General features: G+C 42.3%; 59 protein-coding genes (1 of these 59 only partly in view). 28 read left to right on the forward strand and 31 right to left on the reverse strand.

Annotation, left to right across the window (positions count from 1 at the left end; translation table 11 throughout):
- Window positions 1-25: 25 nt before the first annotated feature.
- From dnaA to L0P89_RS00015, 3 genes are read left to right on the forward strand one after another with little or no spacing between them, the layout of a single operon-like run.
- A complete protein-coding gene (dnaA, locus tag L0P89_RS00005; protein ID WP_235266335.1) occupies window positions 26-1,450 on the forward strand; it encodes a chromosomal replication initiator protein DnaA in 1,425 nt (474 codons plus the stop codon).
- Between the two features lie 8 nt (window positions 1,451-1,458).
- Window positions 1,459-1,908, forward strand: coding sequence for a low molecular weight protein-tyrosine-phosphatase (locus tag L0P89_RS00010; RefSeq protein ID WP_235266337.1), 450 nt, complete (start codon window positions 1,459-1,461; stop codon window positions 1,906-1,908).
- A 15-nt stretch (window positions 1,909-1,923) separates the two neighbouring features.
- Window positions 1,924-2,637 carry an SAM-dependent methyltransferase gene (locus L0P89_RS00015; protein ID WP_235266339.1) on the forward strand — a complete coding sequence of 238 codons (714 nt, stop codon included), beginning with the start codon at window positions 1,924-1,926 and terminating at the stop codon, window positions 2,635-2,637.
- 27 nt (window positions 2,638-2,664) lie between these two features.
- Here L0P89_RS00015 and L0P89_RS00020 read toward each other — a convergent pair whose 3' ends face one another.
- The 4 genes from L0P89_RS00020 to dapF all read right to left on the reverse strand — a co-directional run bounded on the left by L0P89_RS00020 (window position 2,665) and on the right by dapF (window position 5,815).
- On the reverse strand, window positions 2,665-3,303 hold the full coding sequence (locus L0P89_RS00020; RefSeq protein WP_235266341.1) for a hypothetical protein: 639 nt from the start codon (window positions 3,301-3,303) through the stop codon (window positions 2,665-2,667).
- Window positions 3,304-3,465: 162 nt separating this feature from the next.
- The gene (gene mltG, locus L0P89_RS00025) at window positions 3,466-4,509 is read right to left on the reverse strand and encodes an endolytic transglycosylase MltG (protein ID WP_235266342.1); all 1,044 of its coding nucleotides are present in this window, start codon (window positions 4,507-4,509) and stop codon (window positions 3,466-3,468) included.
- Window positions 4,506-5,033, reverse strand: coding sequence for a GNAT family N-acetyltransferase (locus L0P89_RS00030; protein WP_235266344.1), 528 nt, complete (start codon window positions 5,031-5,033; stop codon window positions 4,506-4,508). The genes mltG and L0P89_RS00030 overlap by 4 nt, the downstream gene beginning before the upstream one ends.
- A complete protein-coding gene (dapF, locus tag L0P89_RS00035; protein WP_235266346.1) occupies window positions 5,027-5,815 on the reverse strand; it encodes a diaminopimelate epimerase in 789 nt (262 codons plus the stop codon). The genes L0P89_RS00030 and dapF overlap by 7 nt, the downstream gene beginning before the upstream one ends.
- A 126-nt stretch (window positions 5,816-5,941) precedes the next feature.
- Here dapF and L0P89_RS00040 point away from each other — a divergent pair, with 126 nt between their 5' ends.
- The 10 genes from L0P89_RS00040 to L0P89_RS00085 all read left to right on the forward strand — a co-directional run bounded on the left by L0P89_RS00040 (window position 5,942) and on the right by L0P89_RS00085 (window position 18,329).
- Window positions 5,942-7,336, forward strand: coding sequence for a S1C family serine protease (locus L0P89_RS00040; protein ID WP_235266348.1), 1,395 nt, complete (start codon window positions 5,942-5,944; stop codon window positions 7,334-7,336).
- Window positions 7,337-7,458: 122 nt separating this feature from the next.
- Window positions 7,459-8,910 (forward strand): glyceraldehyde-3-phosphate dehydrogenase, encoded by a 1,452-nt coding sequence (locus L0P89_RS00045; RefSeq protein WP_235266350.1) that lies wholly within the window; start codon window positions 7,459-7,461, stop codon window positions 8,908-8,910.
- A gap of 121 nt (window positions 8,911-9,031) precedes the next feature.
- Window positions 9,032-9,643, forward strand: coding sequence for a tRNA (guanine-N1)-methyltransferase (locus L0P89_RS00050; RefSeq protein ID WP_235266352.1), 612 nt, complete (start codon window positions 9,032-9,034; stop codon window positions 9,641-9,643).
- Window positions 9,644-9,652: 9 nt separating this feature from the next.
- Window positions 9,653-10,105: a GNAT family N-acetyltransferase gene (locus L0P89_RS00055; RefSeq protein WP_235266354.1), complete on the forward strand. Its 453-nt coding sequence runs from the start codon at window positions 9,653-9,655 to the stop codon at window positions 10,103-10,105.
- A gap of 28 nt (window positions 10,106-10,133) precedes the next feature.
- Window positions 10,134-10,811, forward strand: coding sequence for a tRNA (guanosine(37)-N1)-methyltransferase TrmD (gene trmD, locus L0P89_RS00060; RefSeq protein ID WP_235266356.1), 678 nt, complete (start codon window positions 10,134-10,136; stop codon window positions 10,809-10,811).
- A gap of 119 nt (window positions 10,812-10,930) precedes the next feature.
- A complete protein-coding gene (gene rplS / locus L0P89_RS00065; RefSeq protein ID WP_235266358.1) occupies window positions 10,931-11,281 on the forward strand; it encodes a 50S ribosomal protein L19 in 351 nt (116 codons plus the stop codon).
- Between the two features lie 564 nt (window positions 11,282-11,845).
- Entirely contained in the window at window positions 11,846-14,065 is a 2,220-nt protein-coding gene (locus L0P89_RS00070; protein ID WP_235266360.1) for an NADP-dependent isocitrate dehydrogenase, read from the forward strand.
- Window positions 14,066-14,142: 77 nt separating this feature from the next.
- Window positions 14,143-14,955, forward strand: a complete 813-nt coding sequence (locus L0P89_RS00075; RefSeq protein WP_235266362.1) for a DUF4249 family protein — start codon at window positions 14,143-14,145, stop codon at window positions 14,953-14,955.
- Between the two features lie 65 nt (window positions 14,956-15,020).
- Window positions 15,021-17,420 (forward strand): TonB-dependent receptor, encoded by a 2,400-nt coding sequence (locus tag L0P89_RS00080; protein ID WP_235266363.1) that lies wholly within the window; start codon window positions 15,021-15,023, stop codon window positions 17,418-17,420.
- Window positions 17,421-17,423: 3 nt separating this feature from the next.
- On the forward strand, window positions 17,424-18,329 hold the full coding sequence (locus tag L0P89_RS00085) for a DUF4249 family protein (RefSeq protein WP_235266364.1): 906 nt from the start codon (window positions 17,424-17,426) through the stop codon (window positions 18,327-18,329).
- Between the two features lie 6 nt (window positions 18,330-18,335).
- On the opposite strand, the gene L0P89_RS00090 is transcribed toward L0P89_RS00085, so the two are convergent.
- A complete protein-coding gene (locus tag L0P89_RS00090; RefSeq protein ID WP_235266365.1) occupies window positions 18,336-19,664 on the reverse strand; it encodes a GntP family permease in 1,329 nt (442 codons plus the stop codon).
- Between the two features lie 49 nt (window positions 19,665-19,713).
- Here L0P89_RS00090 and L0P89_RS00095 point away from each other — a divergent pair, with 49 nt between their 5' ends.
- A complete protein-coding gene (locus tag L0P89_RS00095; RefSeq protein ID WP_235266366.1) occupies window positions 19,714-19,941 on the forward strand; it encodes a DUF6095 family protein in 228 nt (75 codons plus the stop codon).
- 1 nt (window position 19,942) lies between these two features.
- Here L0P89_RS00095 and L0P89_RS00100 read toward each other — a convergent pair whose 3' ends face one another.
- The gene (locus L0P89_RS00100) at window positions 19,943-20,644 is read right to left on the reverse strand and encodes a DUF4294 domain-containing protein (RefSeq protein ID WP_235266367.1); all 702 of its coding nucleotides are present in this window, start codon (window positions 20,642-20,644) and stop codon (window positions 19,943-19,945) included.
- A gap of 125 nt (window positions 20,645-20,769) precedes the next feature.
- Here L0P89_RS00100 and L0P89_RS00105 point away from each other — a divergent pair, with 125 nt between their 5' ends.
- From L0P89_RS00105 to L0P89_RS00120, 4 genes are all read left to right on the forward strand, one after another.
- Window positions 20,770-21,546: a LuxR C-terminal-related transcriptional regulator gene (locus L0P89_RS00105; protein WP_235266368.1), complete on the forward strand. Its 777-nt coding sequence runs from the start codon at window positions 20,770-20,772 to the stop codon at window positions 21,544-21,546.
- Between the two features lie 29 nt (window positions 21,547-21,575).
- Window positions 21,576-22,352, forward strand: a complete 777-nt coding sequence (locus L0P89_RS00110) for a response regulator transcription factor (RefSeq protein ID WP_235266369.1) — start codon at window positions 21,576-21,578, stop codon at window positions 22,350-22,352.
- Window positions 22,353-22,777: 425 nt separating this feature from the next.
- Window positions 22,778-23,866 (forward strand): M42 family metallopeptidase, encoded by a 1,089-nt coding sequence (locus L0P89_RS00115; RefSeq protein WP_235266370.1) that lies wholly within the window; start codon window positions 22,778-22,780, stop codon window positions 23,864-23,866.
- Window positions 23,867-23,898: 32 nt separating this feature from the next.
- Window positions 23,899-24,495, forward strand: a complete 597-nt coding sequence (locus L0P89_RS00120) for an NUDIX domain-containing protein (RefSeq protein WP_313790936.1) — start codon at window positions 23,899-23,901, stop codon at window positions 24,493-24,495.
- Here L0P89_RS00120 and hisS read toward each other — a convergent pair.
- The 6 genes from hisS to rpsF form a co-directional block, all read right to left on the reverse strand.
- Window positions 24,490-25,869, reverse strand: a complete 1,380-nt coding sequence (hisS, locus tag L0P89_RS00125) for a histidine--tRNA ligase (protein WP_235266371.1) — start codon at window positions 25,867-25,869, stop codon at window positions 24,490-24,492. The two genes, L0P89_RS00120 and hisS, sit on opposite strands and share 6 nt — an antisense overlap.
- 58 nt (window positions 25,870-25,927) lie before the next feature.
- Complete coding sequence (locus tag L0P89_RS00130; protein ID WP_235268070.1) at window positions 25,928-26,398, reverse strand: DUF6495 family protein; 471 nt, start codon at window positions 26,396-26,398, stop codon at window positions 25,928-25,930.
- A gap of 62 nt (window positions 26,399-26,460) precedes the next feature.
- A complete protein-coding gene (locus tag L0P89_RS00135; protein ID WP_235266372.1) occupies window positions 26,461-29,640 on the reverse strand; it encodes a TonB-dependent receptor domain-containing protein in 3,180 nt (1,059 codons plus the stop codon).
- Between the two features lie 98 nt (window positions 29,641-29,738).
- Window positions 29,739-30,191 carry a 50S ribosomal protein L9 gene (gene rplI / locus L0P89_RS00140; RefSeq protein WP_235266373.1) on the reverse strand — a complete coding sequence of 151 codons (453 nt, stop codon included), beginning with the start codon at window positions 30,189-30,191 and terminating at the stop codon, window positions 29,739-29,741.
- 14 nt (window positions 30,192-30,205) lie between these two features.
- On the reverse strand, window positions 30,206-30,502 hold the full coding sequence (gene rpsR, locus L0P89_RS00145; RefSeq protein ID WP_235266374.1) for a 30S ribosomal protein S18: 297 nt from the start codon (window positions 30,500-30,502) through the stop codon (window positions 30,206-30,208).
- Between the two features lie 4 nt (window positions 30,503-30,506).
- Entirely contained in the window at window positions 30,507-30,845 is a 339-nt protein-coding gene (rpsF, locus tag L0P89_RS00150; protein ID WP_235266375.1) for a 30S ribosomal protein S6, read from the reverse strand.
- 238 nt (window positions 30,846-31,083) lie between these two features.
- On the opposite strand from rpsF, the gene L0P89_RS00155 reads away from it, so the two are divergent.
- Window positions 31,084-31,776: a LytR/AlgR family response regulator transcription factor gene (locus tag L0P89_RS00155; protein ID WP_235266376.1), complete on the forward strand. Its 693-nt coding sequence runs from the start codon at window positions 31,084-31,086 to the stop codon at window positions 31,774-31,776.
- A 2-nt stretch (window positions 31,777-31,778) separates the two neighbouring features.
- On the opposite strand, the gene priA is transcribed toward L0P89_RS00155, so the two are convergent.
- The 4 genes from priA to nadC are packed head-to-tail and all read right to left on the reverse strand — an operon-like array spanning window position 31,779 to window position 36,501.
- A complete protein-coding gene (gene priA, locus L0P89_RS00160) occupies window positions 31,779-34,238 on the reverse strand; it encodes a primosomal protein N' (RefSeq protein ID WP_235266377.1) in 2,460 nt (819 codons plus the stop codon).
- A gap of 8 nt (window positions 34,239-34,246) precedes the next feature.
- Entirely contained in the window at window positions 34,247-34,672 is a 426-nt protein-coding gene (locus L0P89_RS00165; RefSeq protein WP_235266378.1) for a DUF2147 domain-containing protein, read from the reverse strand.
- Complete coding sequence (locus L0P89_RS00170) at window positions 34,669-35,643, reverse strand: YihY/virulence factor BrkB family protein (protein ID WP_235266379.1); 975 nt, start codon at window positions 35,641-35,643, stop codon at window positions 34,669-34,671. Before L0P89_RS00170 ends, L0P89_RS00165 begins: the two co-directional genes overlap by 4 nt.
- Complete coding sequence (gene nadC, locus L0P89_RS00175) at window positions 35,644-36,501, reverse strand: carboxylating nicotinate-nucleotide diphosphorylase (RefSeq protein ID WP_235266380.1); 858 nt, start codon at window positions 36,499-36,501, stop codon at window positions 35,644-35,646.
- Between the two features lie 93 nt (window positions 36,502-36,594).
- On the opposite strand from nadC, the gene rlmH reads away from it, so the two are divergent.
- Window positions 36,595-37,068: a 23S rRNA (pseudouridine(1915)-N(3))-methyltransferase RlmH gene (gene rlmH / locus L0P89_RS00180; protein ID WP_235266381.1), complete on the forward strand. Its 474-nt coding sequence runs from the start codon at window positions 36,595-36,597 to the stop codon at window positions 37,066-37,068.
- Window positions 37,069-37,075: 7 nt separating this feature from the next.
- On the opposite strand, the gene serA is transcribed toward rlmH, so the two are convergent.
- Both serA and L0P89_RS00190 read right to left on the reverse strand, forming a co-directional pair.
- Window positions 37,076-38,968: a phosphoglycerate dehydrogenase gene (gene serA / locus L0P89_RS00185; protein WP_235266382.1), complete on the reverse strand. Its 1,893-nt coding sequence runs from the start codon at window positions 38,966-38,968 to the stop codon at window positions 37,076-37,078.
- Between the two features lie 147 nt (window positions 38,969-39,115).
- On the reverse strand, window positions 39,116-39,568 hold the full coding sequence (locus L0P89_RS00190) for a methyltransferase family protein (RefSeq protein WP_235266383.1): 453 nt from the start codon (window positions 39,566-39,568) through the stop codon (window positions 39,116-39,118).
- Window positions 39,569-39,611: 43 nt separating this feature from the next.
- Here L0P89_RS00190 and L0P89_RS00195 point away from each other — a divergent pair, with 43 nt between their 5' ends.
- From L0P89_RS00195 to L0P89_RS00210, 4 genes are all read left to right on the forward strand, one after another.
- A complete protein-coding gene (locus L0P89_RS00195) occupies window positions 39,612-40,190 on the forward strand; it encodes a non-canonical purine NTP diphosphatase (protein ID WP_235266384.1) in 579 nt (192 codons plus the stop codon).
- 145 nt (window positions 40,191-40,335) lie between these two features.
- On the forward strand, window positions 40,336-42,066 hold the full coding sequence (locus L0P89_RS00200; RefSeq protein WP_235266385.1) for a DEAD/DEAH box helicase: 1,731 nt from the start codon (window positions 40,336-40,338) through the stop codon (window positions 42,064-42,066).
- A gap of 66 nt (window positions 42,067-42,132) precedes the next feature.
- Window positions 42,133-42,906, forward strand: coding sequence for a carboxypeptidase-like regulatory domain-containing protein (locus L0P89_RS00205; protein WP_235266386.1), 774 nt, complete (start codon window positions 42,133-42,135; stop codon window positions 42,904-42,906).
- Between the two features lie 65 nt (window positions 42,907-42,971).
- The gene (locus L0P89_RS00210) at window positions 42,972-44,663 is read left to right on the forward strand and encodes an alpha-amylase family glycosyl hydrolase (protein ID WP_235266387.1); all 1,692 of its coding nucleotides are present in this window, start codon (window positions 42,972-42,974) and stop codon (window positions 44,661-44,663) included.
- Between the two features lie 54 nt (window positions 44,664-44,717).
- Here the strand turns inward: L0P89_RS00210 and L0P89_RS00215 are convergent, their stop codons facing one another.
- The 3 genes from L0P89_RS00215 to L0P89_RS00225 are packed head-to-tail and all read right to left on the reverse strand — an operon-like array spanning window position 44,718 to window position 46,361.
- Entirely contained in the window at window positions 44,718-45,098 is a 381-nt protein-coding gene (locus L0P89_RS00215) for a VOC family protein (protein WP_235266388.1), read from the reverse strand.
- A 41-nt stretch (window positions 45,099-45,139) separates the two neighbouring features.
- Window positions 45,140-45,667, reverse strand: a complete 528-nt coding sequence (locus tag L0P89_RS00220; protein WP_235266389.1) for an SRPBCC family protein — start codon at window positions 45,665-45,667, stop codon at window positions 45,140-45,142.
- 40 nt (window positions 45,668-45,707) lie between these two features.
- Window positions 45,708-46,361: an RNA methyltransferase gene (locus tag L0P89_RS00225; protein ID WP_235268071.1), complete on the reverse strand. Its 654-nt coding sequence runs from the start codon at window positions 46,359-46,361 to the stop codon at window positions 45,708-45,710.
- Between the two features lie 256 nt (window positions 46,362-46,617).
- On the opposite strand from L0P89_RS00225, the gene L0P89_RS00230 reads away from it, so the two are divergent.
- Complete coding sequence (locus tag L0P89_RS00230; protein WP_409557580.1) at window positions 46,618-47,277, forward strand: SIR2 family NAD-dependent protein deacylase; 660 nt, start codon at window positions 46,618-46,620, stop codon at window positions 47,275-47,277.
- Here L0P89_RS00230 and L0P89_RS00235 read toward each other — a convergent pair.
- The gene (locus L0P89_RS00235; protein ID WP_235266391.1) at window positions 47,249-47,716 is read right to left on the reverse strand and encodes a heme-binding domain-containing protein; all 468 of its coding nucleotides are present in this window, start codon (window positions 47,714-47,716) and stop codon (window positions 47,249-47,251) included. The genes L0P89_RS00230 and L0P89_RS00235 overlap by 29 nt on opposite strands.
- A 32-nt stretch (window positions 47,717-47,748) precedes the next feature.
- On the opposite strand from L0P89_RS00235, the gene L0P89_RS00240 reads away from it, so the two are divergent.
- Window positions 47,749-48,321 carry an adenylosuccinate lyase gene (locus L0P89_RS00240; RefSeq protein WP_235266392.1) on the forward strand — a complete coding sequence of 191 codons (573 nt, stop codon included), beginning with the start codon at window positions 47,749-47,751 and terminating at the stop codon, window positions 48,319-48,321.
- A gap of 42 nt (window positions 48,322-48,363) precedes the next feature.
- Window positions 48,364-49,707, forward strand: a complete 1,344-nt coding sequence (gene purB / locus L0P89_RS00245; protein ID WP_235266393.1) for an adenylosuccinate lyase — start codon at window positions 48,364-48,366, stop codon at window positions 49,705-49,707.
- A 76-nt stretch (window positions 49,708-49,783) separates the two neighbouring features.
- Here purB and L0P89_RS00250 read toward each other — a convergent pair whose 3' ends face one another.
- From L0P89_RS00250 to L0P89_RS00275, 6 genes are all read right to left on the reverse strand, one after another.
- Window positions 49,784-50,593: a mechanosensitive ion channel family protein gene (locus tag L0P89_RS00250; protein WP_235266394.1), complete on the reverse strand. Its 810-nt coding sequence runs from the start codon at window positions 50,591-50,593 to the stop codon at window positions 49,784-49,786.
- 150 nt (window positions 50,594-50,743) lie between these two features.
- On the reverse strand, window positions 50,744-51,283 hold the full coding sequence (locus L0P89_RS00255; protein WP_235266395.1) for a DUF4252 domain-containing protein: 540 nt from the start codon (window positions 51,281-51,283) through the stop codon (window positions 50,744-50,746).
- Window positions 51,284-51,366: 83 nt separating this feature from the next.
- Window positions 51,367-51,915, reverse strand: a complete 549-nt coding sequence (locus L0P89_RS00260) for a DUF4252 domain-containing protein (protein ID WP_235266396.1) — start codon at window positions 51,913-51,915, stop codon at window positions 51,367-51,369.
- Between the two features lie 7 nt (window positions 51,916-51,922).
- Window positions 51,923-52,468, reverse strand: a complete 546-nt coding sequence (locus L0P89_RS00265) for a DUF4252 domain-containing protein (RefSeq protein WP_235268072.1) — start codon at window positions 52,466-52,468, stop codon at window positions 51,923-51,925.
- An 11-nt stretch (window positions 52,469-52,479) separates the two neighbouring features.
- The gene (locus tag L0P89_RS00270; protein WP_235266397.1) at window positions 52,480-52,917 is read right to left on the reverse strand and encodes a hypothetical protein; all 438 of its coding nucleotides are present in this window, start codon (window positions 52,915-52,917) and stop codon (window positions 52,480-52,482) included.
- Window positions 52,904-53,413: an RNA polymerase sigma factor gene (locus L0P89_RS00275; RefSeq protein WP_235266398.1), complete on the reverse strand. Its 510-nt coding sequence runs from the start codon at window positions 53,411-53,413 to the stop codon at window positions 52,904-52,906. The genes L0P89_RS00270 and L0P89_RS00275 overlap by 14 nt, the downstream gene beginning before the upstream one ends.
- A 197-nt stretch (window positions 53,414-53,610) precedes the next feature.
- Here L0P89_RS00275 and L0P89_RS00280 point away from each other — a divergent pair, with 197 nt between their 5' ends.
- Window positions 53,611-55,044 carry a S41 family peptidase gene (locus L0P89_RS00280; RefSeq protein ID WP_235266399.1) on the forward strand — a complete coding sequence of 478 codons (1,434 nt, stop codon included), beginning with the start codon at window positions 53,611-53,613 and terminating at the stop codon, window positions 55,042-55,044.
- Window positions 55,045-55,122: 78 nt separating this feature from the next.
- Here L0P89_RS00280 and L0P89_RS00285 read toward each other — a convergent pair whose 3' ends face one another.
- The 3 genes from L0P89_RS00285 to L0P89_RS00295 all read right to left on the reverse strand — a co-directional run.
- Window positions 55,123-55,839 carry a diphthine--ammonia ligase gene (locus L0P89_RS00285; protein ID WP_235266400.1) on the reverse strand — a complete coding sequence of 239 codons (717 nt, stop codon included), beginning with the start codon at window positions 55,837-55,839 and terminating at the stop codon, window positions 55,123-55,125.
- Window positions 55,832-56,662, reverse strand: a complete 831-nt coding sequence (locus L0P89_RS00290; RefSeq protein ID WP_235266401.1) for a cobalamin-binding protein — start codon at window positions 56,660-56,662, stop codon at window positions 55,832-55,834. Before L0P89_RS00290 ends, L0P89_RS00285 begins: the two co-directional genes overlap by 8 nt.
- 293 nt (window positions 56,663-56,955) lie before the next feature.
- Window positions 56,956-57,504, reverse strand: partial view of a Calx-beta domain-containing protein gene (locus tag L0P89_RS00295; protein ID WP_235266402.1) — the 3' portion only. 852 nt of this gene lie beyond the right edge of the window; 549 of the gene's 1,401 nt are visible here — the last part of the coding sequence; its start codon lies beyond the right edge, outside the window; it ends in the stop codon at window positions 56,956-56,958.

Here is a 57,504-nt window from a genome sequence, read left to right on the forward strand (position 1 = left end):
CTAACCAACAAACTAAGTAAGTTTCATGAATGTTACTGCAGACTCCGTTTGGAACAACTGTTTGGGCTTTATCAAAGATAACATCCAACCGCAGGCATTCAAAACTTGGTTCGAACCCATAAGGCCGGTAAGGCTTACCGACAATGCCCTGAGCATTCAGGTGCCCAGCAAATTTTTTTATGAGTGGCTCGAAGAGCATTACGTAAAGCTCTTGAAAGTGGCATTGACCAAGGAATTGGGCAAAAATGCGAAGTTGGTCTACGTCATCAAAATGGAAAACAAGTACGGTAACAGCGAACCCTTTACTGAGAAAATTCCAAGCTCTAATCGTTCGTCCATGGATCCCCAAGAGCTCGATGTGCCCATAACTTCTAAAAACCCTGAACTAAAAAATCCGTTTGTCATACCGGGCATTCGCAACATAAAAATCGAGTCACAGCTCAACCCAAATTATAATTTTGAGAACTTTCTAGAGGGCGATTCAAATAGATTGGCCCGTTCGGCTGGTATGGCGGTGGCCAACAAACCAGGAGGTACTTCTTTCAATCCCCTATTGATTTTTGGTGGGGTCGGCCTTGGGAAGACCCACTTGGCCCATGCCATTGGAGTCGAAATAAAGGACAAATATCCTGAAAAGACCGTACTCTATATCTCAGCTGAAAAGTTCACGCAGCAATATATAGACTCCGTCAAAAAGAATACCCGAAACGATTTTATACATTTCTACCAACTCATCGATGCCTTGATTATTGATGATGTACAGTTTCTATCGGGAAAATCAGGTACACAAGATGTTTTTTTCCATATCTTCAACCATCTTCACCAAAATGGCAAGCAGGTAATCCTCACCTCTGATAAGGCACCGGTCGACATGCAAGATATCGAGCAGCGGTTACTTTCAAGGTTCAAATGGGGATTGTCAGCTGAGTTGCAAAGTCCCGACTATGAGACCCGTGTCTCCATACTCAAAAACAAGTTATACCGTGATGGGGTCGAGATGCCCGAAGAAATCATCGACCATGTCGCTAAAAACATCAAGACCAATATCCGCGAGCTTGAAGGGGCCATTATTTCTTTGATCGCCCAATCTTCGTTCAACAAAAAGGAGGTCACTTTAGAGTTGGCCCAGCAGGTGGTGGAGAAGTTTGTCAAGAACACCAAACGAGAGGTATCGATCGATTATATACAAAAGGTCGTCTCAGATTATTTCGAGATGGATGTGGCCACCCTGCAATCGAAGACCCGCAAAAGGCATATTGTTCAAGCCAGACAATTGGCCATGTTCTTTGCCAAAAAATATACCAAGGCCTCATTGGCCAGTATCGGTTCGCAAATAGGCAAAAGAGACCATGCCACCGTGCTACATGCTTGCAAGACCGTTGATAACCTTGCCGAGACCGATAAACAGTTCAGAAAGTACCTCGAGGATCTGAACAAAAAATTCACCTAATTTTTGCCATGACCAAGATATTGATGGTCTGTTTGGGCAACATTTGCCGTTCTCCCTTGGCCGAGGGCATTCTTAAATCAAAGGTCGATCGATCGAAAGTTTTTGTCGATTCAGCAGGTACCGGAGGGTATCATGTTGGGGAGCCCCCAGATAAAAGATCCATAGAAGCTGCGATGAGTCGGGGTATAGATATTTCTGGGCAACGCTGTAGAAAATTTTCAAAAGTTGATTTCAGGGATTTCGACCTCATCTTTGCCATGGACAGAAACAATTACCACGATATCTTGAAACAGGCAGAAACGGAAGAAGATAGGCAGAAAGTGCATTTGTTGCTCGATTTGATAGATATAGGCGTGCAAGAGGTACCCGACCCCTATTATGGTGGAAAAAGAGGATTTGAAGATGTATATGGGATGATTGACCAAGCCTGTACCGCTTTAATTGCGAAACTGAACTAACCGACGGATAAGAAAATGGCCGATTCTATTGGGAAATTATACTTGATTCCTACCCCATTGGGAGATGGTGGACCTTTGGAAGTTTTGCCCATTTCTGTCAAATGGGCCATTGAGAATATTGAACACTATATTGTAGAAAATGAACGTTCGGCCCGCCGATTCATAAAAAAGATAAGTCCAAAAAAGTCACAGCCAGACCTAAATTTTGATTGGTTGAACAAATTTACCAACCCCGAAGAGATTCCTACCTTTCTTGAACCTTGCCTACAGGGCCATGATATGGGTTTGTTATCAGAGGCCGGTTGCCCTGCAATTGCCGATCCAGGGGCTCAAATAGTTCGCCTGGCCCATGAAAAAAACATAAAAGTAATACCATTGGTCGGTCCCTCTTCCGTTTTGATGGCCATGATGTCGAGTGGTCTTAATGGCCAGAACTTTGCCTTTAACGGATACCTGGCGATAGAAAACAGTGAGCGGAAGAAACAAATCAAACAACTCGAAAAGAAATCTGCAGATACTGGGCAATCACAAGTTTTTATTGAAACGCCTTATCGAAATGATAAAATGTTGGTCGAATTGGTGAAAACACTGAAATCTGATACCCTTTTATGCGTGGCCACCGATATCAGCTTATCGACCGAGTACATTAAAACGCAGACAGCACATGATTGGGGCAGAACCCAAATAGAATTGAACAAAAGGCCCAGCATATTCATTATTCAGGCCTAACGAAAGCTTACGTGATTTGCCGTGTACTTATATTTTGGGGTTCCTTTTGGCATCAATTATTGAAATATCGTACCCTTCAAATTTTCGCATATAGTAAGCAATAGTACTGCCATAGGCATCCGAAAAGTCTTCCCTACCATACGAACGAAGATATTTTTTGACATTGCCGGCACCCGATAAGTGTGCTGCCGCCACAATTCCAGACTCGGTGATGTTTATCCCATTTATGCGTTTACCCACAAACCTTTTGATGTCCCTACGTAAGATCCACTTGTTTCGCGCCACATTCAATTGAAAAATCTGTTCTTGTAGGGCGGGATTTGCCAAAAAATGCTCTGTATCGTAAACGCCCATCAACTTCAAGGTATTTGCACCAAACTGATATTTGCCCATGTACCCCAAGGTGTTGACCACTCTATATCTTCCTTGTGACTCTTTAAACGCAAGTGCCTCTTTAAACCCCATAAATGACCTGTCTAAAAATATCGGATAGGAAATTTCGGGCAAATCTATAGCCGCTACTGCAGGAAAGCGTACCTCAAAAGCAACATGCACCTTGAGATTTTCGGGTACTTCAAAAGTTTCGTTCCCCGTTTCAAAGCTCACAAAACTTGCAAATACTGTAAGTATAGCAAGATGACTGGTAAAACTTATCCATCTTCTCATGTGTTCTAAATTTTAGGCCAAGTGTTAAAAAACACAAGGTTTCAAATTAGAGCGGGCAAATATATACGGGGGAAGTGTTGTTGACAATGATAAAGGTCATAAGATTTTCTTAAACCGGTATCAAAACACGTTAAAACGTACGAAAAACTTGACAAAAGGGAATTACCGGTTAATTTTTTGTTGATTGAGCCATCTGATATACTGTACCTTATTTCGGTTGTGTTGCACCAAGGTCTCAGCAAACATATGGTAGCCAAAGTTCGAGACATCAGCCACAAAATATAGATAGTCGTGCTCTTGAGGATTCAATACAGCTTCAATCGATGATATATCGGGCATCGTAATTGGCCCTGGTGGCAATCCGGCGTATTTATAGGTATTGTAGGGAGAATCTATCTCCAAATCCCTGTAGAGTACCCTTTTAATAACAGTGTCGAAGTTCTGGCTCTTCTGTTTTATTGCATATATTACGGTGGGATCGGCCTGAAGGGGCATTCCCCTTTTCAATCTATTGAGGTAGACCCCTGCCACCGTGGGGCGTTCATCGACCTTTACTGTCTCTTTCTGCACAATGGAAGCCAAAGCAATTGCTTGAGAAGGGGTTAAACCAATTTCTTCAGCTTTTTTTTCACGCTCAGTATTCCAATAGCTTCGGTATTCTTTTAGCATTCTATTGCGAAATCCCTCGGCATCGGTATTCCAAAAAAACTCATAAGTATTAGGAATGTACAAACCCAATTTTGTTTCATCGGTAAATTGTGATTCGACCAAAAAATTGGAATCGTTCATTGCCCTAAGCAGTGAGAGACTGTCGGCTTCAAGTTGCTCCGCAATACGGCCAGCAAGATCGGCAAGGGTTTCCTGATTGTTGAAAGACACCCGTACAGGAATATTTTGGCTACGCAATGAGTTCACAATTTCATTATTGTTCATACCCCTTTTGATGGCATATTTTCCACCTTTGATATTGGTGGAATAACCCTTTCTATCTGCCACGGCCATAAAGGTCGTCACGTCGTTCAAAAGCGGTTCCAATACATCGGCAACTTCATTGATGTCGGAATCTGTGGGCACAAATACATATGCCTCTTCGTTGACAAACTTGGTGTTCGGTGAAAAAATGGCCGAATAGATACGATAGGCGAAAAATCCGCAGATAACCAATCCCAACAACAATGTTGCCCATACCACACGTTTCAAATTCATGGTGACTTTAATTTTTGGTACAAAACTTCGTTTTTGAATCCATTTTCTGATTTGATCCAATCTTTTTTTAGCCCTACACGTTTGAAGCCCATTTTTTCGAAAAGATGGAGGCTCGCTTTGTTATCTTCAAGTATGTTCGCGTACAACTGGTGTAGGTTCAATATCGAAAAGGCATAGTCTATCATCAAGGTCAGGGCATTTTGACCAATACCTTTATTTCTGTCTTTTGACTCTAAAACCACTATGCCAAGGCCTGCCCGAAGATTTTTAGGATCAAAGTCAAATAGATCTATCAGGCCCACTTGATCATTTTTCGAATTGCATATACATAAACGTAATTGCTTGACCTCATAAACATCACGATGTGAATTGTCGAGATAGTTTCTCAAAACTTCTTTCGAAAATGGGGTTATGGTACCACTGATCTCCCATAAATCGGTGTTGTTCTCTAAATGGTACAGAAAATCCAGATCTTCGGGTTCTAGCGCGCGCAGATAGCAGTTTCTTGACTTCAATTTTAACACTGTATTTCCCCTTTAAAAACAAAATCGGCCGGTCCGGTAAGTGTTACGCTGGTGTAGGTGTCTCCTTCTTTTTGAAATGAGACCGCTAGTTTACCCCCCTGGGTCAAGATATTCAACTCATTCTCTGATGTTTTACCGTCATGGTGCATGGCAAGAGCCACTGCGGTTACGCCGGTACCGCAAGACAGCGTTTCATTTTCTACTCCCCTTTCGTAAGTGCGAACTTCGAATGTCTTGGTATCTACCTGTCTTGTAAAGTTGATATTGCTGCCCTCTTTTCCATAGAGCCCGTAGCGAATTTTGGCCCCTTCCCTTTTGACTTCCAAATTTTTCAGATCATCATGATATTGCACATGATGGGGAGAGCCGGTATTCAAATAATGGTATTTGGTCTTTGATCTTATGTTCTTGACATCTTTCATGTGAAGGGCGACAAGTCCATTTTTAATTTCAGCCTTGTGCATTCCATCTACCGCATAAAATGTAGCGGTGTTTTGAATCAGTCCGAGTTCTTTGGCAAAGGCCACAATACATCGTCCACCATTGCCGCACATCGTACTTTCATTTCCGTCTGAATTATAATAGACCATTTTGAAATCTGACATTGTGTCATCTTCCAATAAAATAAGTCCATCGGCACCAATGCCAAATTTTCGGTCACAAAGCTTGGCCACTAATTTGGTATTGTTTTTGGGAAAAATATCTTGACGGTTGTCAATGATAATAAAGTCATTGCCCGTGCCCTGATATTTGAAAAAAGGTAGCCGTACATTTGAATGCATCGCACAAAGATAGTATAATCTTTAAGGATTCTTTTGCAGTTAAAATGTAGTTAAACTAATAGCCCAGGGCATATTAACCGTTAATTTTATGTTTACTGAATCACAATTGATAAAGCTGAATACATTATGGGAAGAACAGCAAGTTTATTTTTAGTGGCCCTTTTTGCGGGTGCCATCACTTTGGGCTCTTATAAACTATTCTTTGAAAAAAATACATACCAATGGGCAGGTCAAGAAACGGAAGTGCCTTTTTTGACCACCAGTACGTTACCGACTTCAGCCAAGGGAGCAGGTATCAATGAAGTTGATTTTACGATTGCGGCAGAGAAAACCGTGAATGCCGTGGTCTACGTAAAAAATATGACCATTAGTCGTGGCAATCCGATCGCAGAATTCTTCTACGGTTATGAGGGTAGTCAAAGAGCGCAGGTCGGTACCGGTTCTGGTGTCATTATTTCACCAGATGGTTACATTGTTACCAATAATCATGTTATTGATAAAGCCAAAGCGCTCGAAATAACTTTGAACAACAACAAAAGTTATGACGCTGAAGTCGTAGGTGCCGACCCTTCTTCAGACATTGCCCTGTTAAAGATAGATGTAGAACAACCCCTGCCCTATCTGGCCTTTGGGGATTCTGATGACACTAGAATTGGAGAATGGGTGTTGGCGGTCGGAAATCCGTTTGGGTTGACCTCAACCGTTACGGCAGGAATAGTCAGTGCCAAAGCAAGGTCAATATCCCCTCAAAGGAACCAATCGTTTATTCAAACAGATGCTGCAGTTAATCCAGGTAACAGTGGCGGGGCCTTGGTCAACACCAATGGTGATTTGATCGGCATCAATACTGCCATTACATCACAAACAGGTTCTTATGTTGGGTATTCTTTTGCGGTGCCCAGCAATATTGCCAAGAAAGTGGTGGACGATCTTCTGGAATATGGAAAAGTACAACGTGGTATTTTAGGTATCAGTGCCTTAAACGCCAATTCAAAGGAAGCCCAAGAACAAGGCTTAGATGAAATCGACGGTGTCTATGTGGCTAGTATTGAAGAAGACTCTGGTGCCGATGATGCCGACCTACAATCAGGTGACATCATCAAAAAAGTAGATGACATAAGGGTGCGAAAGTTTTCTGAACTGAGTGGCTACCTCTCATCAAAGCGTCCTGGCGACCAGGTCGAAGTTCTTGTTGACAGAAATGGTCAACAAGTCATTACCATGGTGGCCTTGAAGAAACCCCAAAGTACCGTTTTACCGGTCACTGGTTTTCAAGTGAAAAACCTATCAAAAGAAGACAAAAGAAAGTTCAACGTTGACAAGGGAGTCAAAATATTGAACGTTCCGGAACCGTATAAGGCATATGATTTAGAGAATAAGGTCATTGTCAAAGTAGATGATGAAACTATCGAAGATATAGATGACGCCAAAAACCTGTTCTCAAAAATCAGTCGATATGGTAAAACCAGTTTTACCATGATTAACGAAAAAGGCGAAAAAGAACGGCTGATTTTACAGTAGTCGTCATTTGAACGTTGATGAAAACGCCCATATTCTGGGCGTTTTTTATTTGAAAATTCTTTTACGAAAACGTTTGAAACTCTAATTTTGCGCCAAATTTCTAATCCATTGAACAACCTGACATGAGCGAAATCAAGTCTTACGAAAAAGAACTGGCATTTCAAGCCGATAGAAGAAAGGCAACCACTGAATTTATCAAGATAATCAGCGACCTTTGGTACGATAAGGCCATTGAGGTGGTGCTCTTCAAAAATCAGGTCATTGATAAAAATGTTAGCGATATCATCAATCTACACGAATATGCCGGTGAATTTGTGCAGAAGCCCATTTCAATCTTCGACTCTGTCGAGATTTTGAGGGCCATCAATGATATTCAGCTGCCCCCTGCCAAATTGGACATCGGCAAACTGACCTATGAATACCATTCACAAGATAATCTTCACCACGATGTCAAGACGTTCGTACTTGACAAATTGAAAGATGCCCAGCAGTCGAAAGAGATAAAGCCCAAAGATGTTGTGCTATATGGATTTGGAAGGATCGGGAGGCTATTGGCACGTGAACTGATGGCCAAGACCGGAAAGGGCAACCAGTTACGGCTGAGGGCCATTGTGACCCGTGGAGAAGTAGATGATGAAGTATTGGAAAAGAGAGCTGCACTATTACGTACAGATTCGGTACATGGTCAATTTATGGGTACGGTCGATGTCGATACCGAAAATAAGGCCCTGGTCATCAACGGCACCACTGTTTTTATCATCAGTGCCGACAAGCCAGAAGATATCGACTATACCCAATACGGTATCTATAATGCCCTGATCATCGATAATTCAGGAGCCTTTAGGGACGAAAAATCACTTTCGAGACATCTAGAAGCAAAAGGGGCCAATAGAGTATTGTTGACAGCACCCGGAAAAGAAGAAGTGCCCAATATTGTTCATGGAGTGAATCATAGTGAATTTGACCCAGAAAAGACAAAGGTGTATTCAGCGGCTTCTTGCACAACAAATGCCATAACACCTATTCTGAAGGTCATTGACGATTCTTTAGGTATCAAAAAGGGACATATAGAGACCATACACGCTTATACGAACGACCAAAATCTGGTTGACAACATGCACAAGAAGTACCGCAGGGGCCGTGCGGCGGCCTTGAATATGGTCATAACCGAAACCGGTGCAGGGCAAGCAGTGGCCAAGGCGCTTCCATCGTTAAAGGGAAAACTGACCTCTAATGCCATTCGGGTACCGGTGCCCAATGGATCTCTTGCCATTTTAAACCTAGAGGTGAAGAGCAAAACCTCAAAAGATGGGGTCAATACCATTTTGAAAAAATATGCTTTAGAGGGTGACTTGGTAGAGCAGATCAAATACTCATTGAGCAATGAATTGGTATCTTCAGACATTGTGGGCACCTCGGCACCGGCTATTTACGACAGCAAAGCGACCTTGGTTTCCAACGATGGCAAGAACATTGTGATCTATGTGTGGTATGACAACGAATATGGCTATTCACACCAAGTAATACGATTGGCGAAATACATTGCCAAAGTCAGAAGGTACACCTATTACTAATCCAAAAACCTATTGGGCAACGTATATTAAACTTCATGAGACAGCATTTTTCTTTTGAAAGTAGTAATATTACCTTAATTTCGTGATGCTCTATTTCTTATAATCACATATATACAATACCATGAGAAGTATAAAACTGCTATACCTACCCCTTTTTCTATTATTTTTTCATTTTCAGACCAGTAGCGCCCAGCAATCAAAATCATTGGATGAGGGCAGCATCGAAGCACAGTTTCAATACCTAGAGAAAAAATCTGGGAACTATCGGGCAAACGGAGTGCGGTATGAGGTCATCAAGCTTTTTGAGCTGAGCAAATTGAAACAGAACGTATTCGACTCCCTGCAAACGGCGAACAATACTATTGCCGATTTGAAAAAAACCATTGCGCAAAATAAAAGTGAAATCAACGCACTGAATGCAAAACTTGAAGAAACGACCAAGAATCTCAATGAAACAAGGGCTGAAAAAGATAGCATGTCGTTTTTTGGGGCACAGGTCTCAAAAGGTACTTACAAGTTAATTATGGGTGTCTTACTTCTAACTTTCATTTTGTCACTGTTGTTCTTTATTTACAAATTCAGAAAGAGCAACTTCTTGACACAACAGGCAAAATCTGCACTGGCCGATTTAGAGGAAGAATATGAACAACACCGTAGAAGGGCCTTGGAGCGGGAGCAAAAGATAAGTCGTCAGCTACAAGATGAACTCAATAAGAACAAAAAAACGCTGTAAAATGGGCCAATGGTCGATATAAGTAGAGCCAGTGCTCGCGACATACCCACTATTGTCCCTTTATTTGATGCCTATCGTGTTTTTTATGGGCAAGAATCTAACCTCGATGCAGCCCATTCTTTTTTATTAGAGCGTTTTAGCGACCAAGACAACATTATTTTTTTGGCTTTGCATGACGATATGCCAATAGGTTTCGTACAGTTGTACAAAACCTTCTCTTCGGTCAGTCTACGGCCTTATTATATTCTCAACGATCTTTTCGTCAAAAAAGAATTCAGAAAAAAAGGTGTTGGCGAAGCACTTCTTGAAAAGGCCAAAAGTCATTGCAGGCAAATGGATTATAAAGGACTGGCCTTGGAAACGGCCACTGATAATCCTGCAAAAAAACTATATGAAAAATTGAACTGGAAAAAGAGTACCGAGTTCTTTCATTACTTTTGGAGCAATCCAGATTTGGCGTAAGCCATTGTTCAAACACTGTTGCCAGAACATGCGAATCGATATCATCACCCTTTTGCCCGAATTGTTGCGAAGCCCTTTTGAGGCCTCCATCTTAAAGCGTGCCATTGACAATGGTGTGGTTGAAATACATTTGCACGATTTGAGAAAATACGGCTTGGGCAACTATAGGCAAGTCGATGATTACCAATTTGGAGGTGGTGCGGGAATGGTCATAATGATAGAGCCCATTGACAACTGCATTTCAGATTTAAAAAAAGAAAGGCATTATGATGATGTGATTTACCTTACGCCTGATGGCCAAACATTGAATCAGGCCATGGCGAATGAACTTTCCTTGAAAGAGAACCTCATACTCTTATGCGGTCATTATAAAGGTGTTGATCAACGTGTAAGGGACCATTTAGTTACCAAAGAGATTTCAATTGGCGACTATGTGCTCTCAGGTGGTGAATTGGGCGCTGCCGTGCTTTGCGACACAGTCATTAGGTTACTGCCGGGTGTATTGAACGATGAGACCTCTGCCCTCACCGATTCTTTTCAAGACAATCTGCTCGCTCCGCCGGTATATACCCGCCCTGCCAAATATAAGGGCCTTGAGGTACCCGAAATATTGTTGAGTGGCAATACACCAAAAATAGAGGCATGGCGTGAGCAAAAGGCCCATGAGCGCACAGTCGAAAAAAGACCCGATCTGCTTGGCGAATAAACAAAAATAATGGCCAGGCACTTGTAGATTCTAAATAATGCACTACTTTTGCAAACGCAAAATCAACCTCTGACGAAAATCGTGAACGTTGCTTTTGGCATAACGACAAACCATTTGATATGGAATCTCTTATAAAATTTGTAGAAGACGAATTTGTACCTAAAAAAGACTTTCCAGATTTTTCGGCCGGTGACACTATTACCGTGTACTACGAAATTAAGGAAGGCGAAAAAACCCGTACCCAGTTTTTCAAGGGGGTGGTCATACAACGAAGGGGCAGTGGTTCTACTGAGACCTTTACCATCAGAAAAATGTCAGGTACTGTGGGGGTAGAACGAATCTTCCCCGTCAACATGCCCGCACTTCAAAAAATTGAGGTGAATAAAAAAGGAAAAGTAAGAAGGGCACGTATCTTCTATTTCAGGGAGTTGACAGGTAAAAAGGCTAGAATCAAAGAAGTTAGAAAATAGGTTATTTCCAAGTTTTGAAAAGGCGCTCAAAAGAGCGTTTTTTTTATGAACAATTGTTAATAACGATGGTTCATATTTTGTTGATTTTTAATTACTTGTAAAATTTGCATAGATTATATTTTATTCTACTTTTATCAAACGATGAATGAAGAACGGCAATGTCGCAATTCATCATCCATATAAAGTTGACGTTCTTTATAGTATTGTTTTGGGCTTTTTATTGGTAACACTACTAATCAAAAAGTATTTCGCGGATAGCGCGCTTCGGCACACTTGAAACGAATGACACAAAATTTGTGTGCGGGCAAGAGAGCAATTTCTTGCTTTGACAGGTTTTGGAAGCAAAGCAGTATTCAGGGACACAATGCGTTGTTTAGTTGAAAAATTAAGAACAAATGTGTTTCGAAACGTTGGGAAGTTGGCCAACAATGGTCCTAGATCATGAGCTTGTGGCAACACAAGTGGAGTTGGGAACTTTTCTGAAAGCCATATCAGTGTGCAAACATCGATATGGCTTTTGTTTTTGCCTTTAATTGTATATTTGCACCGCTCAAATATCACCGAATGGCAAAAATTCTTTATACAAAGACCGACGAGGCTCCCGCTCTGGCAACACAATCGTTTTTACCCATTGTCAAATCATTTCTCAAAACTGCTGATATTGCTATCGAAACTAAAGATATCTCCCTCGCTGGTCGTATTATTTCTGCTTTTCCTGATTTTCTGGTAAAAGAGCAACGGCTTGAAGATAATCTTGCCCTTTTGGGTGCAATAGCCAAAACACCTGAGGCCAACATCATTAAATTGCCGAACATCAGTGCCTCTATTCCACAAATGGAAGAAGCTATTGAAGAGCTTCAAACAAAAGGATATCAACTGCCCGATTATCCGCATGAGCCAAAGAATACCGACGAAAAAGAGATCAAATCACGATACGATAAGATTAAGGGAAGTGCTGTGAACCCAGTATTGAGAGAAGGCAATTCTGATAGAAGGGCCCCAAAAGCGGTAAAGAACTATGCAAAAAAGAACCCACATAAAATGGGAAAATGGTCTTCTGATTCGAAGACCCATGTGGCCACGATGTCAAAAGGTGATTTCAAGTACAATGAAAAGTCCCTTACCCTGCATGATGCCGATGTGGTCAATATAGAATTACTGACACCAAATGGCGAAAAAACGATATTGAGACAAGATATTTCTTTGCAAAAAGAAGAGATTATCGATGCTACGGTGATGTGCAGAAAAGCCTTGGTCGAGTTTTTACAAGAGCAGGTGAACGATGCCAAAGAAAAAGACCTGTTGTTATCGGTACACTTAAAGGCCACCATGATGAAGGTCTCCGATCCCATTATTTTTGGCCACGTCATGAAGACCTATTTCAATGAAGTCTTTGAAAAGTACAATGATGCTTTCGAGCGGTTGGGCATTAGTGCCAACGACGGACTTGAGAGTCTTTTTGACAAACTTGACGATCTTGATGCAACAAAAAGAATCGAAATAGAAAAGGCCATCGATAAGACAATATCGCAAAATGCAAATTTGGCCATGGTAAACTCTGATAAGGGCATTACAAATTTGCATGTGCCAAGCGATATTATCATCGATGCCTCAATGCCCGCAATGATCCGAAATTCTGGTAAGATGTGGAATGCCAATGGCAAACTGCAAGATACCAAAGCGATTATTCCCGATAGCAGCTATGCCGATATCTATCAGGCTACCATTGATTTTTGCAAAGAGCACGGTGCCTTTGACCCCACTACAATGGGTACGGTACCCAATGTAGGTCTCATGGCCCAAAAGGCCGAGGAATATGGCTCTCACGACAAGACTTTCGAAATAAGCAAAAAAGGTGTTGTGCAAGTAGTAAGTGCCAATACGGGCAATGTGTTGTTGCAACATCAGGTAGAAGAGGGTGATATTTGGCGAATGTGCCAGGTCAAAGATGCTCCCATACAAGATTGGGTAAAGCTAGCCGTTTCAAGGGCAAGGGCGACACAAACCCCGGCAGTCTTTTGGTTGGACGAAAACCGTGCGCATGACGCCGAGCTTATCAAGAAGGTAAAGATTTACCTTCAAGATCATGACACAAACGGATTGGACATTCGAATCCTCTCTCCTTTCGAAGCGACCAAGTTCACGCTAAAAAGAATCAAAGAAGGTAAAGACACCATTTCAGTTTCTGGAAATGTACTAAGAGACTATCTGACCGACCTCTTCCCTATTCTCGAAGTGGGCACCAGTGCCAAAATGTTGTCGATAGTACCACTGATGAACGGTGGTGGCCTATTTGAGACAGGAGCAGGTGGTTCGGCCCCAAAGCATGTCGAACAATTTTTGGAGGAAGGCCATCTGCGATGGGATTCACTTGGGGAGTTTATGGCCTTGGCCGTGTCTCTTGAACATTACGGAGAAAGAAACAACAACCAGAAAGCCTTGATTTTGGCCGATGCCCTTGATAATGCCACCGAGGCGTTCTTAGAGAACGATAAATCTCCCTCTAGAAAGGTCAATGAGCTTGACACCAGGGGAAGTCATTTTTATTTGGCGCTATATTGGGCACAAAAGCTGGCCGAGCAAAATGAAGACCAACCGTTGAAGCAAAAATTTCATAGTATTTACCAAGAACTATTGAACAATCAAGAAAAGATTGATAAGGAATTGTTGGATGCCCAAGGTAAGCCGATGGATATTGGCGGGTATTATCTGCCCGACCCGACAAAGATATCAAAAGCAATGCGCCCCAGCGAAACCCTAAATTCAATTTTAAGAAGTTTGTAGGTGTTCTGTTTAAGAAAGTGTTAAGCCATACCATAAAGAGTTTGCTTTGGTTATTTTAGATGCACCAAAAGAAATTCTTGGCATTGAAAAAGCACATTCTTCGTTTTATACCCCTATTAGTATTCTTTTCCTGCGAAGATGTCATTGACGTCGACCTTGCCACCGTAGAACCAAAATTGGTCATTGATGCGCTCGTGGGCTACAATGTCAACAATGGCGACCCGATTACAATTGGTCAAGTACGCCTAACATTGACTACCGATTTTTTTGCCGAAGAAGTACCACCTGCAGAAAATGCGAGTGTTCAAATCATAGATGAAGAAACGGGAGATGTGTATCCTTTGACCGAAAATGAACCCGGCATTTTTAGGGATGGTTTTCCAGATTTGGAATTTGGAAGGGATTATACCTTAGTGGTTATTTATCAAGGGCAAACGTATCGCGCAACAGAACAGTTGCAACCTACCGGTCAGATTGAAAATGTGGAGCAGGGAGATGGCTTTTTATTTGATGAGGATGAAGAAACAGAGGTCATAGTCACTTTTGTTGACATTCCTGACCAAAGGAATTATTATTTGTTTGCCTTCGGATTTGACAATTATTTGGTCACTGACGATGAATTTTATCAAGATCAGAGCCTTACATTTTCTTATTTCTATGAAGACATAGAACCTGGCGATTTGTTGACGATCACTTTGCTCGGCATCGATAAGGAATTTGCAAGTTATGTTGACCAAGCCCTGGTACAGGCTGGAGAAGATGGTGGCGGATTTGGGGTTCCGCCAGCTACCGTAAGGGGCAATGTGCTGAATAATACAGAGCCCGATAATTTCCCTTTCGGATATTTCGCTATCAGCGAAGTCGATGTTGAACTATTCACTGTGCAATAACCCATAAGTACCACCGAAACCCAATGAATAATTTAAAGATTCATTACTTTTAAAAAAACTTGACAATGATAAAGAAAATACTGCCGCTTTTAACCCTATTATTCTGCTCTTTTTTTTCATTGTTTTCCCAACAAAGGCATACCATCAGCGGAACGATTAGAGAAGCCGTTAGTAACGAGACACTGATTGGGGTCAGCATAACCGTACAAAATGCAAGAATTGGTGCCGCCACCAATGAGTATGGTTTTTATTCCATTACCCTTCCCGAAGGAGACTATACCCTAATCATCAGTTATTTAGGATTTCAAGATATCTCAAAATCGATTTCACTGAATTCAGATATGAAGCTAGACTTCAATCTTCAAGAAAAGACCGAAGAGCTTGAAGAGGTTGTAGTTACCGAAGATGCAGAACGTATAGATATCAGAAAACCCCAGATGAGCGTGAGCACCTTGGCCGTGCAGACCATAAAAAAAATTCCCGTTGTTTTGGGGGAATCCGATGTGATACGCTCTTTGGTGCTATTGCCCGGGGTGACCAATGCCGGTGAGGCTTCCTCTGGGTTCAATGTACGTGGAGGGGCAGTTGACCAGAACCTCATATTGCTCGACGAGGCAATCATTTTCAACACCTCCCATTTGTTCGGATTCTTTTCCGTTTTTAATCCTGATGCCATTAAGGATGTCAAGCTGTTTAAAGGTGGAATACCCTCTCGGTATGGAGGCCGGGTTTCATCCGTGCTCGAGATTTTTCAAAAAGAAGGAAATAGCAAAGAGCTAAAAGTGAATGGGGGCATTGGGGCCGTGGCGAGTAGGCTTTTGGTAGAAGGCCCTATCATCAAAGACCGCACTGCATTTTTAGCCGGTGGAAGGGCCTCGTATGCACACTTGTTTTTGCCCTTGTTCAATATTGACAATCGCGCTTACTTCTATGACCTCAATACCAAGATAAGCCATAGGATCAATGACCGTAACAGCATTTTTCTATCGGGTTATTTCGGACGAGACCTGTTCAGTATAAATGATAGCTTTATAAACACCTATGGCAATGCTGTCGGTAATTTTAGGTGGAACCACTTGTTTTCAGATAAGTTGTTCTCTAATCTATCTTTGATCTATTCTGATTATTTCTACGGACTCGAACTTGACTTTGTAGGCTTTGAATGGGATTCAGGTATTCAAAACTTTAACCTGAAATACGATCTGAAGCACTATTTAAGTGACAAATTGCAGATCAATTATGGGGTCAACAACATTTATTATGTCTTCAACCCAGGTAAAATAAAACCAAACAGTGAAGATTCAGGCATAGTAGAAGACCAACTGACCAAGAAATATGCAAACGAAGCCGCCGCCTACGTCGACATAGAACAGAAAATAACGGAAAACCTAAGGGTAAATTATGGACTTAGGGCCAGCCTGTTCAACCGATTGGGGCAAGATGAACTTTTTGTATACGAAAACGATCAACCGGTTATATTCGACCCCTTTCAACTGATTTACAGAGAAGCCACCCCCATTGACACCATAAGTCCTGGTAGGGGGCAAAATATTAAAACATTTTTCAACTTTGAACCCCGTGTATCGGCCGCGTATACGATCAACGAAAACAGCTCCGTAAAGGCCAGTTACACAAGATTGGCCCAATACCTGCATTTGCTCTCGAACACAAGCTCTCCCACCCCGTTGGATGTGTGGACACCTAGTGGACCGTTCATCGAACCCCAGTTGTTGGACCAATATGCCCTTGGTTATTTTAGAAATATCAACAACGGAGACTACACCCTAGAGTTGGAAGGTTTTTATAAAGACATACAGAATAGGATAGATTACATCGACGGGGCAGATCTGATCGCGAACGATGCCATTGAACAGGTCATTCTGAACGGTGAGGCACGGGCATATGGCCTAGAACTGTTATTACGAAAAAATGAAGGTCGTTTTCAAGGGTGGTTGGCCTATACCCTTTCCCGTTCTGAACAACGCACCCCCGGTAGGGAGCCCGTAGTCGATAACGGTCGTTCAAACTTGGAAACAGGGATCAACCTTGGTGAATGGTACCCTACCCCATTTGACAAAACCCATGACATTTCCCTTTTTGGCAATTATGAATTGAACAAGAAATGGAATTTCAACGCCAATTTTGTCTTTCAGACGGGGCAGCCTACCAACTACCCCGTTGGGCAATTTGAATTTCAAGGATTGGTGGTACCTTTTTTCGGCTTGAGAAACCAGACAAGGCTACCGGATTACCATCGGTTGGATATTTCAGCGACCCTTTCCCCAAAAAAGAATAGAAATCGAAATTTTCAATCAGAATGGGTTTTTAGCATCTACAATGTGTACAATAGAATGAATGCCGCTTCCATAAACTTTAGGCAAAATCAAGACACCGGTAGAAATGAAGCGGTTAGAACGGCAATTTTCGGTATCGTTCCGGCTATCACGTATAATTTTAAATTCTAAGCTATGAAACGGATACTTTATTTTCTAGTGGTTTTGACAGTCATCTTCTCGTGTGAAGATGTCATTGATGTAGAGACCCAACCTGAACCTCCAAGGCTGGTGGTCAACGGCTTGTTACGGGTAGATATAACGCAAGAGTTCATCGACGTGCGTGTTCAAGTGAGCGAGACAAGTGACTTTTTTAATGAGAATACGATAACACAGCTAGAAAGTGCTGTTATTCTTCCGGGCAGGGTCAACCCTGAGCTAAACGCAGGTGTAGAATTCGGGAGATCTAGGGTTTTGGTAGAATCTGAACCTGGCAGTGGCGTTTATATACCCAGTTATATACCCGGCTCTGATACTGATGACCGCATTAGAACGGCAGGGCTTTCTACAGAAACCGTGTTTTTGCTGATAATAGAGCACAAAGGAAGAAGGTACGCGGCCCAAACCCCGTACTCACTGGCTGTACCCATAGAAAATATGGAACAGGGAGATGAGACCCTGTTTGATGAAGATGACACAGAAATAAAGATTACCATTACTGATATTCCAGATTTTGAGAACTATTATGTTTTTGATTTTGGGGAAGGAGAGTTTTTGGCCTTGGATGACCAATTTATAGATGGTCAAGAATTTGAGTTCTCCTATTTTGTGGAACGTGACCTAGAATCTGGAGAAGAATTGGAGGTGAGCATACTTGGGGCCGACCAACAGTTTTTCAATTATATCGATTTATTGGTCGAACAGACCGAAAACGATGGTGGGGTATTTGAAACCCCTGCCGCCACTGTTCGCGGCAATGTCTTTGACATCACTGGCCTTGATAACATAGTCATTTTTGATAATGTGGAACGACCCAATGATTTTGCATTGGGGTACTTTGCGGTAGTACAAGAATTCAAGCGGAGCATCACAATCGAATAGCCACTTTCAAGCCAATAGTAGATAAAGGCCCATAATTATCAGAATACCCACCAGCCCCTGACAGAAGGTCGCCAAAGTATGCCCCTTCAGTGCATTTTTGACATCTAAATTCGAGAATTGTGACACCACCCAGAAATAGCTGTCATTGATGTGTGAAACGGTCATGGCACCCGCGCCAATGGCCAAAACGCCCAATGCCTTTTCAGCAACCGTCTCCAATCCGAAAGTGGTCAACAAAGGTGCCGCAATGGCAGCAGTAGTGATAATAGATACGGTTGAAGACCCTTGGGCCGTCTTTAGGGCGGCAGCGATTCCGAAACAGATCAAGAGCCCACCGATTCCAGAGGTTGAGGTCAAATTCAATATCGAGGCAAAATCAACAGTTCTCAGAATGGCTCCAAAGGCACCACCTGCACCTGTAATAAGTACAATGAGGCCAGCTTGTTTCAAAGCCTCCACGATCCAATCATTTTTCTCTTTGGATGGGTGGCCTTTTCCTAATGAGAAAGCCAAGAAAACCCCTATCAAAAGGGCAATTATAGGGTTTCCAACAAAATCTGTAGTCTCAAAAAAGAATCCTTGGCCGAATGGTTTGGTCGGATAGTTGGCCACCGACTTCAAAGCGATCAAAACCAAGGGCACGACCAAAGGCAAAAAGGCCTGCAAAGCCGATGGGGTCTTGTGGACTTCGGTAACCTCTTCAACATCGGCATTCCCTTCTTTTTCCGATATCGAAATATATCCTGATATGAATCGTGCCCAAAAATATCCGGTCACACTGACAGGAATGGCTACCAACAATCCCAATATCAAAACAGTACCCAAATCGGCATCCAAGATGGCGGCAGCTGCCAAAGGCCCTGGGGTCGGGGGCACAAAAACATGGGCCGCATATAGGCCACTGGCCAATGCAATGGCAAAAAACAACACGGGTATACCTGATTTTTTGCTCAATGTTTTGTTCAATGACGAGAGAATGATAAAACCCGAATCACAAAAAACAGGAATCGATACCACAAAACCTGCCAAATTGATGGCCAAAGGCGATCGTTTCAGCCCAACCCACTTCAAAACGGTGTCGGTCAAAACTTTTGTGCCCGCTGTCTTTTCTAAAAAAATGCCGATTACACTACCAAAGGCAATGACCAAACCGATGCCCGAAAGTGTTTTGCCAAAACCTTCCGCCATATGAGACATGATTTTTTCTGGGGCAAGCCCTAAAAAAAAACCAGAGGCAATCGCGGCAATAGTCAATGAAAATACAGGGTGTAATTTGAATCGAACAGTGGCCACTATAATGAACAGTACCACAAATAAAATGACAAACAGTTCCATCAAAATTTGTTTCACTAAATATAAGTGAATTATTGGCTACCTTTATCGCATGGGAACCGATAAGACATTATTGGTAAAAGGGGTAAAATACCTCTTCGTTACGGCCTTGACCATGTTTTTGGCACCGGTGGTCATATATCAGGCCTTTAAAAATGAAGGGCACCCATGGTACATTCCTGTTCTTATAGTAGGATTGCTTTTGGCTACTGTAGCCATTGTACTCGGGTTTTATGCCGTGAAATTAATGGTCGATTCGCTTTTTGGAAAGAAAAAATAGATCAATTCTTTTTTTTGGAAGCAGTAGTATCGGTTGAATTGGTTTTCCATTTATTGCTCAACACAGCGTAGTCATAATCCAACACCGACTTTTGCCGTGTCAGGCGATTAGACGCAAAGGCCCTTTGCAAAATGTCTTCAATCAAATAGTCTTCATGTACCTCGGTTGGGCGAAATTCTTCTTTGATACTGATTTTAAACATTTTGGCAGTGGTCTGGTACCAAAAAGCCCTCCATCCGTTGCGCAGTTCCTTTACCAGACCAAAAGCGGTAGTGCCCGTCTGTCGATGTATGAGCTTAACCAATATCTGCCCTTCGGTTCGGGTTAGCTTTTTCAGTTCATCTGAAAATTCACCTTCAATATATTTCTGCATTTGGCGGGTATACTTTTTTCTATGGCGCCTCTTTTTGATTTTGGCCAAGCTGTCGTTCAGTTCGACCAGACGTTCGGCCGCCAATTTGGCATAGGGATACACTTTCAGCGTTTTTCTTCTTAAAATGTAGTAGCGGAGTTTTTCCTTTTTGTCGGCAAATTCAAGTTTTCCAAAAATATAGACCTCATCAAGAGGAATGGATTCCAGTAATAGGGAGTCTCCCTCCATTCTGACATAATATTCCGCAATAGAGTCTAAATGCTTTTCTTCTTGGGCAAATCCGAAGAAAAAAACGGAAAGAAGAAGCAGTGTTGCCAGTGTGCGACGCATAAAAAAGTACTACTAAAAAGCTCTTCAAAAGTAACGATAATAGACCATCCTTATTATTAAAAATAAGTGAATATCCTTATATTTCATGACAACAGGCCATTTGTCAAACCCAAACCAATCTGTCAATGAGTAATACGAGAGTACGGGAAATCTATAAGGTCTTTGACAATGTCAATGAATCCTTGGCCCAACAAACCGTACAATATGATGAGCAAAGACTTAATTCATTGCTCAAAAACGTATATTCTCCAGGGCCTTCCTTTCAATATGTGTTTGACTTTCCCAACAAAAAATTTCTATATGTCAGTGATGGGGCAAACAAGCTCTTTGGAGTAGATCCGCTCAAGCTGACTCCAGAGATTTTTGTGAACCGAATTCATCCCGATGACATCGAACATTATGTACACTGTCAAGAAATAGCCGCCTTTTTTTTGTTTCGCCATATCAAAAAAGAGTCCATCCCCCACTACAAGGTCTCTTTTCAGTTTAGGATAAAAGATATTGATGAAAACTATAGGTTGTTCTTGCATCAGGCCATTGCCCTGGCCGTTGACGAAAATTTCAATATTTCTTCGTCTTTCGCAAATCATTCCATTGTTGATCATATAACCACTATCAACAATTTTAAAATGTCCTTTATTGACGTTTTGGGCAATAAAAGCTATTTTGGGATCAACAAAATTGAAGATTTGAAGAATATGCCTCCCAAATCCTCTATTACCCAGCGGGAAACCGAGATCCTCAAATTAATATCAGAAGGTTATAGCTCAAAAGAAATATCGAATTATCTGCGCATCTCTTTGGATACTGTCAGCACCCATCGGAAGAATATTTTGAAGAAGACCAAGTTTAGAAACATGCCCCAAACCATCAGATATTGTATCAACGAAGGACTGATCTAAATGGCAATGACAATTAGTTAACATTTACCATGGAAAACAAAAAAGTCAGGGAAATCTATAAGGTTTTTGATGAAAAAAGCAATTTTCTGGCCAGACAAACCGTTCAAGCCGACCAAAATAAATTAAATCGTTTATTTGAAAATTTATATTCCCCGGGGCCTTCCTTTCAATACATTTTTGACATTGTGAACAGAAGATTTACATTTTTGAGCGAAAACATTCGATTGATTACCGGGGAAGATCCCGATCAGTTTCAGGTCAATGATTATGTCAATAGAATCCATCCTGACGATTTTCAACATTTTGTTCATTGTGAAGAGGTGGCAGGGTATTTCTTGTTCAAACACATTGAAAAAAAAGATATTCCCAATTATAAATTGAGTTATCAAATAAGATTTAAAGATTCAAATAACAACTATCGGCTGCATCTAAGGCAGTCTATTGCCCTTAGTGTAGATGAAGACTATAACCTTTCGACCGTTTTTACCAATCAATCTGACATAAGCCATATCACCACGCATAACAATCACAAAATCTCATTCATCCATGTTTTGGACGGCAAGAGTTATTTTGGAATTGGAAATATCAAAGACTTCGATAACAATCAGCCCAAACTGGAAATTTCAAGCCGTGAGGTTGAAATCGTGAAACTTATCTCTGAAGGTTTCAGTTCAAAAGAAATCGCCGATTACCTCCACATTTCTTTAGATACGGTACATACCCATAGAAAAAACATCTTGAGCAAAACAAACTTTAAGAACATGACCCAAGCAGCAACCCATTATGTACGGGAAGGCCTGATATAGAATTTTCTCGGTTACTTATCACCAACGCTACTTCAAACTTTTATTTCTTGCATATTCTAACTTCTGATCGCCATTAAAATACCGTTGGCAATAAATCATTTAATGTGTGAAAAGAGTCGCCTTCGTTACAAGGTTCCGATAAAAGACCATTGCATGTCTTCTACCCTCAGAATGGATTTTTCCAATATTTCGAAAATGTTGCTTTTCATCGATGTGGTGCGCGGTTCGCAACCAAAATAAGCATGAGCATGAAATGACAGCACCTATTTTCTTACACCTATAGTTGAAAATGGTTTTTTGCAAAATGCTCCCCAAAAGTTTATTGCATCTGTTCTTTTCCAAGTTTACCGACTCAGTGAATACAATGACATTTAATAGATAGGAAGATTTTAATAATTGCTAATTTTGCATGATAAAAATGTAACATGGCATCAGAAAAAATACTTACCCAGAAATCACTGAAATTCTTTGAAAAATATTTGAACAACGCTTCGCCAACCGGTTATGAGTGGGAGGGCCAAAAAATTTGGATGGAATATCTAAAGCCCTATGTCGATGACTTCATCACCGATACATATGGTACGGCCGTGGCGGTCATTAATCCCAAAGCGAAATACAAAGTGGTCATCGAGGGGCATTCCGATGAAATATCATGGTATGTCAATTATATAACCGACAATGGTTTGCTCTATGTCATTAGAAATGGGGGCAGTGACCACCAAATTGCACCTTCAAAGTGGGTAAACATCCATACCAAGAAAGGTGTGGTCAAGGGGGTCTTTGGATGGCCCGCCATACATACCAGAAACAAAGCCAAGGAAGAACCCCCAAAACTTGACAACATTTTCATCGATATCGGTGCGAAAGACAAAGAGGAAGTCGAAAAAATGGGCGTTCACGTCGGGTGTGTGATTACCTACCCAGATGAATTTCAGGTACTGAACAAGAACAAATTCGTATGCCGTGCCATTGATAATCGTGCAGGTGGTTTTATGGTGGCCGAAGTGGCCCGTTTGCTTCATGAAAACAAGAAAGAGCTGCCTTTCGGACTCTACATCACCAATTCGGTGCAAGAAGAAATCGGTTTACGGGGCGCACAAATGATCACCGAGACCATCAAACCAGATGTCGCCATTGTGACCGATGTGACCCACGATACCACCACCCCGATGATCGATAAAAAGAAAGAAGGTGAAACATCGATTGGCAAGGGACCCGTTATTTCTTACGCCCCTGCAGTACAGCAAAAGCTGCGTGAACGTATCATCGAGACAGCTGAGGCCAAAAAGATACCATTTCAGCGACAGGCCTCTTCTAGATCGACCGGCACCGATACCGATGCCTTTGCCTACAGTAACGGTGGCGTGGCCTCTGCCTTGATTTCCTTGCCCTTGCGTTATATGCATACCACCGTTGAAATGGTGCACCGTGATGATGTTGAAAACGTGATACGATTGATCTATGAAACGCTATTGGCCATCAAAGAAGGTGAAACGTTCAGTTATTTTGATTGACCCGATCGTACACTGTAGGTGAACACTTGTTTTTGACGAGGAGAGAAAATGAAAACCTGACCTTAAAGAAACTTTTTTCTTTGGATGAACTTGTGGACATACTCGATGAATCTGGAAACCACACTGGTAAATCGATGATGAAGTCTTTGGCCCATCAAAAAGGACTTTTTCATCCGACCATTCACGTATGGTTTTATACTTTAGATGGACAAGTTCTTTTGCAAAAAAGAGGAAAGAAGAAAAATACGTTTCCTTCACTTTGGGATGTATCCGTGGCGGGCCATATCGGGGCGGGTGAAGCTATTGAAACCTCTGCCCTTCGTGAAATCAAGGAAGAAATCGGTTTGGATGTGGGCAAGGGCGATTTGGAAAAAATCGGAATCTTTAGGTCTGTTCACAAACATGCCGATGATTTTGTAGATGCCGAATTTCACCACACTTTTCTCTGCAAATTGACCGTGCCACTAGAAAAATTAATAAAGCAAGATAGTGAGGTGGAAGCCCTTGCCCTGTTACCCTTGTTGACGTTTGCCGAAGAAACGTGGGGAATGGCCAATACTGGTAAGTACGTTCCCCATGGGGCCGATTACTATAAGACAATAGTCAAAGAAGTAAAGAAAAAGTTATAGCAACTCTTGGGCAAACTTTTCTGGGTGGTCCAGTTCAAATGTTTTCTGATCGCCCGTTTTCATGTTCTTTACCACAAAATTACCTGCTGACAATTCCGTTTCTCCCAAAAGAATTACATAAGGTACATTACGCTTATCGGCATATTTAAACTGCTTGGGCAATTTTGTACTTGTGGGATATAAATCGGTGCGCAAGCCAAGTTTCCGTAGTGTGTTTACCAATTTCAAGGCAGCTGTAGCTTCTTTATCCCCAAAATTCAAGCACAGTACATCAAGGGAAGTCTCTAAACTGTCAGGGAAAAGCCCCAATTCTTCCAAAACCAGATAAATACGGTCCAGTCCGAAAGAAATACCCACCCCGCTCACATCTTTTAAACCAAAAATACCAGTGAGATCATCATAACGGCCGCCCCCGCCAATGGAGCCCATCTGTACGCCCTGTGGGGCCAACACTTCAAAAATGGTGCCCGTGTAATAGTTCAGTCCGCGGGCCAAGGTAACATCCAATTGAACATTGGCCGCCTTCAATTTAAAATCTGAAATGGTATTCAAGATAAACTCCAGTTCTTCAACACCCTGAACCCCTATCTCAGAATCTCTCAGAAAGTCTTTGAGCACATCAAGTTTTTCAATATTACTGCCAGAAAGCGAAAACAATGGTTGCGCTTTTTTGATGGCAGCCTCAGAAATACCTTTGTCGAGCATTTCTTTTTTAACGCTCTCTTCGCCAATTTTATCGAGCTTGTCCAACGCCACCGTAAAATCGACCAATAATCGTTGTGCACCGATGACTTCGGCAATGCCCGAAAGAACCTTTCGGTTATTGAGTTTAAGCGTCACTCCTTGCAATGCCAAGGCGTAAAAAACAGTATCATAAAGTTGTACAAACTCTACTTCTTGCAAAAGCGAATGGGCGCCCACTACATCGGCATCACATTGGTAAAATTCACGAAAACGCCCCTTTTGTGGTCGATCGGCCCGCCATACAGGTTGTATCTGATAGCGTTTGAACGGAAAATCAATATCGTTCTGGTGCATCACCACATAACGGGCAAAGGGTACGGTGAGGTCATAACGAAGGGCTTTTTCAGTAATTTTTGGGGCCAAAGAATTTGAATTCTTCGAGCTATAGGTCACATCATCAACTTTTGAGATGAAATCTCCTGAGTTCAAGATCTTAAAAATCAGTCGGTCACCTTCCTCTCCATATTTCCCCAGAAGCGTTTCAGAATTCTCAAAGCTTGGGGTCTCGATGGGTTGAAAACCGAAGGTTTCAAAGTATTCTTTGATGGTGTCTATGATATAGTTGCGCTTTGCAACCTCTGTGGGTGAGAAATCACGTGTTCCCTTGGGTATGGATGGTTTTTGTGGCATTCTTTAAATTATCGCATAAAGATAAAGAGATTCCTGTTTTCGAAAGAATGACGATTGGCTATTCAATGATTTCATCAAACCATTGATAGAGTTCGCCTTTAGTGATGACCGCACCCTGTTGAATCAAATCAAATTTATCTTTGTTCTTGTCTCCGCCATATGCCTTTGAGGCCGTCAGATATTCGACAAAGTCAGATTGAAAATTACGTTTGAACCAGGCAAAACCTTCCTTCGTACGCAAGTCGATCTCAGGGTTCAATACCTTGACCGATAGCAGTTTCATTTCTTTTTCGGTCAGTTCGAACAAATGCATATGCCTTTCTGAAATGTTCTCAAGATATTTCACCTTTGACAGCACACCTTCCCAAATCAAATCACTGAATATGTCGAGTTCTTCTTCAACCATTTCGGGCTTTTCTTTTTTTAACCTTTCCCATTCTTCAGCCGTAATGGATTGTGTGGCCAAAAAATTGGTGAATTCTTGGTGCAACTCCTCAAATTGCTCTTTTGTAAGCCGTTTATATTTCATAACATAGTTCAAAAACAAAGCCCTGATTTTCAATCAGGGCCTTTTTATTGCTACTCAAAATACTAGTCAAGAATGTAGCGTACCCCCAATTGGGCCCTCCATCTTGAAAGCGCACTGGTGTTTGCCGTAAATGTATTGGTCAAATTTGGGTCAAAAGTATAGGTTGGGTTGTTACTGTCATCAACCGTTACGCCCAAAATCTGATTAAAGGTAGGTTGCTCGACCACTCCCCAGTCAGAATTGATCAGATTGCCTACGTTCAACACATCTAGACTCAACTGTAATCTGTTTCTATCATTGATTTTGATGTCTTGCAATACTTTAAGGTCCCATCTACCCCTCCATGGAGCCAACGCGCCATATCGTTCGGCATAACTGCCACGATTCTCACTCAAGTAGTCATCTTGTTGGATAAAAGCCTCAAAAGCTTCAGCTTGACCTGGACCACTAAAGGTCATCTGGTTCAATTCACTTGCCGTGGGAATGTAAATCAAATCGTTGATGCTAGACCCATCATTATTGATGTCACCACCATAGATGTAGTTGAACCTTCCTCCTTGGGCATATTCGAAAAAAGTAGATACCGTGGTACCCGTTGAAAATGCCTTTGAGACCACGCCAATAATTCTGTGGGTGTCACCATATCTTGAAAAGGCCAAAACATCATCATTGGCATTGCCTACAACGGCATTGGCGGCAAAAGCATCACCTGTGATCTCTGCTTCAATTGAGTTTACCTCTTTTGAGTTCAAGTAGTTATAGGCCAACATGGCATATAGCCCATCTTCCCATGTTTTCTGGGCTTTGAAAGAAGCGTTGAAAATTCTACCCTCATCAGAATTGGTGAATACATAGGCATTATTTGGGCCGAACAACTGTGACTTATCATCATTGGTATAAACCGCACGATTATCACCTGGGGCGTTCAATGTAGCCGATGGAGTATCCAATCCCCAATTCTGAACGTGGGCGGCATTGATGTCTTTCGTATATGAAAGGTCAGTGGTCAACACCAAGCCATTGTCAAAGGCCTTGTCAAGTCCAATATTGGTTCGCCAAACCTGTGGAAACTGAAAATCTGGATCCACCGCCTGATAAAAGAAGAAATCAGTACCCTGTACTTGGTTACCCAACCAAACAAAAGGAAAACGACCTGTGAAGAGGCCCGAACCTCCTCGAATTTGAAGCGTATTATCGCCATGCACATCCCAATTGAAGCCCACACGGGGAGAAACCAAGAAATCATTGTTGGGCAACTGCTCTGAGTCGATCAACACTTCATTTCCATTCTCAGGGTCAAAATAGACGATGTCAGGCGCATAAGTGCCTCCTTCTGCCAATGCGCCCCCTTTTCGAGCAATGTTTTCGCGAACTTTATCTGCTGTATCGAAAAATAGCGGTTTATCAAAACGAACCCCGTAGGTCAATTTGAAATTGTCGGTCACGTCCCACTCATCTTGAAGATAGAACGCCAACTGACCCACATTGGTTTCTGCGAGGGCCCACCCGCCAGGCGTACCATCGGGGAATTGGTTGTTGCTGGCAAATATGGCCTGCGCAGTTTGAATTTGGCCATCTATCAAACCTCCGGGTTGTGCCGCATCGAGAAATTCCTGTACACTCCTAAAATTGCCAAACGTATCATCAGATCTTGGAAAACCAAAAGTGCCTCCATATACCCCAAGGTTAAATGAATTATCAAACTGGAATTTTTCATATGAGAAGCCTATGGTATAGGTGTGGTCACCTTTGAAAATGTTCAAATTATTGGTAATCTGAAACACCTTCTGATCCAACCGGTTGTTAATCGAGAAAGGCTCATGGCCTGCCACTATATAGTTCGTTCCGCCGTTTTCAATGATAATGCTGGGTGCCGGTGTTGACAAAGGATCTCGAAAGTCGTCAAAATGTGTGTACCCTACCTGAAGCTTATTGACCGCCTCATTTGATAGAGTTGAATTGAGTTCTAACTGTACTGAATTTATATTGTTGTTGATTTCGTAACCTGAGTTCTCAAATTGCAAAGTAGCTGCATTGGGTCCTCTAAAGCCCAATGCCGAAGGGTGGGCAGGTTTTTGTTTCGATGCCCTCAAAAAGTTATAGATGACAGCCAGTCTATTGTTATTGTCAATGTTCCAATCTAGCTTGAAAATACCTTTGGTAGATTCTTGGTCAAAGTTGAAGTTTTCAAAACTGCCCGTATCGTAGCCCAAAGCGGCCAAAGCGCTCTGTACGTCTTGCAAGTCTGTGACAGAAACCCTTGACTCATTGATGGCCCCTGTTCCCGTGTTGGGAACGAAACCGGCGGTACCCAATTCCGTTAGGTCGTCTTTTTCAAAATTGGCGAAGAAAAACAGCTTATCTTTTATGATCGGTCCACCAACACTGATACCGTATTGAACCTGTTCAAGACCGGTCTTGAACACATCATCACCGTTAATCTTGCCTCCTGTAAGATCGTCATTTCTAAAAAAGCCATAAACAGTGGCATAAAAGTCATTGGTACCGCTTTTGGTAACTGCGTTGACCGTAGCCCCTGTAAAACCGGATTGTGTCACATCATAGGGAGCCAGTGATACTTGAATTTGATCTATCGCATCCAATGAAATGGGCTGGGCACTGGTCTGCCCGCCCGGTGTGGGGGCATCCAAGCCAAACGGATTGGCAAAGAAAGAACCATCCAAAGAAAAATTATTGAACTGATCGTTTCGACCACCAAATGAAAGTCCGCCATCTGCGTTGGTAGGTGAAGAGGCACTCGGTTCCAACCTTGTGAAATCACTTGCCGATCTTGAGATGGTGGGCAATCGGGTAAGCTCTCTGCGTCCGACATTTGTTTCAGAACCTGTTCGGTCACTACCGAAAGTTCCTGTTTGATCACCAACAACGACAACTTCATCCAAAACCTGACTATCTGATTGTAGGCTCACGTTATGGTTAAAGGTCTTACCCAATGAAAGAAAAATATCATTCTTTACATTGTTTTTGAAACCGACATAAGAGATGGTAACCTCATAAGGCCCCCCTACCCTTAGGTTAAGCAGGTTAAAACGGCCATCTTCATTGGAAATGGCCCCATACTGTGTTCCTGTGGGGGTGTGTACGGCCACAACGTTTGCACCCAATAAAGGTGCTCCTTGGTCATCTACCACTTTGCCCCTGATATTCGAAGTGGTCACCTGTGAAAAACCAACAATACTTATCAAGGAGGTCAATAAGAAAAAGAGTAGCTTTTTTTTCATGTGTTCTTTGTTAAGTTAGTCTTAAATTAAGGCAAACATAGTGCAAAAAAAAGAGCTATGCGTGCATAGCTCTTTTAAGTTATCAACGTCATCGCCAATTATTTGGCCTCAGCAATAACCTCAAAATGAAAATCAACGATAACCTCTCTGTGTAATCTTATCTGTGCATTGTATGGGCCCGTTCTTTTGATGGTACCTCCTTGAATGTTTATAAACTTTCTTTCGATGGTATGACCAGCTTTGTCCAATGCCTCAGCCAAATCGATATTGCTGACAGAACCAAAAAGTTTCTCGGCAGCCCCCACCTTGGCGGGTATCTTGATTTCAAGCTCTTTGAGGGCATCGGCGGTCTTCTGGGCCTCTTTAATGGCCTTCTCTTCTTTATGGGCCCGCTGTCTAAGGGTCTCTGCCAGTACTTTCTTCGCTGAAGGGGTCGCCAAAGCAGCCAATCCTTGCGGAATCAAGTAGTTTCGACCATAACCGTTCTTTACGGTTACAATATCATCTTTAAAACCCAAATTTTGTACGTCTTCTTTTAAAATAAGTTCCATTTTTCACAAAATTTTTATTTCAACATATCACCAACGTACGGCATCAAGGCCAGGTGGCGAGCCCTTTTGATGGCTTGGGCCACTTTTCTTTGGTACTTCAACGATGTGCCCGTGATTCTTCTTGGGAGCAGTTTGCCCTGCTCATTGACCAGTTTCATCAAAAAATCAGGATCTTTATAATCAATGTATTTGATACCTGATTTTTTGAACCTGCAATATTTCTTCTGCTTGCTGGTTTCTATGTTCAAAGGGGTCAGATACCTGATTTCCCCATCTTTCTTCGATTTTGCCTGTTGTTCAAGTGTTGCCATGTCGCTAAGCTTTTGCTTTTAGTTTGTCTCTTCTCTTTTCGGCCCACGCAATGGCGTGCTTGTCTAATTTAACGGTCAAAAAACGCATGATGCGTTCGTCTCTGATCAGTTCTACCTCATAAGGGGAAATTACCTCCCCTGGTGCGGTAAACTCGAACAAGTGGTAAAAACCACTTTTCTTGTGCTGAATGGGATAGGCCAATTTTTTTAGCCCCCAATCTTCTTTGGAGACCATTTTGGCACCATTCTTAACCAAGAAATCCTCAAATTTCTTGACTGTTTCCTCTATCTGCGTATCAGACAGAACGGGATTCAAAATGAAAACAGTTTCGTAATGGTTCATAAATATCTATTTTAAAAAGGAGCGCAAAAGTAAGAATTCTATCTTCCATTCACAAGAAAATGAAAAAAACTTCGTTTTCCATTTTAAGAGTTATTAACAAAAAACAATTGAACAAAACCTACATTACATCTGAGGCCATTTACACAACAGAATAGGCAATGTTTACATCTTTTGTTGTAGTTGACCGTGTTTTTTATGTAATTTGCCGATGATTTAACCCCACAAATCACCCCAATCTATGAAATTAAAAAGTATAATTGTAGACGACTCGTCAATGCAGCGCATGGCCGTTGCAAAATTGGTTAACAACCATCCGCACTTAGCCTTGGTAGCAGAGTACAGTAATGCCATCGAAGCAAAGAACGGATTAAAAAACCATGAAATCGACCTTATATTTTTAGATGTCGAAATGCCCATCATAAATGGATTTGACCTTTTAGAGGCCCTTGAAAATCCACCACAGGTCATTTTGATTACGGGTAAACCCGATTACGCCCTCAAGGCATTTGATTATGACGTAACCGACTACCTGCACAAACCTATTACCCTGGCCCGTTTCGAAGCGTCTGTTAAAAGGGCGGTGGCCAAGTATGAGCAAATGAACAAGGTCGATGAAGACGAAGAACATATCTTTGTGAAGAGCAACCTTAAAAAACGTAAGGTCATACTTAACGATATCAAGTGGATCGAAGCACTTGGCGATTACATCAAATTGGTGACCGATGAGGCCAATATTGTTATATTGTCCACAATGAAGTCATTCGAAAAACAATTGCCGCCAGAGAAATTCTTGAGAATCCATAAATCGTACATCGTAAATCTCGAGAAAATCGAAAAATTCAATAGCAAAAACGTTGAAGTCGATGGCAGGCAGATTCCACTAAGCAGAAATAAGAAGACCGAGTTGGCAGAAGCGCTGTCAAACGCATAGAACTATATGTGGTCGACATTATAGACCAGTCTGACACTTTTATACTGGGAAATGGCATTAAAGGTTTTTTCAATTCTTTTAATGCCTTTTTTTATTTTGGATGGTGAACGGGACAAGTTGATCTTTATCAGTATATTCTTCAGGTAATACCTTCGGATACGGGCCACTGGTGGGTACTCAGGCCCCAAAATGCGTTCTTGTGGCAATAGGTTTTTCAAGGCCTCTGCAAACCATTCGGAAGCCTCGTTCAACTTATTGAAGTCTTTGTCTTTCAACGTAACCTTGATGACCCTTACCACTGGGGGATATTTGAAATGCTCCCGCTCATAGAGCTGGTTCTCAAACATTTCGGTATAGTCATTGGTCGAGACCTGTTGCAAAATTCTATGATACGGATTATAGGTCTGCACCAACACCTTACCTCTCTTTTTGGTACGCCCCGCCCTACCGGCCACTTGGGTCAACAGTTGAAAACTGCGTTCGTGGGACCTATAATCAGGAAAGTTCAGCAAGGTATCGGCGTTCATAATGCCCACTAGGCTCACATTTCTGAAATCAAGGCCTTTCGTCACCATTTGCGTACCGACCAAAATATCGAATTCTTGCTGCTCAAAGGCACTGATAATTTTTTCATACGCATGCTTGCCACGGGTGGTGTCAAGATCCATGCGCCCCACTCTGGTATCTGGAAATAAGGTGACCAGTTCTTCTTGTACCTGCTCGGTACCAAAGCCCTTTTTATCCAATGTAAAACTGCCACAGGCCATACAACTGGCCTCTGAGACCATGTGATAGCCGCAATAATGGCATCGCAACTGGTTTTTATACCGATGGTACGTCAAACTGACATCGCAATTGGGGCACTGGGGCGAATGCCCGCAAGTGGTACACTCGACAATCGGCGCAAAACCGCGACGGTTCTGAAACAAAATGATCTGCTCGCCAGCGTTCAGGGTTTCGGTCATTTCCTCTAGCAGTCGTTCTGAAAAGTGACCTTTCATCTTTTTGCGCTTGGTCGCCTCTTTCAAATCGACCAATTCAATATCGGGCATCAAAACTTTTCCGAAACGCTCATTGATTTCAGCATGTCCATATTTGCCCGTTTTTGCATTTTTCATGCTCTCAATGCTTGGGGTGGCCGACCCCAACAGGCAATGGCAATCGTGATATTGTGACAGCACAATGGCGGCATCTCTGGCGTGATAGCGCGGGGCAGGATCAAATTGCTTGAATGATTGGTCATGTTCTTCATCGACCACTATCAATCCCAAATCTGAATACGGTAAGAAGAGGGCCGAACGGGCCCCTATGATGATCTGTGCCTTTTCTTTTTGTTGCAGTACATTGTTCCATACCTCTACCCTTTCGTTCAAATTGTATTTTGAATGATAGACCGACACCTTGTTCCCGAAATAGTCACGAAGCCTGTTGATCAATTGTGAGGTAAGCGCTATTTCCGGTAAAAGGTACAGGGCCTGTTTACCCTCATCGACCACGCGCTGCAATAGTTTGATGTACACCTCTGTTTTGCCAGATGAAGTCACACCATGCAATAAGGCCACTCTTTTTTTTGATGAAAATTGAAGCTGCAACGAATCATGGGCCTCTTGCTGTGGCCGGTTCAGCTCTATCCCTTCTTTGGTGGCTTCGCCATGATGTTCGACCCGGTCACGCTGAAGATAATACTGCTCGAAAACCTGTTTGTCGATAAGGGATTTGATGACTGCCTTTGAGACGTTTCCCTCTTTCTCCAAACTACTTGACTTTATGGGCTTTTTTGTTTCTGCCTGTAGCTGAAACAAGGAGAGCACGGCATGGCTTTGCTTGGGTGCCCTTGTCAAACCATCCAGTAATTCCTGTAATTTCTCCTCGTTTTGGTAAATCCCTGACAGTTTGACAAACCGTACCCTTTTGGGTTTATACTGCTCATACAATTCTTCTTTTTGTACGACCACTTGCTTGCTCAGCAACCTGTTCACTACCGGTAATGCATTCTTTCGGTCAATGATTTGACAGATGTCGTCAATCTTAAGCGATTCTTGGTGTTGCAATGCCTCAAAGACCAAAAACTCATCATCCCTGAGGTCGGCTTCATCGACCTCTTGGTTTTTATTGGGCAAGATCAAGGTTTCGCTTTCGAGCAAAAAAGCACTGGGCAGCGCACTTCTCACCACCTCACCCAATGTGCACATATAGTAATCGGCAATCCACTGCCAATGTTTTAGTTGAATGGCATTGACCAATGGAACATCATCCAATATTTGATGTATTTCCTTTGCTTCATAAGCTTCTGGTGGGTTTTGGTGTACCTGATGGCAAAGGGCCGTATATATCTTTGATTTGCCAAAGGGAACCGCGATGCGCATGCCCGGCTTGAGAAAATCTGATTCTTGTTCAGAAATCCTGTAAGTGAAAAAACGCGCTAAGGGAATCGGTAATACAACATCTACAAAATACTCCATACCCCCTACTACTTTACCCTGTGCCAAATCTGGGTACGATAGAAAAATGCCACATAGCCCCGCACCATCAGTTCATCGGGATTATCAGGATTCAACCATATCTTGCCCCTGAATTCTTTGCCATTTTCAGGGTCCAAGAGTTTTCCATCTTCATAAGTATCCCCATTTTTGACCAGGCCACGAACCACATTAATGCCAACAATTGGCTTGTTCTTCAAGTCACCGTTGCATTTCTTGCAAACAGCATCTTCTTCTCCCTTTTCCAAGACTTTTCGAATGACCCCGTAGATTTTTCCACCCTTTTTGTAGACCTCTACTATGGCCTTGGCCTTTCCTGACGCATCGTCGATTGTTTTCCATTTTCCAAAGACATCCTGTGCATGCATACCGTGACAGGTCAACAACAGTAAAGCAATCTTGTGGCACACCTTCATGATCCTTGTTTTTTAGGGTGTTTCTTCTTTAAGGCGTTAAGCGTGGCATTTAACTCAAAGCCTAATAATAAAATACTGGAATTCAACCAAATAAATACCATAAATATAAGTAATCCTCCAAGTGCCCCGTAAAGCTCGTTGTACCGTGCTATTTTTTCTACGTACACTCCAAAAAGATAGGAGGTCAGCAAAAACAGCAATGTGGTCATCAAAGCCCCAGCCGAAAAGAATTTGGCCTGCTTGCCCTCAGCGGTACCGAAATAATAGAGTATGGCCGTTGTCAAATATGACAAGAGTGCAAAAAACAGCACTTTTGCCATTTGAACAACAAAAGCATCGCCTTTTTCCACATCAAACCCGATAGCTCGACTGAAATATGCATTCGTACTCTCAAGCACCAATTCAAAATATACAAAGACCACGGCGCCGACCATAACGAGAATCGATAATATCAGTCCGACCATCAGGGCATAGGCATATTGCCGAAAAAAGTTACGGGTCAACTCTACATGGTATGACGTCTCAAAACCCGAAAAAATGGAATTTACCCCGTTGGCCACCAAAAAAATGGAAATCACAAAAGCGGATGAAAGCAGTCCCCCCCTTTTTTGGTCTTTGATCTGTTGATAGATATCGCCAAAATAGTCACTGGTCGCAGAAGGCAGAAAAGATTCCAAAAAAAGTAAAAACTGGGCATCAAAATTCTCATTGCCAATACTTACATACGGAATGACAAATGGTATCAAGGTGACAAAAAAAATCAATAATGGAAAAATGGCCATGAACACACTGAATGCTATAGAGCTTGCCCGTGTTGACAATGCCCCTTGTATGATACCGACCACGTACATCTCAATGAGATCATAAAATGAGAGGCCCTCAAAAGCTTTCAGTCTGATCTTTTTCAATAGGGCCACCGCCCAATTGACCACCGGAATCTTTTGCAATTGCTCTTCAATAGGTTTGGACATCTATACGGCCTTTAGACTTAAATCTTTATTGTATACAGAATGTGTCAACGCACCCGATGAAATATAATCAACCCCGCATTCTGCGTATTTTCTTAAAGTTTCCTCATTAATACCACCTGAAGATTCGGTCAAGCATCGGTCTCCGATCAACTCAACCGCGGTTCTGGTGTCTTTATAGTCGAAATTGTCCAATAAAATACGGTACACGCCCTGTGATTGCAATATTTCTTTGACCTCATCCAAATTTCGTGCCTCAACGATAATCTTGAGGTCCTTTCCAATTTCTTCAAGATAGGTTTGGGTTTTTTTAATGGCCTTGGTGATACCGCCCGCAAAATCGATATGGTTGTCTTTTAGCATGATCATATCATATAGGGCAAATCTGTGGTTTTCGCCCCCACCGATCTTCACGGCCCATTTTTCGAGGGCCCGTATACCGGGTGTGGTCTTTCGGGTATCCAAAATCTTGGTCTGTGTTCCTTCGAGCAGATCCACAAAGTGCCTGGTCTTCGTAGCGATGGCGCTCATGCGCTGCATTGCGTTGAGTACCAAACGTTCGGCTTTTAATATAGATTGGGAGCTTCCTTCCACATAAAACACGATATCACCATGGCTTACATGGGTTCCATCGGTTATCAAAGTTTCTATTGACAGTTCTGGGTCAACATAGCCAAAAACCTGTTTTGCAAATTCAACCCCTGCGATAATGCCCTCATCTTTTACCAAAAGCTTCGCTTTGCCCTTTGCTTCTGAAGGAATACAGGCCAGTGAGCTATGATCACCATCCCCTATATCTTCGCGAATGGCATTGGAAATAATCAAATCCAGCTCGTTTTTAAATAGTGCTTCGGATATCATTAACGGACAGTTTGCTGCGAAATTACCAAAATAAGCCTTAAACAAAAGGGTGATCAAGTAGCCCTTTTTTGAAAAGGGGTTATTTTTGGAAACATGACCATCACGCTACTTGCCATAGGTAAAACGGACAGCCAAGAACTGAACAGCCTGATAACCACCTACACCAATCGGTTGAAGCACTATGTGAAGTTTACTTTCGCTATTGTTCCGGCCATCAAGAACACCAAAAACCTGTCAGAGCGACAGCAAAAGGAAAAAGAGGGTGAAGTGCTATTGAAAAATATACAACCTTCTGATATACTGATACTTCTTGATGAAAAAGGAAAACAGTATTCTTCGATACAATTTGCCTCTTTACTTCAAAAACAAATGAACAGTGGCATCAAGAACTTGGTATTTGCCATTGGTGGCCCCTACGGATTCAGTGAAGAGGTCTATAAAAGGGCCAATGGTAAAATGGGGCTTTCAAAGATGACGTTTTCGCATCAAATGGTACGGCTTTTTGTGGTGGAACAGTTTTATCGTGCCTTTACCATTCTCAAGAATGAACCCTACCATCATCAATAGGGAATGATCAGTAAAGCACCCTAAACTTAATGGTATTCTCTACATTTTTAAGCGCTTTTGTCACTTCTTTGTCGTAGTCTTTGTCAATATCGGTGATCACATAGCCAAGTTCATTGTCTGTAGAGAGATATTGCCCCGTAATGTTCATGTTATACCTGGCCAAGACCTCATTGATGTGCGCCATGATACCCGGTACATTTTTATGAATGTGCAAGAAACGATGCGCATTGTTCTGCTGTGGCAATCTGATATTCGGAAAATTCACCGCATCTACGGTATTGCCTGAATTGACATAATCCATGATCTTATTGGGTACAAAACTGGCAATATCTTTTTGGGCCTCTTCGGTGCTTCCCCCGATATGGGGCGTTAAAATAACGTTCGACAAACCTTGTAGCTCGGTAATAAACTGCCCATTGCTTCGTGGCTCTGAAGGATATACATCTATCGCGGCACCGCCCAATTTTTCTGATTTCAGAGCTGCGGCCAGATCAGGGATATTGACCACAAAACCCCTAGAAAGGTTGATGAGCAGCGCACCGTCACGCATTTGGTTGATTTCTCTTTCGCCGATGAAGTTTTCATTGGCCTTGTTATCGTCAATATGTAAACTGACCACATCGGATACCGAAAGCAGATCTTCAAGAGTGGCACATCTCTTGGCATTTCCCAAGGCCAATCTATCGGCCACATCGTAGTAATAAACACGCATACCTATTGCCTCGGCCAATACCGAAAGCTGTTTACCGATGTTGCCATAGCCAACAATGCCCAAATTCTTGCCCCGTACCTCATGTGCATTCGTAGCGGTCTTGTTCCATTGGCCCTGATGAATTTCTGTACTTCGTGTAAAAATGTTGCGCATCAGCATTATAATCTGCCCAATGGCCATCTCGACCACCGAACGGGTATTGCTGTAGGGGGCATTGAATACCACCACACCCCTTTTTTTGGCATATTCCAAATCTATCTGCTTGGTGCCGATACAGAAAGCCCCTACGACCAACAGCTTATCAGCGGCATCCAATACCTTTTGGGTCACCTGTGTTTTTGAACGGATGCCCAAAACATGGATGCCCTTGATCTTTTCGATCAATTCCTCCTCAGGTATGCTATGCTTGACCATCTCTACTGCAAAGCCATCTTCAGAGAGATTATCAAAAGCATCGTGGTGTACGTTCTCGAGCAGCAGTATCTTGATCCTGTTCTTCGGATATGATATTTTTCTCGGCAAATCGTTCACAAACAAAAATTCATCTAGATTGGGTGCTACGTGATCGGCATTATCGGCCGCCTTCTCTCGATGTACATTTTCGGTATACGCAAAAAATTTATGGGCAATACCTGCTTCGCGCATCACATAATCACTGTAGCCATCACCGATTACCTGAACTTCCCCGTCTAAATCGAGCTGTTTCAGGCACTCTATTTTTCCGTTGTGCGTGGCAAGTACGTTCTCTTCGTCAAAACCGATAATATTTCCCTCTTCATCAAATGTAAAAGTATTTGCATAGACCCGCTCTGATGGGATGTTATATTCAGCTACAATGGGGTCAATGAATTCTTTGAATCCACAGGAAATCACATAGATATCTTCTGAAAACTCTTCAAAAAACTCTTTGTTGGCAGCAATGGATTTTGAAATCTTCTGACGTAATTCACTGACGAGCCCATCGAGATCATCACGGTGGGCCTTCAGAAGCCTGATGCGCCGTTCAAGCGATTCAGTGAACGAAATATCACCGTCTATACCCAAATTGGTGATATGCTGTATCTCTGCTATGATCTCGTCTTTGCTCGATTTACCGTGCAGGGTCATTTCTGCAAGAACATCTAAGGCCTCTACCCTAGTCAATGTACTATCAAAATCAAAGACATACTTACGTGCCACCTCTATCATATTGAATTGAGAAATTAAGTTTCAAAAGTAAAAATTTATCCTCTCGAAAAACATCGGCCACGTCAAAAAAGGAAAGTGATGCAATCTAAAAGTGAATATGGTGCGAATTTGATTTTTATGTTGCCCAGAAATTATCAAATTATCAATTCAGAACCAACGACGAACCGCTTTCAGGTAAAGTTGGTATTCTTTCCCAAACTTTTTGAGCAGCGCTTCTTCTTCATACTTGATTTGAAAATGGTTCATGAAATAGACAAACCCGGCCGCCAAAAGTGTATTGAACGCATTTCCCAATTTAATTCCGAAAGCCAGCAATAGTATGAGCATGGCGAGGTAAATCGGATTTCGTGAATACTTGAAAACCCCTTTGTTCACCAACACACTTGCCTTTTCGGGGTGTATGGGATCTAAGGTCGTCTTGACTCTCTTTAGTTGGTACAAGGCCAGAAGAAATACGATTATGGCGAAGACAAATAGGGCAACGGCCATTTGCGGTCTTCCAAAGAAATCAAACTCCCCAACAGGCAAAAAACGATCTAACAGGTACATCAAAAAACCAAAGATGACCATTACCAAAGGGGGAATAACCTTAATCTTCATGTTTACGAAAATACTACTTTTGAAATCCTTTTATCGATTGACCATGAAGCTTGTTTTTGCCACGCACAACCAAAACAAATTCAAAGAGGTAGCGGTGCTCATGCCCAAAAACATCGAATTGCTCTCGTTGAATTCGATAGGATGCCGTACCGAAATACCCGAAACGGGCGCTACCCTGCAAGAAAATGCCCGAATCAAGGCCGATTTTGTGACCCAAAAGTACCAGCTGAACTGTTTTGCCGACGACACGGGACTCTTAGTTGAAGGGTTGGATGGAAGACCCGGGGTATATTCGGCCCGCTATGCGGGCGAGCATAAAAGTGCTATTGACAACATGCAAAAAGTGCTTACCGAATTGCAGGGTGCCGAAAATCGAAAGGCCTATTTCGAAACCGTCATCGCGCTCAACATCAATGGCGAACAATTCATGTTTTCTGGAAGAGTGGACGGGAAAATCATTGAAAACCCAAGAGGCGAAAAAGGTTTTGGCTACGACCCGATTTTTATTCCCGAAGGTTACGACAAGACCTTTGCCGAACTATCCTTAGAAACCAAAAACAAAATCAGCCATCGCGGTCAAGCCATTCAGCACCTGATTCAGTTTTTAAAGAAAAATAGTTGACAATCAGTAAATAGCATTACCTTTGCCGCTTTATTAACGCCGCCGGTCCCGATAGCTGTCGGGAGAGAAGTGTTGCGATGGGCATAAATAGAACAAGGGAATCGCTCGATGCAACACACATTTTTGCGATAACATATTTCTATTTATGACACCATTTGAAACGTTGGGGTTAGACAAACCCTTATTAGATGCCATTTCCGACCTCGGATTTGAATCTCCCTCAGAAGTACAAGAAAAGGCCATTCCCATATTGCTTTCCGATGAAACCGATTTGGTTGCCCTGGCACAGACGGGAACGGGAAAAACAGCTGCTTTTGGTTTTCCTTTAATACAGAAGATTCAAAGCGAAAGCCGCACCACACAAGGCCTGATATTGTCACCTACCCGTGAACTCTGCCTGCAGATCACCAATGAGATGCAACATTACGCAAAATATGTCAAGGGCTTGAACACTGTCGCCATCTATGGCGGTGCCAGTATTACCGAGCAGGCCAGACAGATCAAAAGAGGGGCGCAAATAGTGGTAGCGACCCCAGGCCGTATGAAAGACATGATCCAACGGGGCATCGTTGACATCTCAAAAATCGATTATTGCATTCTTGATGAAGCCGATGAGATGTTGAACATGGGCTTTTATGAAGATATCAAGGACATTCTTTCGAATACGCCCAACGAGAAATCGACTTGGTTGTTCTCGGCCACCATGCCCAAAGAAGTGGCGACCATAGCCAAAAAATTCATGCACAAGCCAAAAGAAATCACCGTTGGTGAGAAAAATGTGGGTGCGGTCACCGTACAACATGAATTTTATCTCGTAGGTGGGCGTGACCGCTATGCTGCCCTTAAGCGATTGGCAGATGCCAATCCCGGAATTTTTTCCGTGGTCTTCTGCCGTACCAAGCGTGATACACAAAAGGTAGCCGAAAAGCTCATTGAAGATGGCTATAATGCCGGCGCCCTGCACGGTGACCTCAGCCAGAACCAACGTGATTTGGTGATGAACGCCTTTCGAAAAAAGCAAATCCAAATGTTGGTGGCCACCGATGTGGCAGCGAGGGGTATCGATGTCGACGATATCACCCACGTGATCAATTATCAACTTCCTGATGAAATCGAGACCTACACCCATCGCAGCGGAAGAACGGGCAGAGCTGGCAAATCTGGTATTTCAATGGTCATTGTTACGAGAAGCGAGCTTAGAAAAATAAAGGCCATCGAAAAGAAAATCAAACAAGATTTTGTCGAAAGAAAGATTCCCACGGGTATCGAGATCTGTGAAATACAATTGTACCATCTGGCCAATAACATCAAGAATACCACCATCAATTCTGAAATCGAGGGATATCTCCCGGCCATCAACGATGTACTTCAAGGCATCGACCGTGATGAGTTGATCAAAAAGGTGGTTTCTGTCGAATTCAGCCGTTTCTACAATTATTATAGCAAGACCCGTGATTTGAATACCGGCGTTGGTGGCTCTGAAAATGGAAGAGGTGATGGGAAGTCCTCAGATGGTTCTGTTCGCTACTTCATCAATGTGGGTGAACGTGACGGCTATGATTGGATGTCATTAAAAGATTTTCTAAGGGATAACCTTGGCCTCGACAAAGACGACATTTATAGGGTCGATACAAAAGATAGCTTTTCATTCTTCAATACCGATGCCCGTCTGACACCTTTGGTACTGGAAACCTTTAAAGATTTCAAGGTCAAAGGGCGATATATCAATGTAGAGGTCTCAAAGAACCCTGGAAGGGGCTCTGGCCGCAAAAAAGACAAAAATAGGGGCCGAAGAAAAGACAAGAGGTCATCATTCAAAGAAGGTAAAGGCAAGTCAAGAAACCGCAAAAACAAGAGAAAACAGGGCTTCTTTTAGTTAAGGGTATATTAATTTCGAGGCCCTATCTTCTTTGTTTAGTATTTTTATGACGAAAATTGCTGCATGAAAAAACTTTTCCCTTTGGTTTTCTTACTGGTTTGTTTTCAAGGATTTTCCCAGGAAGAAGATACCCTCCCTTCCCAAGAATTGACTGCCACTGTGGTCAATGCACAGACCGATTTACCTTTAGAGAGTGTGCATATCATCAACTTGAACAAGGTCATCGGCACCATCACGAATCCAGAAGGAAAGTTTACCATTACGGCCTCCGTCAATGACACTCTGTATCTCACCTATTTAGGGTTCAAATCCCAAAAGGTAAGGGTCACCAATGACATGTTTCGGTTCGGGGACACGAAGGTCGCGTTGACCGAATTGGCATATGCACTTGAAGAAGTGATTGTAAGGCCCTATCAGCTTACCGGTTACCTTGAAATCGATGTAAAGAACCTGCCCATCAACAATTCATATCAATACAGTATCTCTGGGCTCAATAGAAGCTATGAGGCCGGCAATAAGAGTCCGAGTGCAGTGACCAAGGTACTAGGGGCCATATTGAATCCTGCAGATTTATTGCGCAATCTCTTCGGCAAAAAACCACAGCAGATGCGTAAACTTCGAAAAATGAAAGATGATGATGAGATACGCAATCTATTGGCCTCAAAATTTGACCGTGAGACACTTACCCAGCTTTTGCAACTTGAAAAAGTTGACATTGAAGATATCTTGAACAATTGCAACTATTCGAGATCGTTCATCATGACCGCCAATGATCTTCAAATTTTGGATGCCATCAGCAGTTGCTATGAAGAGTACAAAGTACTTAACAGAAAATGACCTTCGTCTCAAATAAATTTTATAATTACGTTCGCATTTTTTAGCTTTAGGCAAAATCCCTGAAGATGAAAAAACTACTTATCGCCATGTCGATATTGACCTTTCTTTTTGGCTGCAAAAAAAAACCAGCGCCGCCTGAAAAACCTACAAACGATGCCGCTGCAGCCGAAATCGAAACCAAAAAGAAAGCTCCTTTTGTTTGGGAAGGAGCCAACATATATTTTCTACTTACGGACAGGTTCAACAACGGAAATCCAGAAAATGACGTGAACTTCGAAAGAACTGACAGCACGGCGGTGCTAAGGGGGTTCATGGGCGGTGATATAGCCGGAATCACCCAAAAAATAAAGGACGGATACTTCACTGATTTGGGCATCAATGCCATTTGGTTCACGCCTGTTATAGAGCAAATACATGGGGCGACCGATGAAGGCACCGGCAATACCTATGGCTATCATGGGTATTGGGCAAAGGATTGGACGACCTTAGACCCCAACTTCGGTAACAAAAAAGATTTGGGAGAATTGGTAAAATTGGCCCATTTAAAAGGCATACGTGTACTCTTGGATGTGGTTTTGAACCATACCGGACCCGTTACTGACAAAGACCCCGTTTGGCCTTCTGAGTGGGTACGTACCGAACCTACCTGTACCTTTGACACTTACGAAAATACCACTGCCTGTACACTGGTCAAGAATCTACCCGATGTACTGACCGAGTCAGATGAGCCGGTCGAATTGCCCGATGCCCTTTTGGCCAAATGGAAAGAAGAGGGCCGCTTGAGCCAAGAACTGGATGAACTTCAGTTGTTTTTTGAACGAACCGGTTACCCGAGGGCACCACGCTTTTATATCATTAAATGGCTTACCGATTACATACATGAATTTGGGGTGGATGGATTTCGAGTGGATACCGTAAAGCATGTCAACGAAAATGCTTGGGCCGAACTCAAAAAAGAAGCAGATTACGCCTTCGGTACCTGGAAAAAGAAACATCCCGACCAAGTCTTGGACAACAATGAATTTTATATGGTCGGCGAAGTCTATAATTACGGTATCTCAGGTGGAAGGTTGTTTGATTTTGGTGACAAAAAGGTCGATTATTTTGACCACGGATTCAAAAGCCTCATCAACTTTGAGTTGAAAAATGATGCCAAAAACAGTTATGAGAAGGTCTTTAGAAAGTACAACTCTTTATTGCATACCAAATTAAAGGGCAAGAGTGTGCTCAACTACCTTACTTCACATGACGATGGCAGCCCATTTGACCAAGAGCGCACCAAACCATATAAATCTGCCAATGTACTGCTCTTAACACCAGGGGCTTCACAGGTATATTATGGCGATGAAACGGCCAGACCATTGATCATTGAAGGTACAGAAGGTGATGCCACCCTACGCTCTTTTATGAATTGGAAAGATTTGGACACCATACCCAAAATTCAAAAAATTCATGAGCACTGGCAAAAATTGGGGCAGTTTAGAAGAGATCACCCAGCCGTGGGCGCTGGAAAACACAAACGATTGGCCTCAAAACCCTATGTATTTTCTAGAACGTATGTCGACGGTGAATACAAAGACAAAGTGGTCATTGGTCTTGATTTGCCCAAAGGGAAAAAATCACTTCGGGTCAAAGGCTTCTTTGGCAATGGCACCAAGCTTCTTGATACCTATTCAAATACCGAGGTCGTTGTCAAGAATGGTAGGGTTACCCTTGAAAACGATTTTGAAATGGCTCTCTTAGAATTGGTAGAGTAGCCCATCTTTGTTCAGGCAGGGGCATGCAAGGCTTATGGCACAGTAGAGAAACGCTTATTTTCTCGAATGCAGGGCGATTCGATTGCCCTCTGAATCATGAAAAAGTCCCATATACCCTACTTCGGCACTGATCTGGGTCTTGGGTTTTAGAATACGGCCACCCGCTGCTTCTACCCTATTGAGTTCGTTTTGTACATCATCGCTCGAAAAATAGATGAGCACCCCTTCCTTTCGGTTGGGTATGTACCACTCAGGTTGCAAAATAAGTGAGCCTGAACAACCATGTAGCCCTTCATCCCATGGGAACCAGCCCATCAACGTACCGCCAAAGTCTTGCACTTGAATTTCAATCTGAAATACTTCTTCGTAAAATTTTTTGGCACGATCCATGTCCACCACGGGAATTTCGAACCAGCCTACCATATTTTGTTTCATATTAAATCACACTATCATTCTGGGCCATAATCGTTATGCGGTTATTCTTCCAATTTTGCTTTTAGGCTTTCCAATCCCTCCTCAAAATCTTTTCCTACCATTTTGTCCATGCTCATGAACAACATCATGATGCTCATCGGAAACTTGTTTTTGCCAGAAAAACCCCAAGTGACCTTAGTGCCCCCACTACCAGAGTCTTCGGTGGTCATATAGGCATCTGAAGTCGATTTAAAAGGTTTTAAAAAGCGTAGTTCAGATTCAACGCGCTCACCATCGACAATCTTGGTGATCTCTTGTTCGCCCTCTCCGACTTCTTTGTTACCGTTCCAATAACTCATGGCTCCTACTTCACCATCAGTACCTCTAAACTCTTTGTGCATGTCTGGGTCTTTTTTGCTCCATGGTGACCACTCATCTTGCTTTTTGAGCGACCGTAAATAGGCAAAAACTTCATCTTTGGGTTTTGCAACTACTATCGATCGTGAAACATCGTACGTCTTCGGAGCGATCAAGGCCAATACTAACACCAGCAAAACAATGCCCCCTAAAATGTAAAGTAATATTGTCATCTACTCTTTGAATTGGTTACACCTACAATGTACAAAAAAGTCAGCTTGAACGGTATCTGCCGATGATCGCTTCCACATTTTTGATAGATTTTTTCACCCAATCAAATCTCTTGGCCATCATTTCATCATCGGTCAGTTGCCATTCTATGCTGCTCTTACGTAGTCTTTGTGTCAATTCTTGAATGATTATGGCAGCCGACACAGAAATGTTGAGGCTTTCAGAAAAGCCCACCATAGGTATTTTTAAAAAACCATCGGCTTGTTGCATAACAGCTTCACTGAGTCCTTCTTTTTCAGTTCCGAAAAAAAGGGCCGTTTTTGCCTTTAATTGAAACCCTTGTAATAAACCGGAATCATCATGGGGGGTAGTGGCAATTATCTGATATCCCTTGTTCTTCAATACATTCATGCATTCTTGGCTTGATCGGTAACGGCTGACATCTACCCATTGTTCGGCCCCCATTGCAATATTCTTGTCCAAACGCTGCCCGAAACGGTCTTCGACCACATGTAGTTCTTGTATGCCGAAAGCATCACAGCTCCGCAGCACTGCACTGGTATTGTGCAATTGAAACACATCTTCGATGGCTACGGTCAAAAATTTTGTTCGATGGGCCAAAACATCTGAAAAGCGTTCTTTTCGCTCTTCAGATACAAATCCTTCCAAATAGGCCAACAAATCACGATCGATCATAAATGCCAAGATAAAAAATATGGTGCTACCATGAATTTAATGGGCAATAGAGGTTGCTTTCATATAGACTTAAGACAATCTTATATAGAATATAAGACCTTTTATCGCATACAATACGGGGCTTTTGGCAACCATTCTGTCTTTTTGTCTTCTATCACCCAAAAAACAGCGCCATCGTTTTCCACAATAAAACCTTAAAAAGGCTATTTTTGGTTTTGTGGAACGAAAAAGAATAGTGGTATTGACAGGAGCGGGCATGAGTGCCGAGAGCGGACTCAAAACCTTTCGTGATGCCAATGGTCTTTGGGAAGGACATGATGTAATGCAAGTGGCCTCACCACAAGGTTTTGCGAGCAATCCTGAGTTAGTGCTCGAATTCTATAACCAACGTAGAAGACAACTTTTAGAGGTAGAGCCCAATGAAGGGCACAAAGCTTTGGCTGTGCTTGAAGAAAAATTTGAGGTGAACATCATTACCCAAAATATCGATAACCTTCATGAACAGGCTGGAAGTAAAAATGTATTGCACCTTCATGGCGAATTGTTCAAGGTTCGCAGTACGGTCAATGAAAATCTGGTGCTCGATTGGAAAAAAGACCTAAACTGGGGCGATTTTGATGAAGATGGCCACCAACTACGGCCACATATTGTGTGGTTCGGTGAAATGGTGCCCATGTTGGGGCCGGCCATCGAAATCACCCAAACTGCCGATATTTTGATGATTATCGGTACGTCAATGCAAGTATATCCAGCAGCCGGTTTGGTCAATTATGCACCCTATGGTACGCCCATATATTTCATAGACCCCAGACCCAATGTTCACCATTCTGATTTTGACAACTTGACCATAATTGAAAAAACAGCGGTAGAAGGTGTACCGCGATTGGTTACTGAGTTATTCCATACCGCAATCTAGCTTCTTGGGCCCAAGCCGATATCGTCTCACGTTGTTCTTGGGTCAAACGGGCTTCTTGATGTGTCCAAGTATATTCTTTGAGGGGCATTTTTTCCTCTTTTACCTCCTCAATGATCTCTTCCAACTTGTGGTCTTTTTTTTCGGCATCATAGTTTTCCCAATTTGAAAAATCCAAATGCCCCTTACCGTGTTCGATATGGTCGGCCAACCAATATGATACAGGGGCAATATTGTTGTACCAAGGGTATACTGTATTATCACTATGGCAATCGTAGCAGGTAGTCTCGAGCAATTGCTTCACCTCTTGTGACGGATTGGTCTCCGATTCAAAAACGGCCACATAATCAGGATCGTCGGTCACATTTTTATCGGGACGGATAAATTGCATCACCACAAAAACCACGAGTAGTGCAACCGCTATTTTTTTCGCTATTTTCATCTCTGGATTGATTTCGATAAAAATAGCATTTTGTGACCAAAGAACAACTGCATCAAAAATTAAATTCAGGGCGCTTATCGAAAGTACAAATAGATGGTTTGGTGGCCGAACTGGAACAGCACCCTGAACTGGTGGGCCACCTCTTGCAAGAAGTGTTTGAAGAGGATAAAGGCGATACCTTCAATGCGAGTTGGACCTTTGATCATCTGATGCGCAAAAAACTCCCCTATCTTTTACCTTTCTTGCAACCATTTGTCGATGGTCTCGAAACACTACGGTCACAATCATGTATTCGCCCCATGGCCCATGTATGTGAGCTATTGACAATAGCCTATTTCAAAAAAAAGGATCCTGCCTTTCAAAAAAACATATCCGACGAAAACCTTGAGCAATTGGTCACGGTCTGTTTTGATTGGCTCATAGGCCAGAACAAGGTCGCGGCAAAGGTTTTTGCCATGACCAGTCTCTCGCATCTTGGAGAAAAATTCGATTGGGTGCATCCCGAACTCAAAATGGTACTTGAACAGACCATTTCGAGTGGAACCGCGGGGTACAAGAACAGGGCCAAAAAAACCTTGGACAGACTCAAGGCACTACGCCATTAAACCAAGTGTTTGAGTATCTTTGCACTTTCAAAATCTGAACAGATGTCTTTGAACCAATTGAACGCCATTTCACCCATTGACGGTCGTTATCGAAACAAAACCAATTCACTTACTGCCTATTTTTCGGAAGAGGCCCTCATCAAATTCCGTGTTCAGGTTGAAATTGAGTATTTCATTGCACTCTGCGAACTTCCATTGCCGCAACTCGCCGATTTTGACCATTCAATGTTTGCTGTACTACAAAAAATCTATTCGGATTTTTCTTCGGATGATGCCCAAGCCATTAAAGACATCGAAAAGACCACCAACCATGATGTCAAGGCCGTTGAATATTTTATCAAGGAAAAATTTGATGCCCTAGGGTTGGAAAACCGCAAAGAGTTCATCCATTTCGGATTGACCTCTCAAGATATCAACAACACCGCTATTCCGCTCTCTATAAAAGCAGCGATGAACGATGTGTACGTGCCGCTGTATTTTGAGCTTTTTGAAAAATTGAAAAATCTAGCGGCAGAGTGGGCAAACGTGCCCATGCTGGCACGAACCCACGGCCAACCCGCCTCCCCTACACGACTGGGAAAGGAAATCGAGGTTTTTGTCGAACGCATGAAGCAACAGTTCGATTTGTTGAACGATATTCCCTCTGCAGCCAAATTTGGAGGGGCCACAGGTAATTATAATGCACATAAGGTAGCCTATCCAAATATTGACTGGAAAGCTTTTGGAAAGCAATTCGTGCAAGAAAAACTAGGGCTGCACCATTCGTTTCCCACCACTCAAATTGAGCATTACGACCATATGGCGGCGTTGTTCGACTGCCTGAAGCGTATCAATACCATTATCATCGACCTTAACCGTGATATTTGGACATACATTTCGATGGACTATTTCAAACAGAAAATCAAAAAGGGGGAAGTTGGTTCATCTGCAATGCCCCACAAGGTGAATCCCATTGATTTTGAAAACTCCGAAGGAAACCTGGGCATTGCCAATGCCTTGTTCGAACATCTTTCGGCCAAACTGCCCATTTCAAGGTTACAACGTGACCTGACCGACAGTACGGTACTGCGAAACGTAGGGGTGCCCTTTGCCCACACCTTGGTCGCTTTTCAAGCTACTCTGAAGGGCTTGGGCAAATTGGTCTTGAACCAGAAAAGGTTTGAGCAAGACCTAGAAAACAATTGGGCGGTAGTGGCCGAGGCCATTCAGACCATTTTACGTCGTGAGGGGTACCCGAATCCTTATGAGGCTTTAAAGGGATTGACCCGTACCCATGAGAAAATTACCGAAAAGTCTATTGCCGATTTCATCGATACGCTTGACATTGCCACAGAAATAAAGGAAGAGCTCAAAAAAATAACCCCAGCGAATTACACTGGGGTCTGATGTCATATCGGTTCGAACGTAGTTGAGAACGATTAAATCAGCTGTGCTGCACTCAATGTGACAAATTGCTATTGTTTTATTTGTTGATCTGTACTTCGTGTGGGTAAGGTATTTCGATACCGGCTTTGTCAAGTGCCAATTTACAACCTTCATACGTAGCGAAGTAAACATCCCAATAATCCTCTGGTTTGCAGAAAGGGCGTACCGCAAAGTTTACCGAACTATCGGCCAATTCCATTACGTTTACCGAAGGGGCCGGGTCTTTCAATACTTGTGGGTTTGAGGTGAGCACCTCCATTAATACTTCTTTGGTTTTTTTGATATCCTCGTCATAACCTACACCAATTACCGTGTCGACACGAATCTTACCTTCGGCCGTATAATTGATAATGTTACCATTGGCCATGGCCCCATTGGGAATAATGGCCAGCTTGTTTTCGGGAGTGGTAAGCTTTGTCGTGAAAATTTCAATCTCTTTGACAACCCCCAACACATCTTGTGCTTCTATGAGGTCTCCTATTCGATAGGGCTTAAAAATCATAATGAGCACTCCCCCAGCGAAATTTGACAAAGATCCCTGAAGGGCAAGACCCACCGCGAGACCGGCAGCGGCAATAACTGCGGCAAAGGTGGTCACGTTGACACCTAATTGGCTTATCACCACCAAAATCAAAACTACCTTTAGGGCCCATGAAATCAAGTTCAACAAAAAGCGTTGCAGCGATTCATCATACTTGCTCTTGGCCATTCCTTTACGCATAAAGCCCATAATTTTCTTAATTACCCATGAGCCGATGATGAATATCAGAATGGCCCCAAGTACTTTTGGGCCATACTCAACAGTAAAATCGATTGCTTTGTCTATCCAGACCTGTGCATTTTCCATCTTTTTTTGGTTTTTGTTAGTGTTTCTTTTTGATAAGACCCCAAGATAAAAAGAAAAGTCACATCACCTTATAGGTCAACACAATGGAAACAAAAAAATCCCGAAAGATGTCCATCTCTCGGGATTTCTGCAATCAGTTGGGCAATTGGTTTATCCTTTCAGAAATTTTCCAATTTCACCAAGGCCTTCACCTTTGTATTCTGATTTTTGTATGGCCTGCATCAGTTGTACGATATGGGCCGGGTTCATGTCTTTTCCCAAAACCCGTACCAATGCAAAACCTTTTTCCTTGCTGTCGCCATAGATAATGACTTCGTCAATGGCATCTTCGTCACCCATGTATTTAATGACCCCTTTACCATACTGTGAATTGATTTTCATCAACTCAACGAATTCATCATCTTTTAGAATCTCCTTCACCTTGGCCTTTTCCAACTTATAATCGCCAACATTCTCTGACGTCTTTTTAAAGGCCAACAGATTGAACTTTTTAAGTGATTCGACAGCTTCTCGTTGAACATCGGTCAGGTCAACCTCATCCATCTTCAAAATGCTCGCGGGAATATCCAACGAAATGAAATTCGGGTTTTCCTTGTTGTCAACATAATATTCTTGCAGACTCTGCTGTGAAGAACAGGAAGCAAATATTATGGCCATGGTCACCAATGCTGTTTTAACTATATTTCTCATGTTCTATTCTTTGATTGATTCTTGTCTATACGTATTGGCAGACCGGTTTTTGTTACACTTGCCTGCCAACAACTTATCCTTTTTTATTCTCCTTTTTTGCCCGCTTTGTTCAATTCTTTGGGCAGGTTCATCTTCTTGGTCAATGTACCCACTTTGGTCAAGTCAATGTCACCGGTCATGGTCAAAAGCACTGTTTCGAAATGTTTGCCGTCTTTCCCCATCTTTTCTTCATCGATACCCGTGACGAACATCAATAATTCTTCAACATGGCTATCATCCTTTCCATTTCGAACAAAGAATTTGACATTGGTGTCACCATCTTTGACTTTCATCAATTCTACCAATTTAGATGATTTCACGTACTTCTTGACTGTTGAGGCCATATCAGATGTGACCTTGTCGTTGTCTGAAACGAAGACCTTGATATTCTTGATTGAATTGGCCAATTCGGCAAAGGCCTGGCTCTCTTCATCGTCTTGGTTCTCGCTAATTTTAGAGACGATATCAATCATACCTTTATTGATAATGACCGAACCGACATCTTCTGAATCTTCATACTTGTCAAAAAGAGATTGTGAAAATCCGCTTAGTGAAACAAAGAGAACCAACGCAAATGTTACCAACTTTTTCATCTTACCCTTATTTTTCACCTTTCTTACCTGCCTTGTTCAGTTCTTCGGGCAAATTCATCTTTTTGGTCAATGAATTGATCTTGTTCAAATCGATATCTCCCGTTAACGATAGCAGTACCGTTTCAAAAGATCTGCCGTCGGCCTCTACTTCTTTTAAACCTGTCACGAACATCAACAGCTCACTGACATGGTCATCATCTTTCCCTTCTTTGATATAGAACTTTACATTGGTGTCTTTGTCTTTTATCCTCATCAGTTCTGTCAAACGGGAAGATTTCAAATATTTGCCGACCGATGATTTCATATCATCACCAATAGACTTGTTATCAGTGGTAAATACCTTTAAGCTTTTGATGCTCTTGGCAATGTCCATGAATTCTTGGGCCTCGGGATCGTCGGTTTCGACGTCTATCTTGGCCAACAGGTTGAACATACTCTGGTTGACGATGACCGAGGTCACCTCATCCAACTCTTCGTATTTATCAAAAAGTGACTGTGAGATACCGGCTACCGGTAAAAGGGCCACTAAAAGAATCAACATATACTTTTTCATCATTTCTGTTTTTAATTTTTGTTATAGATTTTTTGTTTCGCGGCTTCAAACTCTTGCAGATAGGCCACTTTCTCGGTGCCCTTGCCAAAATTCTCGGCCAACAGGTTCAATGCTTTTCTAGTTTCTTGATATGCATATTCTGCCTGCTTTCTTTCTTGGTAATCTTGATAGCTGTCATTACCAAAATAGATGCCAAAAGCCAAAACTGCCACTGCTGCAACGGAAATCCATCTGTAATAAATTGTCTTTCTAGGGGTTAATGGAACCTGCTTGGTGTACCGCTCTTGCTTGGCGTTGGAAAAATAGTTGAACATCGGCCTATACTGCTCAAGATGTGGTGCGACCCCATCCTGTGCAAAGTATTCGCGCAATGTTTTCTCTTCAGCGACCGTAGTGGTGGCCTCGAAATACTTTTCCAATAATTTTTCTATGTTCTTATCCAATTCCATAGCTATGTTTTTCCAATAATTTTTCTCTTACTGTCTTTCTGGCCCTTGACAATGCCACGCGCACTGCAGTGGGCTTCATGTCCAACAACTCACATATCTCTTCAAAATCATATTCTTCCACATCCCTGAGCTGAAGTACCATTTTTTGCTGCTCTGGCAATTCTTCCATGATACGCTCTACCCAGTTGACACTATCTTGGGCTTCCATCTGTTTCTGCAAAGAGGTTTTTTCGTCCCTGTAATTGCTATGAACCAGTTTCAAATTGGCCGCTTGCTTTGACTTTAACCGATCTAGGCAAAAATTCTTGGTCATGGTCATCGCAAAGGCCTCTACACTTCTCATTTGCCCCATTTCATCTTGCTTGGCCCAGAGCTTCATCAAAATCTCCTGTGTCGCATCTTCAGCTTCTTCCCTAGAGACCAGCAAACGTTTTGCCAATCTATAGAGCTTGTCTTTAAAGGGCATGACCGCATTTAAAAATTCACTCTGTTTCATCGGTTGTTCAGTCGTTGTCAGCACTTTTATTGTTGCTTACACCTTGATGACGAAGTACGTCGAAATTTGTTACAAAAAATTTTTATTTCCTTTCAATGTAAGTAATTTAGGGTTTTTGGAACCAAAGTTGTTGTATTACCAATAGATCCCTTTTTTTCTTTGGAACATTTATTGATACACAATCGTAAAAAAATACTATGAAAAAATTCCTTCTGTCGTTTTTGGCTGTTTCTTTGTTGTTCATTGGCTGCAATAATGATGATGATGGTGGCCTGGCCAACGATATAGTAGTACAAAATTTCATGTGGCGGGCCATGAATCTTTGGTATTTCTGGCAAGCTGAAGTACCTGATTTAGACGATGACCGATTTACCACTCAAGCCGATTATGAATCGTATTTGGCAGGCACTTCAGACCCTGAACAATTCTATGAACAAATTCAGTTTAATGAAGACCGCTTTAGTTTTTTGAACAGTGACTACACAGAATTGGTGAACAATTTGGCCGGTATTTCAAAAAGTAATGGATTGGAGTTCGGCCTGGTATTTTTTGCCAATAGCAATGATCTTTTTGGCTATGTACGCTATATCATTCCAAATTCAGATGCCTCTACAAAAGATATTCAACGAGGTGATTTGTTCACGGCCGTGGATGGTCAAACCTTGAATTCGAATAATTACGTAGATCTATTGTTTGGAGATAACGATACCTATACCCTTACTATGGCAACCGCAAATGGCAATACCATTGAACCCAATGGCGAAGAGGTTACACTCACCAAAATGGAAGGTTTGGTCGAGAACCCTATTCATGTTGCCAGCACGTTGGATGTAGGCGGACAAAAGATAGGCTATTTGATGTACAATGGCTTCACCCGTGATTTTAATGATGAATTGAACAGCGCGTTTGGGCAATTCGTGGCTGATGGAGTAACAGATTTGGTGCTCGACCTACGCTATAACCCTGGAGGGTCGGTGAATTCATCACGTTTATTGGCCAGTATGGTTTATGGCACCAACACCAATGAGCTTTATATCAGACAACGCTGGAATGACAAAATACAGTCGCAATTGAGCTCAGAACAATTAAACGATTATTTCGCCAATTCGGTAAATGGTTCCGCTTTGAACACTTTGAACCTAAATCGTGTGTTTGTTCTGACCACTGGCAGTTCTGCATCAGCGAGTGAATTGGTCATCAACGGACTTGACCCTTATGTTGAAATCACCCAAATTGGTGAGACCACCCGCGGTAAAAATGAATTTTCAATTACGATGGTAGATGATCCGGGCAATGACTATGTCTACTCCTCTTCACGAGAAAATCAAATAAACCCGAATAATAGCTGGGCCATTCAACCGTTGGTCGGGCGAAATGAAAATGCAGATGGTTTTTCAGATTATACTGACGGACTGGCTCCTGATGTTTTCTTTGAAGAAGATTTGACCAACTTGGGTGTTTTGGGCGATGTAAACGAACCTTTTCTGGCAAGGGCCATTGAGGAAATTACGAATGCCTCGAGCAAAAGAAGCTTTGAAGTCATACTTCCGGCAAGGGCCATCACAAATTCTAAAATGTTCACTCCTTTAAAAGATAACATGTACATTGACAAGCCCTTGGGCTTTCAATAAAAAAGAGCGGCCATTATTGGATCGTTCTTGGCCATAACGGTTTTCATGGCCTAAATCGTGATCAATCAAAAAGCTCGATTAATTTTCGAGTGCTAAATCACAATACCAAAAACCATATTCTTGTTGCATCGCCCCTTCTTCTGATTGTGGGGCGGGATAGGTTCGATATATGATTTTCCCTTTTGAGAAGTAGACAGGTTTCTTAAAAATAGGACCATCAAAACAAAAGGTGTGAAACTCTCCATTCTCTCCACAGGGGTCGACATTTTTGGGCAAATCGTTCAAAAAGTCGTGGTCTATCAGACGGCCACAGAATGATTTGGGCAATAGTTCTGCATTACAGCATATGACAATTGCCTTGAATCCGTTGTCGATAAAGTCAAGCAGTAACCTTTTGCTGTCTTTTTTCCACAAAGGAAAAATGGCCTTGATTCCCATTTGGGCGAGCATGGTTTCCCGATAGTTTCTTAAATCTTCCAAAAAAATATCGCCAAAAACGGTATGGGTATATCCCCGTGCCTTAAGTGCTGTCAGTTTTTCGGTCATGAGATGATGGTAATCTTCCATGGACGGGCTTTCATCCAATTCCAGCACCTCAAGGGGAATTTCTATTGCTCTTGCCTGTTCTTCTAAAATACTTCTATGCAGGCCATGCATCGACACCCGATCGTATTTCACGTTGATGGTGGTCAGCAAAAGTTCGACTGCCAAGCTTTTTTCTTCTTGTATGGAATGCAGCGCCATGGCTGCATCCTTACCACTACTCCAGTTAAAAAAGGTTTTGGGTCTATCCATATTTCGCTATCCATTTTGAAAATAGTTGATGAAGCAATGGCAACCCTTCCATCAATGCCGCAGGTCCGGGTTGAAGAATGATTTCAGACTTGATTTCAAAGACATCATCTCTTCTTACGGCTGTAATGTTCTGCCAATTGGGGCGTTGCAACATCTTTTGTTTTTTGAACATTTTACCGCACCAAGAAGCCAAGATGATGTCTGGATTTCTTCTGACCAACTCATTTTTATCTTCAATGATGCGGTCTTTTGCCAGTGACGCTCTACGGTTTTCAGGAAAAACATCGTTTCCTCCCGCCAATTCAATCAGTTCACTTACCCATTGGATTCCTGTTATAAGGGGGTCGTACCACTCTTCAAAATACACTTTCGGCTTTTTGTTCCAATCACTTGTGCTTTGCCCGATCTGACGGATATTGGTTTCGATTTTTTGTACTAGGTGCATAGCCTGCTCCCTTTTATCTACCAAAGCACCCAACTGTACCATCATTTCCAAAATACCTTGTACACTTCTGTGATTGTTGATCCAAACCGTAACTCCCCTTTTGATCAATTCTTTGGCGATGGTGGCCTGAATATCTGAAAAACCAATGACCAGATCTGGCCGTAATGCGAGAATTTCGTCTATGTTGGCATCAACAAAAGTGGACACTTTTGGTTTTTCTTTTCTAGCTCTTTTCGGTCGGACCGTAAACCCGGAAACACCTACTATTCTTGATTCCTCACCAAGCAAATACAGGGTTTCCGTTGTCTCTTCGGTCAGACATACAATACGTTTAGGGCCATAGTCAGTATCTGGCCGTTGATTTGTGGTGCTTTTCATTGATTTCACTCATTAGCTGATATGTACTTTGACACAAGACTTACAGTTTCTATACGTTTCTGACGCGAATTTCACGAATGCACACGAATTATTATGATATTGCTTATCGTCAAAAAGGTCAATCCTGAACTTTACGTCGGTTGAAAAACATATGGCTCTTTAGTTCTTGGAGCGGTTTGGTCCAAATTCGGATTCCATAAAACAAAAACCTTCCCAAGATTACAAATTTCAGGAAGGCTTTCGTACCTAGCTTTTTTCTATGGTGATAGTTAAGTCTTGATAGTATTCTTTTTTTAGAACTCAAAACCACCATTAAAATACACCGCCCCTGGTATGAGGGATACTTCCAAAGATTCGAGCAAAGAATTATCAGACAAATCATATACTTCCAGCGAACCCGCACTGACAAAATCTTTGGCATCAACACCGTATAGCCTTCCATCATTCACGCTCATATCGTAAAAGGAAACGCCCGTAATCTCTGCCGATGTAGGCAATGACGCATCTAAAACACCCATCTTGAATACGCTCCCCCCCATTACGTAGTAGAGGTCATCCCCATCTACTGAAAGATAACTGGGGTGTTCGGTATCTGCAAAGGTGAAGGTAGTTTCAACGGTATTGGTCGTTATATCAATTTTGTCCAATTGGCCAGTGGTCTCATTGCCGGTCCAAGCCGGATTTCCTCCAGAGAGCACCCATAAACCACCATTGACCAATTGCATGGAATTTGGTCTATCGGCCACAGTTATGGGGGTTCCAGCGATATTGGTAGTGGCATCTATCACCGATACAATATTATTTTGACCAAATCCTCCTTGATGGGCCACATATAAGGTATT

The sequence above is a fragment of the Muricauda sp. SCSIO 65647 genome, assembly GCF_021534965.1.
Lineage (GTDB): Bacteria > Bacteroidota > Bacteroidia > Flavobacteriales > Flavobacteriaceae > Flagellimonas_A.

Excerpts from the sequence above, each read along its gene's own strand:
- hisS (WP_235266371.1), bottom strand. The coding sequence starts at position 25,869 with ATGCCACAAAAACCATCCATACCCAAGGGAACACGTGATTTCTCACCC.
- L0P89_RS00235 (WP_235266391.1), bottom strand. The coding sequence starts at position 47,716 with ATGAAAATAGCGAAAAAAATAGCGGTTGCACTACTCGTGGTTTTTGTG.
- L0P89_RS00270 (WP_235266397.1), bottom strand. The coding sequence starts at position 52,917 with ATGGAATTGGATAAGAACATAGAAAAATTATTGGAAAAGTATTTCGAG.
- L0P89_RS00115 (WP_235266370.1), top strand. The coding sequence starts at position 22,778 with ATGGCATCAGAAAAAATACTTACCCAGAAATCACTGAAATTCTTTGAA.
- L0P89_RS00155 (WP_235266376.1), top strand. The coding sequence starts at position 31,084 with ATGAAATTAAAAAGTATAATTGTAGACGACTCGTCAATGCAGCGCATG.
- purB (WP_235266393.1), top strand. The coding sequence starts at position 48,364 with ATGTCTTTGAACCAATTGAACGCCATTTCACCCATTGACGGTCGTTAT.
- L0P89_RS00135 (WP_235266372.1), bottom strand. The coding sequence starts at position 29,640 with ATGAAAAAAAAGCTACTCTTTTTCTTATTGACCTCCTTGATAAGTATT.
- rlmH (WP_235266381.1), top strand. The coding sequence starts at position 36,595 with ATGACCATCACGCTACTTGCCATAGGTAAAACGGACAGCCAAGAACTG.
- L0P89_RS00250 (WP_235266394.1), bottom strand. The coding sequence starts at position 50,593 with ATGGAAAATGCACAGGTCTGGATAGACAAAGCAATCGATTTTACTGTT.
- rplI (WP_235266373.1), bottom strand. The coding sequence starts at position 30,191 with ATGGAACTTATTTTAAAAGAAGACGTACAAAATTTGGGTTTTAAAGAT.
- L0P89_RS00290 (WP_235266401.1), bottom strand. The coding sequence starts at position 56,662 with ATGAAAAGCACCACAAATCAACGGCCAGATACTGACTATGGCCCTAAA.
- L0P89_RS00040 (WP_235266348.1), top strand. The coding sequence starts at position 5,942 with ATGGGAAGAACAGCAAGTTTATTTTTAGTGGCCCTTTTTGCGGGTGCC.
- L0P89_RS00055 (WP_235266354.1), top strand. The coding sequence starts at position 9,653 with ATGGTCGATATAAGTAGAGCCAGTGCTCGCGACATACCCACTATTGTC.
- rplS (WP_235266358.1), top strand. The coding sequence starts at position 10,931 with ATGGAATCTCTTATAAAATTTGTAGAAGACGAATTTGTACCTAAAAAA.
- L0P89_RS00045 (WP_235266350.1), top strand. The coding sequence starts at position 7,459 with ATGAGCGAAATCAAGTCTTACGAAAAAGAACTGGCATTTCAAGCCGAT.
- L0P89_RS00190 (WP_235266383.1), bottom strand. The coding sequence starts at position 39,568 with ATGAAGATTAAGGTTATTCCCCCTTTGGTAATGGTCATCTTTGGTTTT.
- priA (WP_235266377.1), bottom strand. The coding sequence starts at position 34,238 with ATGGAGTATTTTGTAGATGTTGTATTACCGATTCCCTTAGCGCGTTTT.
- L0P89_RS00265 (WP_235268072.1), bottom strand. The coding sequence starts at position 52,468 with ATGAAAAAGTATATGTTGATTCTTTTAGTGGCCCTTTTACCGGTAGCC.
- L0P89_RS00070 (WP_235266360.1), top strand. The coding sequence starts at position 11,846 with ATGGCAAAAATTCTTTATACAAAGACCGACGAGGCTCCCGCTCTGGCA.
- nadC (WP_235266380.1), bottom strand. The coding sequence starts at position 36,501 with ATGATATCCGAAGCACTATTTAAAAACGAGCTGGATTTGATTATTTCC.
- L0P89_RS00195 (WP_235266384.1), top strand. The coding sequence starts at position 39,612 with ATGAAGCTTGTTTTTGCCACGCACAACCAAAACAAATTCAAAGAGGTA.
- L0P89_RS00050 (WP_235266352.1), top strand. The coding sequence starts at position 9,032 with ATGAGAAGTATAAAACTGCTATACCTACCCCTTTTTCTATTATTTTTT.
- serA (WP_235266382.1), bottom strand. The coding sequence starts at position 38,968 with ATGATAGAGGTGGCACGTAAGTATGTCTTTGATTTTGATAGTACATTG.
- L0P89_RS00010 (WP_235266337.1), top strand. The coding sequence starts at position 1,459 with ATGACCAAGATATTGATGGTCTGTTTGGGCAACATTTGCCGTTCTCCC.
- L0P89_RS00255 (WP_235266395.1), bottom strand. The coding sequence starts at position 51,283 with ATGAGAAATATAGTTAAAACAGCATTGGTGACCATGGCCATAATATTT.
- L0P89_RS00110 (WP_235266369.1), top strand. The coding sequence starts at position 21,576 with ATGGAAAACAAAAAAGTCAGGGAAATCTATAAGGTTTTTGATGAAAAA.
- trmD (WP_235266356.1), top strand. The coding sequence starts at position 10,134 with ATGCGAATCGATATCATCACCCTTTTGCCCGAATTGTTGCGAAGCCCT.
- mltG (WP_235266342.1), bottom strand. The coding sequence starts at position 4,509 with ATGAATTTGAAACGTGTGGTATGGGCAACATTGTTGTTGGGATTGGTT.
- L0P89_RS00015 (WP_235266339.1), top strand. The coding sequence starts at position 1,924 with ATGGCCGATTCTATTGGGAAATTATACTTGATTCCTACCCCATTGGGA.
- L0P89_RS00225 (WP_235268071.1), bottom strand. The coding sequence starts at position 46,361 with ATGATCGATCGTGATTTGTTGGCCTATTTGGAAGGATTTGTATCTGAA.
- L0P89_RS00210 (WP_235266387.1), top strand. The coding sequence starts at position 42,972 with ATGAAAAAACTACTTATCGCCATGTCGATATTGACCTTTCTTTTTGGC.
- L0P89_RS00165 (WP_235266378.1), bottom strand. The coding sequence starts at position 34,672 with ATGAAGGTGTGCCACAAGATTGCTTTACTGTTGTTGACCTGTCACGGT.
- L0P89_RS00260 (WP_235266396.1), bottom strand. The coding sequence starts at position 51,915 with ATGAAAAAGTTGGTAACATTTGCGTTGGTTCTCTTTGTTTCACTAAGC.
- L0P89_RS00200 (WP_235266385.1), top strand. The coding sequence starts at position 40,336 with ATGACACCATTTGAAACGTTGGGGTTAGACAAACCCTTATTAGATGCC.
- L0P89_RS00205 (WP_235266386.1), top strand. The coding sequence starts at position 42,133 with ATGAAAAAACTTTTCCCTTTGGTTTTCTTACTGGTTTGTTTTCAAGGA.
- dapF (WP_235266346.1), bottom strand. The coding sequence starts at position 5,815 with ATGCATTCAAATGTACGGCTACCTTTTTTCAAATATCAGGGCACGGGC.
- L0P89_RS00130 (WP_235268070.1), bottom strand. The coding sequence starts at position 26,398 with ATGAAATATAAACGGCTTACAAAAGAGCAATTTGAGGAGTTGCACCAA.
- rpsR (WP_235266374.1), bottom strand. The coding sequence starts at position 30,502 with ATGGCAACACTTGAACAACAGGCAAAATCGAAGAAAGATGGGGAAATC.
- L0P89_RS00285 (WP_235266400.1), bottom strand. The coding sequence starts at position 55,839 with ATGGATAGACCCAAAACCTTTTTTAACTGGAGTAGTGGTAAGGATGCA.
- L0P89_RS00095 (WP_235266366.1), top strand. The coding sequence starts at position 19,714 with ATGGGAACCGATAAGACATTATTGGTAAAAGGGGTAAAATACCTCTTC.
- L0P89_RS00170 (WP_235266379.1), bottom strand. The coding sequence starts at position 35,643 with ATGTCCAAACCTATTGAAGAGCAATTGCAAAAGATTCCGGTGGTCAAT.
- L0P89_RS00215 (WP_235266388.1), bottom strand. The coding sequence starts at position 45,098 with ATGAAACAAAATATGGTAGGCTGGTTCGAAATTCCCGTGGTGGACATG.
- rpsF (WP_235266375.1), bottom strand. The coding sequence starts at position 30,845 with ATGAACCATTACGAAACTGTTTTCATTTTGAATCCCGTTCTGTCTGAT.
- L0P89_RS00275 (WP_235266398.1), bottom strand. The coding sequence starts at position 53,413 with ATGAAACAGAGTGAATTTTTAAATGCGGTCATGCCCTTTAAAGACAAG.
- L0P89_RS00230 (WP_409557580.1), top strand. The coding sequence starts at position 46,618 with ATGAGTGCCGAGAGCGGACTCAAAACCTTTCGTGATGCCAATGGTCTT.
- L0P89_RS00105 (WP_235266368.1), top strand. The coding sequence starts at position 20,770 with ATGAGTAATACGAGAGTACGGGAAATCTATAAGGTCTTTGACAATGTC.
- L0P89_RS00100 (WP_235266367.1), bottom strand. The coding sequence starts at position 20,644 with ATGCGTCGCACACTGGCAACACTGCTTCTTCTTTCCGTTTTTTTCTTC.
- L0P89_RS00220 (WP_235266389.1), bottom strand. The coding sequence starts at position 45,667 with ATGACAATATTACTTTACATTTTAGGGGGCATTGTTTTGCTGGTGTTA.
- L0P89_RS00080 (WP_235266363.1), top strand. The coding sequence starts at position 15,021 with ATGATAAAGAAAATACTGCCGCTTTTAACCCTATTATTCTGCTCTTTT.
- L0P89_RS00020 (WP_235266341.1), bottom strand. The coding sequence starts at position 3,303 with ATGAGAAGATGGATAAGTTTTACCAGTCATCTTGCTATACTTACAGTA.
- L0P89_RS00090 (WP_235266365.1), bottom strand. The coding sequence starts at position 19,664 with ATGGAACTGTTTGTCATTTTATTTGTGGTACTGTTCATTATAGTGGCC.
- L0P89_RS00085 (WP_235266364.1), top strand. The coding sequence starts at position 17,424 with ATGAAACGGATACTTTATTTTCTAGTGGTTTTGACAGTCATCTTCTCG.
- dnaA (WP_235266335.1), top strand. The coding sequence starts at position 26 with ATGAATGTTACTGCAGACTCCGTTTGGAACAACTGTTTGGGCTTTATC.
- L0P89_RS00280 (WP_235266399.1), top strand. The coding sequence starts at position 53,611 with ATGAAAAAATTCCTTCTGTCGTTTTTGGCTGTTTCTTTGTTGTTCATT.